General features: G+C 51.3%; 58 protein-coding genes and 2 tRNA genes (2 of these 60 cut by a window edge). 32 read left to right on the top strand and 28 right to left on the bottom strand.

Features of this window, described 5'->3' with window-relative positions:
• Window positions 1-473, top strand: the 3' portion of a protein-coding gene (locus B3355_RS01835) for a hypothetical protein (RefSeq protein ID WP_292779670.1). 205 nt of this gene lie to the left of the window's left edge; only the last 473 of its 678 coding nucleotides appear in the window; its start codon lies beyond the left edge, outside the window; the stop codon is at window positions 471-473.
• A 60-nt stretch (window positions 474-533) separates the two neighbouring features.
• Here the strand turns inward: B3355_RS01835 and B3355_RS01830 are convergent, their stop codons facing one another.
• Window positions 534-1,013, bottom strand: a complete 480-nt coding sequence (locus tag B3355_RS01830; protein WP_292779668.1) for a hypothetical protein — start codon at window positions 1,011-1,013, stop codon at window positions 534-536.
• A gap of 488 nt (window positions 1,014-1,501) precedes the next feature.
• Between B3355_RS01830 and B3355_RS01825 the strand changes: the two genes are divergently transcribed.
• The gene (locus tag B3355_RS01825) at window positions 1,502-2,176 is read left to right on the top strand and encodes an outer membrane beta-barrel protein (RefSeq protein WP_292779666.1); all 675 of its coding nucleotides are present in this window, start codon (window positions 1,502-1,504) and stop codon (window positions 2,174-2,176) included.
• 66 nt (window positions 2,177-2,242) lie between these two features.
• Here the strand turns inward: B3355_RS01825 and B3355_RS01820 are convergent, their stop codons facing one another.
• The 4 genes from B3355_RS01820 to cysM all read right to left on the bottom strand — a co-directional run bounded on the left by B3355_RS01820 (window position 2,243) and on the right by cysM (window position 5,915).
• Window positions 2,243-2,722 carry a YdbL family protein gene (locus B3355_RS01820; protein ID WP_292779664.1) on the bottom strand — a complete coding sequence of 160 codons (480 nt, stop codon included), beginning with the start codon at window positions 2,720-2,722 and terminating at the stop codon, window positions 2,243-2,245.
• Complete coding sequence (locus B3355_RS01815; RefSeq protein WP_200884061.1) at window positions 2,719-2,955, bottom strand: hypothetical protein; 237 nt, start codon at window positions 2,953-2,955, stop codon at window positions 2,719-2,721. The genes B3355_RS01820 and B3355_RS01815 overlap by 4 nt, the downstream gene beginning before the upstream one ends.
• Window positions 2,956-3,033: 78 nt before the next feature.
• A complete protein-coding gene (locus B3355_RS01810) occupies window positions 3,034-4,971 on the bottom strand; it encodes a hypothetical protein (protein ID WP_292779658.1) in 1,938 nt (645 codons plus the stop codon).
• A gap of 50 nt (window positions 4,972-5,021) precedes the next feature.
• Window positions 5,022-5,915: a cysteine synthase CysM gene (gene cysM, locus B3355_RS01805; RefSeq protein WP_019881775.1), complete on the bottom strand. Its 894-nt coding sequence runs from the start codon at window positions 5,913-5,915 to the stop codon at window positions 5,022-5,024.
• 197 nt (window positions 5,916-6,112) lie between these two features.
• On the opposite strand from cysM, the gene B3355_RS01800 reads away from it, so the two are divergent.
• From B3355_RS01800 to B3355_RS01790, 3 genes are read left to right on the top strand one after another with little or no spacing between them, the layout of a single operon-like run.
• Window positions 6,113-7,276, top strand: a complete 1,164-nt coding sequence (locus B3355_RS01800; protein ID WP_292779656.1) for a GGDEF domain-containing protein — start codon at window positions 6,113-6,115, stop codon at window positions 7,274-7,276.
• Window positions 7,277-7,330: 54 nt separating this feature from the next.
• Window positions 7,331-8,329: a hypothetical protein gene (locus B3355_RS01795; RefSeq protein WP_292779655.1), complete on the top strand. Its 999-nt coding sequence runs from the start codon at window positions 7,331-7,333 to the stop codon at window positions 8,327-8,329.
• A 26-nt stretch (window positions 8,330-8,355) separates the two neighbouring features.
• Entirely contained in the window at window positions 8,356-9,297 is a 942-nt protein-coding gene (locus tag B3355_RS01790) for a 5'-nucleotidase (protein WP_292779653.1), read from the top strand.
• Window positions 9,298-9,313: 16 nt separating this feature from the next.
• On the opposite strand, the gene B3355_RS01785 is transcribed toward B3355_RS01790, so the two are convergent.
• Window positions 9,314-9,808 (bottom strand): disulfide bond formation protein B, encoded by a 495-nt coding sequence (locus tag B3355_RS01785; protein ID WP_292779651.1) that lies wholly within the window; start codon window positions 9,806-9,808, stop codon window positions 9,314-9,316.
• A 115-nt stretch (window positions 9,809-9,923) separates the two neighbouring features.
• A complete protein-coding gene (locus B3355_RS01780; RefSeq protein WP_292779649.1) occupies window positions 9,924-10,895 on the bottom strand; it encodes a lytic transglycosylase domain-containing protein in 972 nt (323 codons plus the stop codon).
• A gap of 194 nt (window positions 10,896-11,089) precedes the next feature.
• Between B3355_RS01780 and xseA the strand changes: the two genes are divergently transcribed.
• From xseA to prmB, 8 genes are all read left to right on the top strand, one after another.
• Window positions 11,090-12,301, top strand: coding sequence for an exodeoxyribonuclease VII large subunit (gene xseA, locus B3355_RS01775; protein ID WP_292779647.1), 1,212 nt, complete (start codon window positions 11,090-11,092; stop codon window positions 12,299-12,301).
• A 159-nt stretch (window positions 12,302-12,460) separates the two neighbouring features.
• On the top strand, window positions 12,461-14,344 hold the full coding sequence (locus tag B3355_RS01770) for a potassium transporter Kup (RefSeq protein ID WP_024929736.1): 1,884 nt from the start codon (window positions 12,461-12,463) through the stop codon (window positions 14,342-14,344).
• A 141-nt stretch (window positions 14,345-14,485) separates the two neighbouring features.
• On the top strand, window positions 14,486-15,298 hold the full coding sequence (locus B3355_RS01765) for a M48 family metallopeptidase (RefSeq protein ID WP_019881767.1): 813 nt from the start codon (window positions 14,486-14,488) through the stop codon (window positions 15,296-15,298).
• A 114-nt stretch (window positions 15,299-15,412) separates the two neighbouring features.
• Window positions 15,413-16,240 carry a 2,3,4,5-tetrahydropyridine-2,6-dicarboxylate N-succinyltransferase gene (dapD, locus tag B3355_RS01760; RefSeq protein ID WP_292779643.1) on the top strand — a complete coding sequence of 276 codons (828 nt, stop codon included), beginning with the start codon at window positions 15,413-15,415 and terminating at the stop codon, window positions 16,238-16,240.
• Window positions 16,241-16,588: 348 nt separating this feature from the next.
• Window positions 16,589-18,544, top strand: a complete 1,956-nt coding sequence (locus B3355_RS01755) for a putative bifunctional diguanylate cyclase/phosphodiesterase (RefSeq protein WP_292779641.1) — start codon at window positions 16,589-16,591, stop codon at window positions 18,542-18,544.
• Window positions 18,545-18,623: 79 nt separating this feature from the next.
• The gene (locus B3355_RS01750) at window positions 18,624-18,977 is read left to right on the top strand and encodes an ArsC family reductase (RefSeq protein WP_019881762.1); all 354 of its coding nucleotides are present in this window, start codon (window positions 18,624-18,626) and stop codon (window positions 18,975-18,977) included.
• Between the two features lie 4 nt (window positions 18,978-18,981).
• Window positions 18,982-20,124, top strand: coding sequence for a succinyl-diaminopimelate desuccinylase (gene dapE / locus B3355_RS01745; protein WP_292779639.1), 1,143 nt, complete (start codon window positions 18,982-18,984; stop codon window positions 20,122-20,124).
• A gap of 1 nt (window position 20,125) precedes the next feature.
• Window positions 20,126-21,028 carry a 50S ribosomal protein L3 N(5)-glutamine methyltransferase gene (gene prmB / locus B3355_RS01740; RefSeq protein WP_019881760.1) on the top strand — a complete coding sequence of 301 codons (903 nt, stop codon included), beginning with the start codon at window positions 20,126-20,128 and terminating at the stop codon, window positions 21,026-21,028.
• Between the two features lie 71 nt (window positions 21,029-21,099).
• Here the strand turns inward: prmB and rluB are convergent, their stop codons facing one another.
• The 3 genes from rluB to B3355_RS01725 form a co-directional block, all read right to left on the bottom strand.
• Window positions 21,100-22,200 carry a 23S rRNA pseudouridine(2605) synthase RluB gene (gene rluB, locus B3355_RS01735; RefSeq protein ID WP_019881759.1) on the bottom strand — a complete coding sequence of 367 codons (1,101 nt, stop codon included), beginning with the start codon at window positions 22,198-22,200 and terminating at the stop codon, window positions 21,100-21,102.
• Between the two features lie 98 nt (window positions 22,201-22,298).
• Window positions 22,299-23,984 carry a single-stranded-DNA-specific exonuclease RecJ gene (gene recJ / locus B3355_RS01730; RefSeq protein ID WP_292779635.1) on the bottom strand — a complete coding sequence of 562 codons (1,686 nt, stop codon included), beginning with the start codon at window positions 23,982-23,984 and terminating at the stop codon, window positions 22,299-22,301.
• A gap of 47 nt (window positions 23,985-24,031) precedes the next feature.
• Window positions 24,032-25,006, bottom strand: coding sequence for a hypothetical protein (locus B3355_RS01725; RefSeq protein WP_292779633.1), 975 nt, complete (start codon window positions 25,004-25,006; stop codon window positions 24,032-24,034).
• Between the two features lie 203 nt (window positions 25,007-25,209).
• Between B3355_RS01725 and B3355_RS01720 the strand changes: the two genes are divergently transcribed.
• Window positions 25,210-27,312 (top strand): putative bifunctional diguanylate cyclase/phosphodiesterase, encoded by a 2,103-nt coding sequence (locus tag B3355_RS01720; protein WP_047514225.1) that lies wholly within the window; start codon window positions 25,210-25,212, stop codon window positions 27,310-27,312.
• Window positions 27,313-27,470: 158 nt separating this feature from the next.
• On the opposite strand, the gene B3355_RS01715 is transcribed toward B3355_RS01720, so the two are convergent.
• The 9 genes from B3355_RS01715 to thrS all read right to left on the bottom strand — a co-directional run bounded on the left by B3355_RS01715 (window position 27,471) and on the right by thrS (window position 35,165).
• A tRNA-Pro gene (locus B3355_RS01715) sits at window positions 27,471-27,547 on the bottom strand.
• Between the two features lie 106 nt (window positions 27,548-27,653).
• Entirely contained in the window at window positions 27,654-28,082 is a 429-nt protein-coding gene (locus tag B3355_RS01710; RefSeq protein ID WP_047514228.1) for a MerR family transcriptional regulator, read from the bottom strand.
• Between the two features lie 14 nt (window positions 28,083-28,096).
• Complete coding sequence (locus B3355_RS01705; RefSeq protein ID WP_018985782.1) at window positions 28,097-28,411, bottom strand: integration host factor subunit alpha; 315 nt, start codon at window positions 28,409-28,411, stop codon at window positions 28,097-28,099.
• A 90-nt stretch (window positions 28,412-28,501) separates the two neighbouring features.
• Window positions 28,502-30,850, bottom strand: coding sequence for a phenylalanine--tRNA ligase subunit beta (gene pheT, locus B3355_RS01700; protein WP_292779626.1), 2,349 nt, complete (start codon window positions 30,848-30,850; stop codon window positions 28,502-28,504).
• A gap of 50 nt (window positions 30,851-30,900) precedes the next feature.
• A complete protein-coding gene (gene pheS, locus B3355_RS01695) occupies window positions 30,901-31,902 on the bottom strand; it encodes a phenylalanine--tRNA ligase subunit alpha (RefSeq protein ID WP_292779624.1) in 1,002 nt (333 codons plus the stop codon).
• Window positions 31,903-31,977: 75 nt separating this feature from the next.
• Window positions 31,978-32,337, bottom strand: coding sequence for a 50S ribosomal protein L20 (rplT, locus tag B3355_RS01690; protein WP_019881751.1), 360 nt, complete (start codon window positions 32,335-32,337; stop codon window positions 31,978-31,980).
• Window positions 32,338-32,347: 10 nt separating this feature from the next.
• Window positions 32,348-32,545 carry a 50S ribosomal protein L35 gene (gene rpmI, locus B3355_RS01685; RefSeq protein ID WP_019881750.1) on the bottom strand — a complete coding sequence of 66 codons (198 nt, stop codon included), beginning with the start codon at window positions 32,543-32,545 and terminating at the stop codon, window positions 32,348-32,350.
• Between the two features lie 87 nt (window positions 32,546-32,632).
• Entirely contained in the window at window positions 32,633-33,199 is a 567-nt protein-coding gene (infC, locus tag B3355_RS01680) for a translation initiation factor IF-3 (protein WP_292779887.1), read from the bottom strand.
• A 43-nt stretch (window positions 33,200-33,242) separates the two neighbouring features.
• A complete protein-coding gene (gene thrS / locus B3355_RS01675) occupies window positions 33,243-35,165 on the bottom strand; it encodes a threonine--tRNA ligase (protein ID WP_292779615.1) in 1,923 nt (640 codons plus the stop codon).
• A 262-nt stretch (window positions 35,166-35,427) separates the two neighbouring features.
• On the opposite strand from thrS, the gene B3355_RS01670 reads away from it, so the two are divergent.
• Complete coding sequence (locus B3355_RS01670) at window positions 35,428-36,063, top strand: EF-hand domain-containing protein (protein WP_292779613.1); 636 nt, start codon at window positions 35,428-35,430, stop codon at window positions 36,061-36,063.
• Window positions 36,064-36,145: 82 nt separating this feature from the next.
• Here the strand turns inward: B3355_RS01670 and B3355_RS01665 are convergent.
• Window positions 36,146-36,222: transfer RNA gene (locus tag B3355_RS01665), tRNA-Val, on the bottom strand.
• Window positions 36,223-36,404: 182 nt separating this feature from the next.
• On the opposite strand from B3355_RS01665, the gene B3355_RS01660 reads away from it, so the two are divergent.
• A complete protein-coding gene (locus tag B3355_RS01660; RefSeq protein ID WP_292779612.1) occupies window positions 36,405-36,989 on the top strand; it encodes a 2OG-Fe(II) oxygenase in 585 nt (194 codons plus the stop codon).
• Window positions 36,990-37,000: 11 nt separating this feature from the next.
• Here the strand turns inward: B3355_RS01660 and B3355_RS01655 are convergent, their stop codons facing one another.
• The 4 genes from B3355_RS01655 to ypfJ are packed head-to-tail and all read right to left on the bottom strand — an operon-like array spanning window position 37,001 to window position 40,536.
• Window positions 37,001-38,230 carry a lytic murein transglycosylase gene (locus B3355_RS01655; protein ID WP_292779610.1) on the bottom strand — a complete coding sequence of 410 codons (1,230 nt, stop codon included), beginning with the start codon at window positions 38,228-38,230 and terminating at the stop codon, window positions 37,001-37,003.
• A gap of 5 nt (window positions 38,231-38,235) precedes the next feature.
• Entirely contained in the window at window positions 38,236-39,066 is an 831-nt protein-coding gene (locus tag B3355_RS01650; protein WP_292779609.1) for a hypothetical protein, read from the bottom strand.
• A gap of 5 nt (window positions 39,067-39,071) precedes the next feature.
• A complete protein-coding gene (locus B3355_RS01645; RefSeq protein ID WP_292779608.1) occupies window positions 39,072-39,674 on the bottom strand; it encodes an NUDIX domain-containing protein in 603 nt (200 codons plus the stop codon).
• A 16-nt stretch (window positions 39,675-39,690) separates the two neighbouring features.
• Complete coding sequence (gene ypfJ, locus B3355_RS01640) at window positions 39,691-40,536, bottom strand: KPN_02809 family neutral zinc metallopeptidase (protein WP_292779606.1); 846 nt, start codon at window positions 40,534-40,536, stop codon at window positions 39,691-39,693.
• An 80-nt stretch (window positions 40,537-40,616) separates the two neighbouring features.
• On the opposite strand from ypfJ, the gene B3355_RS01635 reads away from it, so the two are divergent.
• The 7 genes from B3355_RS01635 to B3355_RS01605 are packed head-to-tail and all read left to right on the top strand — an operon-like array spanning window position 40,617 to window position 46,213.
• Window positions 40,617-41,210 (top strand): riboflavin synthase, encoded by a 594-nt coding sequence (locus B3355_RS01635; protein ID WP_024929716.1) that lies wholly within the window; start codon window positions 40,617-40,619, stop codon window positions 41,208-41,210.
• Window positions 41,210-42,319, top strand: coding sequence for a bifunctional 3,4-dihydroxy-2-butanone-4-phosphate synthase/GTP cyclohydrolase II (gene ribBA / locus B3355_RS01630; protein WP_019881739.1), 1,110 nt, complete (start codon window positions 41,210-41,212; stop codon window positions 42,317-42,319). The genes B3355_RS01635 and ribBA overlap by 1 nt, the downstream gene beginning before the upstream one ends.
• Window positions 42,316-42,921 carry a YqgE/AlgH family protein gene (locus B3355_RS01625; protein ID WP_019881738.1) on the top strand — a complete coding sequence of 202 codons (606 nt, stop codon included), beginning with the start codon at window positions 42,316-42,318 and terminating at the stop codon, window positions 42,919-42,921. The genes ribBA and B3355_RS01625 overlap by 4 nt, the downstream gene beginning before the upstream one ends.
• The gene (gene ruvX, locus B3355_RS01620; protein WP_292779603.1) at window positions 42,914-43,417 is read left to right on the top strand and encodes a Holliday junction resolvase RuvX; all 504 of its coding nucleotides are present in this window, start codon (window positions 42,914-42,916) and stop codon (window positions 43,415-43,417) included. The genes B3355_RS01625 and ruvX overlap by 8 nt, the downstream gene beginning before the upstream one ends.
• A gap of 12 nt (window positions 43,418-43,429) precedes the next feature.
• Window positions 43,430-43,972 (top strand): bifunctional pyr operon transcriptional regulator/uracil phosphoribosyltransferase PyrR, encoded by a 543-nt coding sequence (gene pyrR / locus B3355_RS01615; RefSeq protein ID WP_292779601.1) that lies wholly within the window; start codon window positions 43,430-43,432, stop codon window positions 43,970-43,972.
• Entirely contained in the window at window positions 43,965-44,921 is a 957-nt protein-coding gene (locus B3355_RS01610; protein WP_019881735.1) for an aspartate carbamoyltransferase catalytic subunit, read from the top strand. Before pyrR ends, B3355_RS01610 begins: the two co-directional genes overlap by 8 nt.
• Window positions 44,918-46,213, top strand: coding sequence for a dihydroorotase (locus B3355_RS01605; RefSeq protein WP_019881734.1), 1,296 nt, complete (start codon window positions 44,918-44,920; stop codon window positions 46,211-46,213). Before B3355_RS01610 ends, B3355_RS01605 begins: the two co-directional genes overlap by 4 nt.
• A 93-nt stretch (window positions 46,214-46,306) precedes the next feature.
• Here the strand turns inward: B3355_RS01605 and B3355_RS01600 are convergent, their stop codons facing one another.
• Together B3355_RS01600 and B3355_RS01595 are read right to left on the bottom strand one after the other, a co-directional pair.
• Entirely contained in the window at window positions 46,307-47,467 is a 1,161-nt protein-coding gene (locus B3355_RS01600; protein WP_047514263.1) for a PilT/PilU family type 4a pilus ATPase, read from the bottom strand.
• A gap of 4 nt (window positions 47,468-47,471) precedes the next feature.
• Complete coding sequence (locus B3355_RS01595; protein WP_019881732.1) at window positions 47,472-48,515, bottom strand: type IV pilus twitching motility protein PilT; 1,044 nt, start codon at window positions 48,513-48,515, stop codon at window positions 47,472-47,474.
• A gap of 76 nt (window positions 48,516-48,591) precedes the next feature.
• On the opposite strand from B3355_RS01595, the gene B3355_RS01590 reads away from it, so the two are divergent.
• The 3 genes from B3355_RS01590 to B3355_RS01580 are packed head-to-tail and all read left to right on the top strand — an operon-like array spanning window position 48,592 to window position 50,695.
• On the top strand, window positions 48,592-49,308 hold the full coding sequence (locus tag B3355_RS01590; RefSeq protein ID WP_292779595.1) for a YggS family pyridoxal phosphate-dependent enzyme: 717 nt from the start codon (window positions 48,592-48,594) through the stop codon (window positions 49,306-49,308).
• 5 nt (window positions 49,309-49,313) lie between these two features.
• Entirely contained in the window at window positions 49,314-50,147 is an 834-nt protein-coding gene (gene proC / locus B3355_RS01585; protein ID WP_292779593.1) for a pyrroline-5-carboxylate reductase, read from the top strand.
• Complete coding sequence (locus B3355_RS01580; RefSeq protein ID WP_414683405.1) at window positions 50,147-50,695, top strand: YggT family protein; 549 nt, start codon at window positions 50,147-50,149, stop codon at window positions 50,693-50,695. Before proC ends, B3355_RS01580 begins: the two co-directional genes overlap by 1 nt.
• A 48-nt stretch (window positions 50,696-50,743) precedes the next feature.
• Here the strand turns inward: B3355_RS01580 and rng are convergent, their stop codons facing one another.
• Together rng and B3355_RS01570 are read right to left on the bottom strand one after the other, a co-directional pair.
• Window positions 50,744-52,210, bottom strand: coding sequence for a ribonuclease G (rng, locus tag B3355_RS01575; protein WP_029512331.1), 1,467 nt, complete (start codon window positions 52,208-52,210; stop codon window positions 50,744-50,746).
• A 48-nt stretch (window positions 52,211-52,258) separates the two neighbouring features.
• The gene (locus B3355_RS01570; RefSeq protein ID WP_292779589.1) at window positions 52,259-52,831 is read right to left on the bottom strand and encodes a Maf family protein; all 573 of its coding nucleotides are present in this window, start codon (window positions 52,829-52,831) and stop codon (window positions 52,259-52,261) included.
• 166 nt (window positions 52,832-52,997) lie between these two features.
• Here B3355_RS01570 and B3355_RS01565 point away from each other — a divergent pair, with 166 nt between their 5' ends.
• The 6 genes from B3355_RS01565 to B3355_RS01540 all read left to right on the top strand — a co-directional run.
• Entirely contained in the window at window positions 52,998-53,855 is an 858-nt protein-coding gene (locus tag B3355_RS01565) for an ATP-binding protein (protein ID WP_292779587.1), read from the top strand.
• 72 nt (window positions 53,856-53,927) lie between these two features.
• Window positions 53,928-54,878 carry a Nudix family hydrolase gene (locus tag B3355_RS01560; protein WP_292779585.1) on the top strand — a complete coding sequence of 317 codons (951 nt, stop codon included), beginning with the start codon at window positions 53,928-53,930 and terminating at the stop codon, window positions 54,876-54,878.
• A gap of 249 nt (window positions 54,879-55,127) precedes the next feature.
• The gene (locus B3355_RS01555) at window positions 55,128-55,577 is read left to right on the top strand and encodes a DUF1801 domain-containing protein (protein ID WP_292779583.1); all 450 of its coding nucleotides are present in this window, start codon (window positions 55,128-55,130) and stop codon (window positions 55,575-55,577) included.
• 17 nt (window positions 55,578-55,594) lie between these two features.
• Window positions 55,595-56,128, top strand: coding sequence for a GNAT family N-acetyltransferase (locus tag B3355_RS01550; RefSeq protein ID WP_292779581.1), 534 nt, complete (start codon window positions 55,595-55,597; stop codon window positions 56,126-56,128).
• Between the two features lie 38 nt (window positions 56,129-56,166).
• Entirely contained in the window at window positions 56,167-56,871 is a 705-nt protein-coding gene (locus tag B3355_RS01545; protein WP_292779579.1) for a sulfite exporter TauE/SafE family protein, read from the top strand.
• Between the two features lie 89 nt (window positions 56,872-56,960).
• Window positions 56,961-57,059, top strand: partial view of a DUF4442 domain-containing protein gene (locus tag B3355_RS01540; RefSeq protein ID WP_292779577.1) — the start only. 321 nt of this gene lie beyond the right edge of the window; only the first 99 of its 420 coding nucleotides appear in the window; its start codon is at window positions 56,961-56,963; its stop codon lies off the right edge, out of view.

Here is a 57,059-nt window from a genome sequence, read left to right as displayed (position 1 = left end):
GTACCAGCAGCACAAGTACGAGCACCAGCGCAGACAGTACAGACACGTCTACCAGCAGCGACAGCACCACCGATGCCGCCAGTGCGCTGAATAGCTTTTTACAAAACCTGATCAGTGCCTTGCAGTCACAAGGCACAACCGATACCAGTAGCACGGATAGTAGTGAAAATGAAACAGAAGCGACGAGTGCAGCACAGGGGATGCCTCCGCCACCGCCTTATGGCGGTCATGGCATGGAGTCGAAACTGCAAAGCCTGATTGCCTCTTTGAGTAATGACAGCACGACGGATAGCACAAGCACAGACACCAGCTCAGACAGCTCGTCCAGCGACCTGCAAAGCAGCTTTCAGTCACTAGTGAGCGCACTGGGCGGAAGCAGCGACAATGCCAGCCTGAGTGGTTTCCTGCAAGCGTTATCAAGCAGCATGCAACATCGCGGCCCGACGGGCAATGTGGTCAGCACAACCGCGTAATACGGCAGACCTCTCGAAAGCAGCTACCACCAACGTGTGGTAGTTGCTACCGGCAATGGCTTAGGCAAACTCCAACTGCAGGATATCGGTTTCGGAATCTTCTTCCAGCCACTCTGCAGGTGCTTTATGCAAGCGAACCGGGGCTTTCATCTCTTCACCATCAAACGTCAGAATGGCGTAGCTGACTTCATGCGGCGCTTCGATCGGCGTGAACTTGGCAAAACCAAAATCAGCATTACGCATCACTTGCCAGGCGCCTGATGGTTCAGCATATTCTGCTTTGGAAAAATAATGAGCAATTTGCCTATCAGTCGCGGCTTTGAGTGCGCAGTCATTTTCGCGCGACATTACAGACCAGCGATAATCCAGACCATCGGCAATCGGCTGCAATTGCATCAGATACCAATGCACGTTTTCACGTGCCAGCTGTATCAAGGATCGTACACGGCCAGTATGGTGATTCAGGATGTAGTAAATCCCCAAATCCTGCTGGTGAATACTTTCACCCAAGCGAGGGAGAACGAAAAGATTAGTTGCCACAACGGACTCCTTTCATCGGAACATGCACTTAGATTGTATGCAATGACCATGCCTGAAACTGAAAGCCGATACTTTTACTGCGTTGTTTATCGAATTGATCCAACCCGAACACCCTCAGCACAAGAACCTGCTATCTTGCTCACCTGCTAGCCATACAAGTAAAAGCCACTGATTATTCAGACTATTTACCTCGCAAAGGTTCGCTGAGCCAGCAATGAGTCGCTGCATTGAGCGGAATTGAACATGAGACAGTGCTGAAAGCTTTAAAAACAACATGTGCCCATTTTTGGTATCAATTTGGCCGGCCACCTAGGCCATCACGCACCAAATTGTCACTTGAACAACGTAAGATTTAACAGATACCCTTAAGTCATCAATAATAAAAACGCACAAATTAAATTACAAAGACTAACAATAAAAGATACAATTTAAACACCTGAAACTTGGGTATTACTCATTACTCACCACTAATTAAAAAGAAAATATATATGAAGCTCTCCAAAACCCCTTCTTCACTATTACCCTTGGCTTTACTTGTACCCTTGGCTTTACTTGCAATGTCAGTGCCTGCACACGCTGCTTCGCCAGAAACGGAACACCATATCAAGCCGTACAACGTTTATTTTGGATTGGATGCCGCTTATGTTCATACAAAAAGCGATTCAGGTGACATCAAAGATTCAATCACCGCGCTGACTGGCAGCACGCCTTCTGTGAGTGAGGATAACAACACAGGTGCAGGCAGGATTTTTGCTGGCTATAAATTCAATGACAATCTGTCATTAGAGCTCGCTTACGTGAAAACAGGTAAATTAAAAGCAAAGATTAACGATGATGCACTGGGTTATAGCGGCTCTGCAAAGGCCGATGTGAAAGGGATTGAATTGTCGGCGTTGCTGAGCCCATCACAGTTGCCAAACTTTTTCGTTAAAGCAGGTGCAACTTACTTAAAAGTGCAATCTAGCGCGAGCCTAACCGGTGCGTTTAGCGGTAGCGACTCTACCGAGGACAAAGGCGTTGGCTACGTATTAGGCGCGGGATACAAATATCCGGTCAATGACATGGTAGATATCAAAGCAGCGTATTCATACTACGGCAAGATCGCAAATGAAAGCGGCTATGATGCGCATATGGTGTCTCTAGGCATGCAGCTGAACTTTTAAGCCTCACTCCTTGGCGCTGATTAAAAGCAGAAATGGAAAACACCATTTCTGCTTTTAATTTATCAATCACTTTTTAACCCACTGTCCATCACGTTGCACAAACCAGCCAGCTTGCGCTTTATCAATCCAGCGCTGGGCAAATGTACGTTGTATTTCGCCTTCCCATTCAGGGTGACCATTTGCGGCAGCCATGCCCTGATATAACCTGGCGCGGTCAGTGTTTTCATCCTTGACCAGCGCAGCCAACGCACTACGTTGGGACAATGGCACCAAACCGGCCTCTTTTACCGCGACAAAGCCGTCTGCGGTTAAACCAACAGCCCCAGACTGATATTGCGGCAGCAACTGCAAATGGCGGCTTTGCATGCTGGCTTTGACCGCAGCAACCGCCGGGGTATTCACATCAAGATCCACCGCGGCATATACCGGCAACGCCTCAAAAAGCATCGCCAGACAGCTCAAAAACACACCAACCTTCAAAGTGTGATAACCCTGGCGCAGGAATAGTTGCAACAAACGTGAACAATTATGTAGCAATCTCATCATGGGGCTGACTCCGGATTCACGGTCGGCGTTACCGGTATTGCAGACGGGGTCACCGGGGTGGCAGTCGGCGCAGAATGCTGGCTCGATGCCGGGGATTGTCCGGCAGGCACCTGCCAGATTTCGTCTATGACTTTGTCCGCTGCTTTTTCTGCAGCGGCGGCCGGAAAGTATATATTAATGGTGACACAAGCGCTCAAGCCCGTGGCCGATAGTACCAATAGCCAGGTACGCATCCAGCCCTGTTTTATTAAAGTCAGGTTCAATCTGCTTCCTTTCTGAGAACCGTTTTGTGCTTCATCATATAGTCAAGTTTAATCGATAATGATTTTACTATTACTATCCGTCACGCGCTGCATGCGCCCCAACACGTCTTTCCAGCTGACATATTGCGTATAGCCATTGACGTTGACCGACGGCGCGCCTTTGCCTTTGACGATCACAAAACCATCTGGCAGTGGTTCGACGCCGCCCATTTTGCAAATATCGCCGCGCAACTGGCAGCTCAGGCCAATTTTTTCATAACCGAACTCTTTAAAAAAGCGCAAGAAAGTGCGTTGCAAGGCCGCCGCCGTGCCCTCACCGCCCAAGGCCGTAATATTCTCTACCGCACGCTGCGAGATTTTCTTCTCGAACGGGCCGTCGGCAGTGCGCACAAAAGCATCCATAGACACCGGCTTCCAGTTTTGCAGGCGTAAATCCTTAATATCGCCTTCCAGCTTGCCGCTGATAGAGCCAAAGTTAAACGTACGCGTGATTTCACCCAGGTCAATCTCACGCATGGTGAAATTGGCATGTAACTTGGGCACCGCGCCCAAAGGGTCATCAATATCCAGGTCAGACATGCCCACCATGCCATTAAACAGTTTGAACTGCATATCGCCCACCATACGCAATTCGTGGTTAGCGTACGTCACCAGGGGAATCGTGCCTGCAATCTGGCCGCGCATTACCGGCCAACCCAGCGCCTGGCTGAAGCTAGACATGCTGATCGGTTGCAAGTCCATCTTGACATGCCAGACCATGCTTTGGTTAATCCAGGCAGCGGAAATATCCTGAAAATCAAGCCCACCATCCAGGATCGGCAACTGCAAACGCGGCGCCGTAATTGAAAAACGGTCCACCTCAGCCTGCCAGCGGGTTTCACTCAAGGGGATTTTTAGAATATGGCCGGACTGGTAACCCATGGCAATCTGCCTGGGACGATCATAATCCCAAGGAATGTCGGCATTAAAGTGGCTAAAGCCAAATTTACCAGCCTGATCCTCGACACTGGCGTCAGTGATATTGAGGTGAAACTTGAGCGGCTGCAAGCCTTTGGCCTCAAACGACCAGTCTGCCTTGCCAGATACATTCAAGTGGCCAAACGCGGAATGCGGAATCAGTGGCTGGATAAACGCCTGGTAAACGCCATTAAAATCCACCTCTTTGGCATCGACCTTTAAAAACTCAAATTCTTTGCTGATCACGTTGATGCGGCTTTGGCTATGCAAGGTGCCCACGCCCTGCAATTCCAGAGTCGCCTGCTCGATATCAGCATAAGGTTGACGGTAAAAGCCACGAATCTCAAACCGCTTATTGCCCTCGGCGAAATAAAACGGTTGCCAGAACAACTCGCCCTGCTGCCATTGAAACACGCCCTGCCAGCGCCAGCCACCGGCTTGTTCGTGCGCAGACAGATTGACCTTGCCAGTGAGTTTGTCTCCCGCATGCAAACCCGATGCATCACTAAACCTGGCCTCGCGCACCGCTAGCTCGAGGTCTACGCCCCTGGCTGCAGGGCCGCTTTTATTCGCGTCTTTCCAGGTTGGCGTCACCAGCACATTGAACGGCACATGCGAACGCACATCATGGTATAAGCCGTCTTCGCAGCGCCAGGGTTGTGTGGCTGCCTGCGCGGGGACCTGGCAATTCAGATGAAACGTACCCCATACTTCATCCTGCAAGGCCTTAACCTCTGCATAAAAAGACAATACAGGCTGGCGAGTTTGTGGCCGAAAATCAAGAAATATCTTAGGCTGGCGTACCTGGTAAGGTTGCATTTGCAACTGGTCAGAGGTCACCAGCAAGGTCGGCCGCGTGCCCATATCCAGCCGAATATTGGGATTATCCAGGCGGACATCGCCGAGTTGCAAACGATCAGCATGCACTTGTACCTGCTGCTGGGCCTGCAGATTGAGGACGGCATGCGGTTTATCGAGCTGAAACAGATCGCTGGAAATACTGTCTGCACTCAGACTAATCTCAGTCATGGCACAAAGTGGCAGAGACCACGCCAGTAGCATCAGCCCCCAGATGCGCATCAGTCTGGAAACACCCCGGTAGACAAATAACGGTCACCGCGGTCACAAACGATACTCACAATCACGGCATTGTTGACTTCTTTCGACAATTGCAGCGCACTGTATAAAGCGCCACCACTGGAAATACCGGCAAAAATACCTTCTTTGTTGGCCAGTTTACGCGTGGTGTCTTCCGCATGTTTCTGGCTGACATAACGTAGTTCATCAATGCGCTTGGCATCAAAAATGGATGGCATGTATTCTTCTGGCCATTTGCGGATACCAGGAATTTGCGCGCCGTCTTCAGGTTGCACGCCAATGATCTGGATGTCCGGGTTTTGCTCCTTGAGATAGCGCGAAGTGCCCATGATGGTGCCCGTTGTGCCCATGCTGGACACAAAATGCGTCACTTTGCCCGCCGTATCGCGCCAGATTTCCGGCCCGGTGCCTTCGTAGTGAGCCAAAGGATTATCCGTGTTGCCAAACTGGTCGAGCACGATGCCTTCACCTTCGGCTTGCAGCTTCAATGCGACATCGCGCGCCAGTTCCATACTGCCGTCCTTAGGCGTCAGCACCAGCTCTGCGCCATAGGCTTTCATGCTTTGACGGCGTTCAATCGACTGATTCTCGGGCATCACCAATACCATTTTATAGCCACGCATGGCAGCGACCATCGCCAGCGCAATGCCGGTATTACCACTCGTCGCCTCGATCAGGGTATCGCCAGGCTTGATCTGGCCGCGTGCTTCTGCACGCAGAATCATGCTGTAAGCAGGCCTGTCCTTGACTGAACCGGCCGGGTTATTCCCTTCCAGCTTGAGCAAAATGGTGTTGCTCGGATTAGGGTTCATGCGTTGCAAAGCGACCAGCGGCGTATTGCCGACAAAGTCATCTAAAGTTTTGTATGGTTTCATAACAGACCGATGTTTGTTGTTTTCCAGACGGAACGGGGCCTGGCGCCCAAAATATTCTGAATTGAATCGATTAAAAGTAATACACGCAGATGCTTAATATATGTAAAATTCCAGTGTCGTTCCTGATTTAGCTGGTGAAGTACTAATTTTACATAAACTGCCTGCATCACAAAAACAATAATTACCAAGGAAACTGGATGTTAAAGAAGTGGATTAGCCAAGCGCTTGCCGTCATGTTGCGTCCGATCAAGTTTTTTCCAGAACTGAGCGAAGCCGATAACGTCCGCTATAAAGTCGTTTTCTTGAATAATGTGTTTGCGTTCTCCGGCATTGTATCGCTGTCCATGGGCATTATCCGCTGGAACCTGCAACCCTTCATCGGCCGTGTCGACCTGGTCTCCGCATTTCTTGCCTTTGGTTTATTGTGGGTGCTTTATCGCTACCAGAAAAATATTGAGTTAATTGCCAGCACGGCCTTATGGCTTTGCTTTATGCAGTTTTTAACCGTATTTTTCATGGGCATGGGCACCACCACCCGCAGTGCACTGCTGTTACTCATATTGGCCGCGGCGTTTTACCTCAAAGGCCGCGTGGCTGGTTACTATATGCTGGCATTATTGCTGATATTGGTGATCAGTAACCATGTCATGGGCATCTTCCCCTCGGAATACAGCAATCTCGACATCCTCAGCCTGTGCCTTTACCTGCTGGCCCAGTTCTTTATCATTCGCAACTACGAGTGCCTGCGTGAATCGCAAACCAGCCATTTAAAAGCACTCAATACCGATCTCGAAGCCTTGGTCAAACAACGCACCGAGCAATTAGCTGCAGCGAACACGGCGTTGGAAGTTGAAAAAGAAAACCTGAAAACGCTTTCCAGCACCGACCATTTAACCGGCCTCAGCAACCGTCATCACTTTGAAACTGTCTTTGCTGAACATACGCCAGCGGTCACGCGCAGGAAAATTTCTGATGCGCTGATTTTGATAGACATCGACCATTTCAAAAAGATCAATGATAGCCACGGTCATGTATTGGGTGATGTGGTCCTCAAATCTGTAGCCAGTTGCATTAAAAAACATAGCCGCATCTCAGACATCACCGTGCGCTGGGGCGGTGACGAACTGATTATTTATGCGCCACGCACAACGCTTAAACAAGCCACACAACTGGCGGAAAAAGTGCGCCATCAAATCAACGCCATGCACCTGGCGGGCATAGGTAACATTACCATCAGCGCTGGGGTTGCTGTGCTGCATCCCGGCGATAACCTATCACAACTATTACAGCGCGCAGACCAGGCATTGTATGAAGCCAAACAAGCTGGCCGTAACAGTGTCTATGCCGCCACGCTAGACTAAGCCCCCACATTTAGGTACCTTGCCACCACTTTGGTCGTTTTCGTATTACTAATCATGCTGAGATGTTCTGCTGTTTTATTTGCCGTTGCTTGCCTGCAATGCCTGTTATTCGCCTCAATGGCCCATGCCGAACAGTGGCAAACCGTGCAAGGCCGAGAAAAATTCCTCACCGTGGCAGTCGATCTCGACTCGCTACAAATTGGCCAGCATGAAGACATGGTTTTTTTCAAACTCCGCGCCGACGATCATGACGACACGATTGCGACCAGATATGTGCAAGCCTCTTGCAGTGAGTTCTCGCTGGAAGTAGAACGCGAAACCGTGTTTCATAAATCCAGCCAAAGCTCAGAAAGTATGGACTGGAAAAATAACAATGCCCTCAAAAGCAGCCCGGCATTTGCCCAGGCACGTTTGTCTTTCTGGGGCGTGACGCAGGCCTATGGACAAGCCATCTCACTGACCTGTCGCCGCGTGGGCAACCGCGCGCCTGAACGATTGCACATCCTGCAAGCCGAGAACTGCGCGCCAAGCAATCCTTTACGCAAAGTCGCCTGTGCCAATTACGCCAGTTGGCGCGCCAATTACAAACTCTATTTCTCGCGCTCGCATGACGTCATTCATAATTGTGGCATTTCAGAAGACCGCATGACCAAGCAAGCTGCCTGGCTGCTGAAGAGCGTGATGCGTTGCCAAAGCGAAAGCTGCGGTAATGAGATTCTCGAAGACTGGATCCACAAGCGCGGGCAAGACATTGCCAATGTGATTCATATGCAAAAAGCAGACAGTGCCTGGCACGCCACCTCACAACCTGCCCCACTCTGCCAGTCACTCAACCAGGCCGACCAGGCGATTGCCAGTATGCAAACCGAAGAGATTTACGCTAAAGCCAAATACCTGGGCTGTTTAAAACGCGAAACGGCCAAGCTACGCGCGGCCAACACGCCACCTGAAACGCTATCACAACAAGCCGAGCAATTATGTGATGCGCCGTTTAAAGAATGGCATGAGGCGATTTCTAAGCAATCAGCCATGTCAGACGTCACCAATAGATAACCCCTTTAACGCTCCGCTCAACCATCATGGCATACACCCTAGAAAACAGATTAGTGATAGGCGTCGCATCGAGTGCGATGTTTGATTTGTCAGACTCTGACGAAATCTTTAAACGAGACGGTGAAGCGCTTTATCGTAAGTTTCAAGAGAACAACCTTCACAACCCGCTGCCCAAAGGCATTGCATTTTCATTTATCAAACGGCTGCTCTCCCTCAATGATCTAAGCCACCACCCAGATGACCCGTTGGTTGAAGTGATATTGCTATCAAAAAATGACCCTGATACAGGCCTTCGGGTCATGAAGTCTATAGAGCATTACAATATCGGCATGACGAGAGCCATCTTCATGCAAGGCCAAGCGCCGTACAAATTCATTCCTGCGCTCAACATATCGCTCTTTCTCTCGGGAAACAAAGAGGATGTTGATTCTGCCATTCGCCTGAACATGCCTGCTGGCCATGTCATGAACTCAGCAATGATTGATGACGAAGAGGATGCTGCATTACGCATTGCCTTCGACTTTGATGGTGTATTGGTAGACGATGAGTCTGAAACCGTTTTTCAGGCCAGAAAAGACGTGAATGAATTCAAAGCGCACGAAGCAATGAATGTCATGCAGCCTCATAACCCCGGCCCATTACAGCAATTGCTTGTGCGTGTTTCCGCCATTCAATCCGCCGAGGAGGAAAAGAAAAAACTGGATCCTTCTTACAAAAACCGCTTGAGAGTTTCGATTGTGACAGCGCGGGATGCGCCAGCACATGAACGCGCCATGAACACACTAAAAAGTTGGGGTGTGATGGCGAATGACGCGTTCTTTCTGGGTGGCATTGAAAAAAGCAAAGTCCTGGCGGTATTAAGACCGCACATTTTCTTCGATGATCAGTCCGGGCATTTAAAAACAGCCTCTGAAGTGGTGCCTTCAGTACACATTCCTTTTGGCGTGACTAATCAAAAAGCAACCTAAACAGGCTGCTTAAATATTAAGCTCGCGCGCGGAACAGAAATACCGCATAGGCACCAAACAATACAAAGCTGATCAAGCCCAGTTGCGGCAAGGTCAGGCCGAGAAATGTCCAGTCGATTGCGGCACAATCGCCTGTGCCACGGAACACCAGCGTCAGGGCTTTTTTGAGCGGAAAATTTTCAAACATATAATCAAAGCCGACACCGCAGTCAGCAATAATGTCGTCCTTATGCGCTTGCAGCCACCAGTGACGAATGGCAACGCCGACACCGCCAAGCGCGGTGAGTACTTCTACCAGCGTCAGCCCGGCATGAGCCCAGGATTTGGAAGAAATAAAGGCATGTAGCAGAAACAATATCCCCAGGCTCATGAAGATAATGCGCTGGGAGATACATAGCGGACAAGGCTCCAACTGGTTTTGCACCTGTATAAACAAAGCCAGTGCCACAATGCCGAAACCAGCCAAAAAACCGAGCACATAGCCACCACGACCTTTAAACCACTGACACATTGCAAACTCCTGCGCGTTGAATAAAGCTGAAATTGTAATAGATAACGCGCTTATGATGCTGGCAGTGTGCACATCGTTCCCTCTTTATTAACAGTGGGACGTGTTTTATCAGAAATCAGGAGGTCGCCTGTGCACTTTCAAGCTGATGCATAGCCGATTTCTGTTTGACTTCGTGATGTTTCTTTTTGTAATAGCGGGCAATACGCTTCACATAGTCCCGCGTTTCGGGATACGGTGGAATACCCTGATGTCGCTGCACTGCGTTTTCACCGGCGTTGTAAGCGGCTGCGACCAGCTCGACATCGCCTTTAAAATAAGTGATCAGCCAGTGCAAATAAGATAATCCACCCTTGATGTTTTGCTCGGGATCATAGGCATCCTTCACATGAAACCTGGCTTGCGTATCTGGCAATAACTGCATCAGGCCCTGCGCCTTTTTACGCGAAGTGGCTTTCGGGTTAAAACCCGACTCTACTGCGATCACCGCCATGGCAAAGTCGATATCCACGCCATAGCTTGGCGCATGCTTTTTCACCAGCTGATAAATCGGGCCACGCTTGCGGAACAACACTTCCGCCGCAGAATTACCTTGTTTCAGCATACAGGCAGGCAATACAGCCAATTCAGCATTACCGGCCTCGTTATCCAGCCACTCCCTGGCATCACGGTGCCCTTGTATCGCCGCCAGACTGAAAAAGCGCGCAGCAACATCATGATTCGCTGTCACGCCTTTACCCGTGCTATAAAACCAGCCCATGGCAAATAGCGCATCGGGGTCACGCGACTCCGCTGCCAGCGCACAATAATGCGCATGTGCTTGCTCATAACTGCTCAGGCCAAGGGCATTTTTAGTCCCCGCCGCCAGGCTCACCTGCAACTTAATAAATTGTTTATAGGCTTCATTTTTGATGGCAGACTGCTCACGGCTATAGCCAGGGGCTGGCGCGCCACTCTCAGGGAGACTCGTCGTTTCTGGCGATGATCGCATTTCACTCGACGGCTGGGTTTCACCTGAAGATGGCTCAAGCAGCTCATCAGCCTCAGCGGCATGAGGTAACAGTGCCGCGCACACAAACGCTACACACATGGTCATCCATAAGCTTGCGCGGTGCATAGCAGTGTGAGGGATGTTCAATTGCATTCGGATAAAAATATCTCTAGGCCTTATTTATTTAATGACTCGTTTATTGGCATAAAGTGCCAAGTCTTGCGTTAAAACGGCGCAAAAACCGTGCGAAAGACATAGCCAAACAACAATCTGCTGTTGGATAATGCGGGGCTATGACCAACTTGTTATCGACGCCTTTTAAACAAATCTTGAATGTCAGCGACTTGACGCGGCTGACGAAAGAGCTGCTGGAAACCAGCTTTCCGCTATTCTGGATCAGCGGCGAAATCTCCAATTTCACGCGCGCAGCCAGTGGCCACTGGTATTTCTCGCTGAAGGATGATCGCGCCCAGGTGCGCTGCGTGATGTTTAAAGGCCGTAACAGCCTGGTTGGCAGTATGCCGCGCGAAGGTGACCTGATAGAGGCGCGCGCAACAGTCACCCTGTATGAAGCCCGTGGTGATTTTCAACTGACAATTGAGTTTATGCAGCCAGCAGGCATGGGCAGGCTGTATGAAGCGTTTGAGCAATTAAAACAACGCTTGCAAGCCGAAGGCCTGTTTGACCTGTCGCGCAAAAAAGCCATTCCTACTAATCCGCAACGCATAGGCGTGGTGACTTCACCCGACGCAGCAGCCTTGCGTGATGTGCTCACCGCCATCCGCAGGCGTTACCCAGGCATGGGGGTAATCATTTACCCGACACCGGTACAGGGCAAAGGCTCGGCAGAGCTGATTGCACAAGCGATTCAACTGGCCGACCAGCGCCAGGAGGTCGATACTTTATTGGTTTGCCGCGGTGGCGGCAGCATTGAAGATTTATGGTCATTTAACGAAGAGATCGTGGCGCGGGCGCTGGCGGCCTGCCGCTTGCCCACCATCAGCGGTGTGGGCCATGAAACTGACTTTACCATTGCCGACTTTGTGGCAGACCTGCGCGCAGCCACACCGACGGCCGCGGCCGAACTGGCTTGCCCGGATCAATCACAATTACGCCAGCAAGTAGCGCAATCACAACAACGCCTGATACGTGCCATGCAATCATTGTTGCGTCAACAATCACAAACACTGGACTATTTGTCGCGCCGCCTGATTTCCCCTGCACAGCAACTGCAGCAGCAGAAACAATCATTGCAACAATGGCAACATCGCTTAAAACTGGGCATGCAACAATATTTACAAGCACGTCAGCGCAGGCTGGAATATTTGGCCACCAGCTTGCAACAACTTAACCCGCATCAGGTGCTGGCACGTGGCTACGCCATTGTGCAAAAACAAGATGGCATCGCCGTGACAGACACCAGCCAGCTCACCATAGGCGAACGCCTGCAATTAACACTGCATCATGGTCAGGCACAAGTCATGGTTGAAAAAAGTGGTGACTGAAAAAACAAGGCTTCTGACCAGCAGGCTTTTCATGCAATCGTCCACAAAGGCACCCACTGACAAATTAAAGGCACTTACTGACAGATTATTTGTGTCAAAGTCATTGGTGAAGTTTTAGAATTAACCGATAATCATTGCTTGTCTTCAGCTGTTCACACAATGGACCATACAAAAAATCAGCAAACGGCGCTCCACACCATGGCACTCGCCGCGCTAGGCGTCGTTTTCGGGGATATTGGCACCAGCCCCCTTTACACCATGAAAGAAGTCTTTGCAGTTGGCCATCACCCACTGTTACTGACACAAGATAATGTATACGGCATCTTGTCATTGATCACCTGGGCACTCTTGCTGATCGTTTCTTTCAAGTATGTTGCGTTTATTATGCGGGCAGATAACCGCGGCGAAGGCGGCATCATGGCCTTGCTGTCACTGGCCAGCCGTTATGCCGGTGGCGAGCCTGAACAGCGAAAGCGCATCATGATGCTGGGCATTGTCGGTGCCTGCATGTTTTACGCGGATGGCATGATTACCCCAGCCATCTCGGTACTATCTGCTGTTGAAGGGCTGGAAGTCGCCGCACCACAGCTAGATAACTGGATTGTGCCAATTACACTATGCGTGCTGTTTGTACTGTTTTGGGCACAAAGCAAAGGCACCGCCGTCGTCGGTGCTTTTTTCGGCCCAGTGATGCTGACCTGGTTTGCCGTGCTGGGTATTCTCGGCGTCATCAATATCAACCACCATCCAGAAATCCTCAAAGCCCTGAGCCCCGCCTACGCTTTCCTGTTTTTTTATACCCAACCGAAAATTGCCTTTATTGCGCTAGGCGCAGTGGTACTGGCCGTGACAGGTGCCGAAGCACTGTACGCCGACATGGGTCACTTTGGCCGCAAGCCCATTCGGCTGGCCTGGTTCCTGTTTGTACTACCTGCCCTGATCTGTAACTACTTTGGGCAAGGCGCACTGATTCTGGCAGAACCAGAGTCGATCCAAAACCCGTTTTATCACCTGGCACCAGACTGGGCATTGTTCCCGCTGATCATCCTGGCCACATTGGCAACAGTGATTGCCTCACAGGCCGTGATTACCGGCGCGTTTTCAGTGTCACGCCAGGCGCTGCAACTCGGCTTTATTCCGCGCATGCACGTCGCGCATACCTCAGAAAAAACCGAGGGCCAGGTGTATATGCCGCGCGTTAACTGGGGCCTGATGGTGGCTGTGATGGGCCTGGTGATTATTTTTGGCAGTTCTGGCGATTTAGCCGCCGCTTACGGCATTGCAGTGACAGGTGACATGGTGATCACCACCTTGCTAGCAGCCGTGGTTTTTCACCACCTGTGGGGCTGGAGCAAACTGAAAACAGCCTGCCTGATCACCCTGTTCCTGGTCATTGACTTGTCCTTCTTTGCCGCCAATATCCTCAAGATTCCGGATGGTGGCTGGGTACCACTACTGATTGGCCTGATTATTTTCACCCTGATGCGCACCTGGAAAACTGGCCGCAGATTGTTGTATGGCATCCTCAAATCAGAGTCTATGGAACTGATTCCCTTTATTCAGGCCATTGGTGCGCACCCACCAGCACGCGTTAATGGCGCGGGGGTATTCATGACGCCTAACCCGGACGGCGTACCGCATGCCTTGCTGCATAACCTCAAGCATAACAAGGTGCTGCATGAAACCATGGTCATACTGACGGTGCGTTTTGAAGACTACCCTTATACCAGCCAGGAAGAGCGCGTTGCCGTCGAAGCGTTACCGTACGGCTTTTATCGTGTCACGCTGCGCTACGGCTATATGGACGAACCTGACTTACCTAGAGACCTGGTACTCACCGAGCCATTAGGATTGACGCTGGATACCATGGACACTTCGTTCTTTGTCGGTAAGGAAAGCCTGATTGCCTCAGACAAACCGGGCATGGCGTTCTGGCGCAAAAAGATTTTTATTGGTTTGTTCCGTACCGCGGAAACCATCACCAACCAATTTAAATTACCGCCTAACCGCGTGGTTGAACTGGGCTCACAAGTTAAAATCTAAATTCAAAAGATTGCAAACTAAAGTTAACAATCCGGGCGTAAAATACGCTTTTTAGCTTGCTAGGTGATGTTGCGACCGATTGGTGTCAACGGATCATGCAAGCCATACGATAAAGCATGATTGCAACGAGTGAGGGAACATATGTTTAACTTAAAAACCATTTCAGTCGCCGTGATGTGTGCATTGCTCACCGCGTGCGCCAGCACCACCAACAACAGCGTCTCTGGCGTACAACGCAGCCAGTTATTGCTATTACCTTCTGCCACCGTGGACAAAATGTCTGCGCAGTCCTACACCCAAACGCTGCAAGAGGCGCAAAAGAAAAGTACGCTGAATGCAGATAAACCATTATTGAATCGCGTGACGACGATTTCTCACCGCCTGATTGCCCAGGTCGGCGTATTCAGACCGGATGCTGCCAAGTGGAAATGGGAGGTCAATGTCGAAAAGAATGACCAGCTCAACGCCTATTGCATGCCAGGTGGCAAAATCATGGTGTTTTCCGGCCTGGCCGAGAAGCTGAATGCCACAGATGATGAACTAGCCGCAGTGATTGGCCACGAAATTGCCCATGCGTTGCGCGAACATGGCCGTGAACGCATGTCACAAGCGTATGTACAACAATTTGGCCTGCAGGCACTCGCCTCCTTTGTCGGTGGTACGGCTGGCAGCATGGCCGCGCAGGGCGCAGGCATGGGCAGCCAGTTGCTATTCTCACTGCCTAACGGCCGCGAACAGGAACGTGAAGCTGACCGCATGGGGCTGGAGCTGGCTGCACGCGCTGGTTACAACCCGGAGGCAGCGGTGAGCTTATGGAAAAAAATGATGGCAGCCAACAAAGAAGCACCGCCTGAATTTCTCAGCACCCACCCTTCCAGCGAAAACCGCATCAAAGACCTGCAAGCGTTAGCGCCTAAAGTCATGCCGCTCTATCTCGCTGCCAAAAATAAATAAATTCTTGCTGGCAGGGGCTGCCTGACATCTGCGGCCCCTGACCCGTCAAAATTAGGTTAAAATTTCGGGTTTACTGTTATTCAACCGAACTATTTAATCGAACAAGAGAACATCATGGATCCACGTCAAAGCATTATTGAAGCGGCTTTTGAAGACCGCGCCAACATCAACCCGGCCAATGCACCAGCCGATATCAAAGCCACCGTGGCTTCTGTGCTGGATGACCTGGATGCAGGCAAATTGCGTGTAGCGACCCGCATTGGCGATACCCAGCAATGGGAAACCCATCAGTGGATCAAAAAAGCCGTTTTATTGTCTTTCCGCCTGAAAGACAACTATCTGATGGATGACGGCGTGACACGCTACTTTGACAAAGTAGATCCAAAGTTTGCCAACTACACTGAAGAAGACTTCAAGGCAGGCGGTTTCCGCGTGGTGCCTAATGCCATCGTGCGTAAAGGCTCATTCATCGCCAAGAATGCAGTATTGATGCCTTCTTACGTCAACATCGGTGCTTATGTCGGTGAAGGCACCATGGTCGACACCTGGGCGACTGTCGGTTCCTGCGCGCAAATTGGTAAAAACGTACACTTGTCCGGCGGCGTTGGCATTGGTGGCGTACTGGAACCAGTACAAGCGGGCCCAACCATTATTGGTGATAACTGCTTTGTCGGTGCCCGTTCAGAAGTGGTTGAAGGTGTGGTGGTTGAAGATAACTGCGTGATCTCCATGGGCGTATATATTGGTCAATCAACCAAAATTTATGACCGCGAAACTGGTGAAATCCACTTTGGCCGCGTTCCAGCAGGTTCAGTGGTCGTGTCTGGCAACCTGCCATCCAGCGATGGCAAATATAGCTTGTACTGCGCAGTGATCGTGAAAAAAGTCGATGCCAAAACCTTGGGTAAAGTAGGCATCAACGAATTATTACGCGGCATTTAAAGGCTTAAACGCCAGGCGTATTGGGAATCACGCCTTAAAAGGATTCCGTCCCTCAAGTTATGTAGAGGACGGGGCGATATTAAGAGTGATTCTCACCTGACGATATTCGATATAGGGTTGTCGATCATCGTTTTATGTTATTCGGAGTGTTAAAGGACGGAGAGTCAGCAGGCAAGAAACAAAACGCAGTAGAGTCACACCACTAACAATCACAATGACCGTGCAACTTTTATGATCCCAACTCACATGCTTATTTTGCTGCTCTTCACATCCAGTGTCATTGGATGTTTTTTTGCATTTAAGCTCGTAGACAATCTGCGTATCGCCGCGGCAAAAGATCATGATGCCTTGCTCAAAAAATACGCTGCACTCACCGCTGCTGGCATTTTCCTGCTGCATGCCGGTTACCAACTCGCAGCAGATAACTTTCCCAAAATCACTCAACATCCGGTCGATTTCATTGGCAGCCTGCTGTGCGCTTACCTGCTGTCACTGTCTTTACTCAAAACCGTTAACAAAAAGAAATTGCCGCTGCGCGATTTGCTGTATGCCTCCTTGGCGGCAGGCGTCAGCGGCTATTTACTATCTTACTTCTTTCAGATCAGTGCTGGTGCCATCAATATCCGCATTGACACCTGGACCGCATTATTCGCGCTATTTCTCGCCTGCCTGACCTCGGCACTGGCGATTGTGACTATCCTCTGGCTGAAAGGTTACGAAGGCAAAGCGCTGCATCGCCTGAAATGGATGTTTTCGGTCGAAATTGCGCTGGGCTTCCTCGCCTCGCACACTGCCATTAACCTGAGCATCGTGCATAACAATATGCTACTCAGCCAGCCAACTGACCAGACAGGCAACTACCTCATGCTGTTACTGGTGCTGGTACCGGTGCTGCTATTTATCACCTCGTTTATCCTGGTGATTTTCTATGAGCGCAATGTCGATATCACACAAAGCAAACTGACATTCCGCAATACGCAGACTGTGAACAAAAAGTTTCTGGCCTACGACCCGCTCACACACCTGCCTAACCGCGATGCCTTGAACCAGCATCTGATCATCAGCGCCAAACGCTGTGACCGCAATGGCGAGTCGCTGGCATTAGCGTATATCGACCTCGACCATTTCAAACCGGTCAACGACCAGTTTGGCCACCACATCGGCGACCTGTTGCTGATTGAAGTTTCCAAACGCATCAGCAATGCCATCCGCAATTGTGACTATGTCGCACGCGCCGGCGGCGATGAGTTTATTGCTGTACTCAGCGAAATCGAGAACCACCAAAGCGTGGTCACCGTAACACAACGTATCGTGGATGCCTTGCGTGAGATTTTCATTATCGAAGACCACGTCATCGAAATCTCCTGCTCCATTGGCGTTTCCATGTATCCGCAGGATGGCAATCTGCAAAAACTCAAATTAAATGCTGACGCAGCAATGTATAAAGCCAAGGAAAACGGCAAAAACCAGTATCGTTTCTTTGATGCTGAAATTGAGCAAGCATCAGATGAAATGCAGCAAACGCGCGTGGAGCTCAAACAAGCCATTACGCACCAAGAGTTCAGGTTGCTATTTCAACCAAAAGTCGATGCTCTGACGCGTATCGTGCATGGTGCAGAAGCCCTCTTGCGCTGGCAACACCCAACACGCGGCCTGCTCTCGCCTAACAATTTCATCGAAGCGGCCGAGCGCTTTGGCATGATTGAAGAAATCAATGCCTGGGTGATTTCGCAAGCCTGTAGCACCATCAAACAGGCACGTGAACGTGGCATAGACTTGAGTATTTCGGTCAATATGTCCAACCAGCAATTCCGCAATAAACAACTCAGCTCACTCATACAGTCGATTCTTGAGCAACATGAAGTCGAAGCACGCAATCTGATCCTGGAAGTCTCAGAAACCAATGCCATCCATCACCAGGCGCAATTCCAGGAAACCTTGCGCCACTTTAAGCAGCAAGGCCTCAAAATCTCGCTGGATGACTTTGGCCTGCACCCCTTCAGCCTCACGCATCTGCAAGACCTCGAAATCAGCGAAGTCAAACTCGACCGCACCCTGACCAAAGGGGTAGCAGCCTCCAATACGGCACTGCTAATTGTAGAAGCCATTGTTAAACTGGCGCACGCGTTGGACTTGAATGTTGTGGCAGAAGGCGTGGAAGACGAAGACCAGCGCAAAGCCCTGGTCAGCATCGGTTGCGACCAAATGCAAGGCTTCCTGTTCTCCAAGCCAGTTGAGCAAAAATTCCTGTTTGACGTCTTCAGTGAACTACAGTTGAAGTCGACCACGCAAAGCCTGTTTTAAAGCAAGCGCTGTTGCAACAATAAATTGCAACGCCCGCACTTCTGGCTGGTAAAATAAGCTTTTTACCTGATTATCCGCCATGAAACTATACGGCATCCCTAATTGCAATACCGTCAAAAAAGCCCGCGACTGGCTGGAGCAACATGCCGTTGCTTATGAATTCCATGACTTTAAAAAACTCGGGCTGGACAATGCCACCGCGCAATCCTGGTTGCAACAGCAACCATGGGAAAAACTGGTGAATCGTAGCGGCATGACCTGGCGCAACCTGACTGAAGCCGAAAAAAATGCGGTTGTGGATGCTGCTTCTGCGCAGGTTTTAATGCAAGAAAAAACCTCGGTGATCAAGCGCCCTATCGTCGTTAACAACGACAAAATCGTCGCCCTCGGCTTTAATGAAGCCGATTATGCCCAACTGTTTGCCAAAGAATAAGCCTATGTCAAAAACACTGGATCTTGCCATTGACCTCCTGAAACGCCGTTCGCTGACGCCGGAAGATGCGGACTGCCAGGAAACCATGATTGCCCGTTTGGAACCGCTGGGATTCAAGATTGAGCGTATGCGCTTTGGCCAGGTAGATAACTTTTATGCGCGCCGCGGCACGACCGGCCCATTGATCGTATTCGCCGGACATACCGACGTCGTACCAACCGGCCCGCTGGATCAATGGCACACGCCACCGTTCGAACCAACCATTAAAGATGGCATGCTGTATGCCCGTGGCGCAGCTGATATGAAAACATCTCTGGCAGCCTTTATTACCAGCATTGAAGAGTTTGTGGCAGCACACCCAGACCACCCAGGCTCGATTGGCCTGCTGATTACGTCAGATGAAGAAGGCATTGCCATTGAAGGCACGGTGAAGGTGGTTGAAGCGCTGCAAGCGCGTGGTGAAACCTTTGACTACTGCATCGTCGGCGAGCCGACCAGCAACAAAGTGGTCGGTGACATGATCAAGAATGGCCGCCGTGGCTCATTGTCTGGCAAACTCACGGTCAAAGGTATCCAGGGCCATATTGCCTACCCGCACCTGGTCAAAAACCCGATTCATTTGGCCGCTCCAGCAATCAAAGACATGGTGGAAACCGTGTGGGATAGCGGTAACGAATACTTTCCGCCAACCTCGTGGCAAATCTCCAATATGAATGGCGGCACCGGTGCAACGAATGTCGTGCCAGGCGAGGTCGAAATCCTGTTTAACTTCCGCTATTGCCCCGAGGTCGATGGCCAGGGCAGCTCTGAACAAAGTCTGCGTTCGCGTGTACATGCCATTTTGGATAGCCACGGCTTTGATTACGCGCTGGAATGGGAACACAACCAGTCCTACATCACACCACGCGGCCAGCTGGTAGCCGCCATCAGCCAGGCTATTACGCAAAGCTATGGCGTCACCCCTGAACTATCCACCACAGGCGGCACCTCCGACGGCCGCTTTATTGCCGATATTTGCAAAGAAGTGATCGAATTCGGCCCGCTCAACGCGACCATCCATAAACTGAATGAATGTGTCGCGGTGGCAGATATTGAACCGCTGAAAGAAACCTATAAGCGCACCATGGAACTTTTACTACTAAAATAATATGACAAGCAATTTACACACTATCCGCGACTGGCTGCGTTATGCCGTCAGCCGTTTTGAAAACTCTGATATTTTTTATGGCCATGGCACCGACAACAGCTACGATGAAGCTGTCTGGCTGGTCATGAGTGCGCTGCATTTGCCGCATGATACGCTGGATAATTTTCTCGATGCACGTTTAACCACAGAAGAGAGCCAGCACTTGGCAAGCCTGATCGAAAAACGCGTCACCGAGCATACGCCAACGGCCTACCTGGTGAATGAAGCCTGGTTACGCGGCTATAAATTCTACGTCGACGAGCGCGTAATTGTGCCACGCTCATTTATTGCAGAACTGCTGGAAGATGGCCTGCAACCTTGGGTAGAGTTTCCGGAAATGGTGGAATCGGCAGCTGACATTTGCACGGGCTCCGGCTGTCTGGGTGTATTGCTGGCAGAGACCTTCCCTAACGCGCATATTGATGTGGTAGATATTTCGCCAGATGCGATAGATGTCAGCAATATCAATATCAAGCGCTACGGATTGGAGCACCAGGTGCAAGCGGTGCAATCTGATATGTTTACCGCGCTCAAAGGCCGTAAATACGATGTCATCATCAGTAACCCACCTTATGTCGATGCGCCCAGCATGGCAGAATTACCTGCGGAATACCGTCAGGAACCGCAGCTGGCTCTGGGCAGCGGCATTGCCGGGCTGGATCATACGCACACCTTATTAACGCAAGCGGCTGACTATTTAAATGATGGCGGCGTACTCGTGGTAGAGATTGGTCACAATCGCGACGCTTTGCACGACGCTTATCCGGACTTGCCATTCACCTGGCTGGATACCAGCGCAGGCGACCAGTTTGTATTTATGCTGACGAAAGAGGACCTGGTCGAAGCAGGTTTGCACATCGAATAAACGGAGTAGCCTCTGTTAACCACAAAAAAAAGCACTTCAAAAGAAGTGCTTTTTTTATAACTCGAAACAGCTTAACCACGTCCGCGATCACTGCGTTTCTTCGCGCCCGTATTCAGGCGCGCATTCTGGCGTGATGCCTGTAGCAGATCTGACTCCTGACGAATGCGGCGGTTGGCCGTTGGTGCGCGTGCCGGGCGCTGCTCAGGCGTGGCAGGTGCATTCGCGGTTTCCAGCAAGCTGCGGCGCTGTTTACGCACTTTGGGCACAAACACGCGTGTGGCACGGTCTTTTTCGTGTGGACTCAATTGCTTGAGCGGTTTACGTGGCACAGGTAACCCTGCCCACTCCAGCAAAGCGACTACCTGTTTTTGCTCCAGTTTAAGCATGGTGCCACGTTTGAGGCGTGGCGGCAGTGCCACCGGGCCAAAACGTACACGCATCAAGCGGCTGACCGGCAAGTGATAGGCCTCGAATAAACGACGCACCTCGCGGTTACGGCCTTCTTTAATCACTACCTGATACCACTTATTGGCGCCTTCGCCACCACTGGCATAAATGCTCTCAAAATTGGCTGGGCCATCTTCAAGCTCAATGCCTTGTGTCAGTTGAGCCATCTGATCCTGGTTAAGTTCGCCCAGAATACGCACCGCATACTCCCGCTCCACTTCGTAGCGTGGGTGCATGAAACGGTTTGCCAGCTCGCCAGAGTTGGTAAATATCAGCAAACCACTGGTGTTCATATCCAGGCGGCCAATGGCAATCCATTTACCTTGTTTGATGCGCGGCAACTTATCGAATACGGTGGCACGGCCTTCGGGGTCATCCTGGCTCACCAGTTCGCCTTCCGGCTTGTGGTAAAGCAATACCTGCGGCAGTTCAGCCTCAAACGGTAAATGCAGAATGCGGCTATCCAGACGGACGATGTCATGCTCATCCACCACCGCACCGACTTGCGCCACCTGGCCATTAATCGTGATACGGCCACTTTCAATCAGTGTTTCCATATCGCGGCGTGAGCCAAAGCCCGCCAGTGCCAGTAACTTGTGTAAACGCTGGCCGGAACGCGATGCGGATGGCACCTCATCGCCAACCGTCTCTACCGGGGCGGCTGGGGGCGCTTTAGGGGGACGTGTCGCAGAAGTGGCTTTAGGGGATTTAAATGGGCGAGCCATGCTTAACCTCTTGAATGAAGGCTGTATTTTACCGTATTTAGGGCATTCACTCTAAGGCTAAATGCAATTAGCAGCCAGAGGCCTCACAGAGGCCCACTTTAAGCGGTCACGGCGTGTACGACTTGCAACTGCAAATTGCGCGCACCATTAAACTCATTCACTTGTAAGGCATAGGCAATCTCTACCTGCTCAGGCAAAAACTCGGCATGCTGAAAATAAATCGCATCGAACTGCTGATGCTGTTTTTGCAGGCGTAATTTCAAGTGTTTCTCGCCCAGCACCTTTTGCTGCAGCACCTGAAAAGTGTCATAGAACACGGGTTGCGGAAAGCCCTGGCCCCACACTTGATCTGCGATCGCTTCTGCGGTTTGCATGGTCATCTCTTGCGCGGCCAATGCACCGTCTGTTTCCAGTACTTCCTGCAAGATTTCAGCATCGATCAGGCTTTGCACCACGTGCTCAAATGTTTGCTGAAACCGGGAAAAATCATCGGCACGTATGCTGAGGCCTGCAGCCATCGCATGACCACCAAACTTGATAATCAGGTCAGGCTGCTGCTTGGTGACCAGATCCAGGGCATCACGCAAATGCAGACCAGCGATGGAGCGGCCAGAACCCTTGATGAAGCCATCACCCGCATCAGCAAACGCAATCACCGGCCGATGGAACCGCTCTTTAATGCGCGAGGCAAGAATGCCGATAACCCCCTGGTGCCAATCCGGCTGGAACACGCTAATCGTATATTGATCATCACGAAAATCCTGCGTCAAATCTGCCATCGCATCCCATTGCATCTCGGCTTCAATCTGCTTGCGCTCGGCATTCAACACGTGCAATTGCTGCGCATATTGCATCGCCTCCTGCGGTGTTTCTGCCAGCAGACAACGAATGCCGATAGTCATGTCATCCAGCCTGCCTGCGGCATTGAGGCGTGGCCCGACATAAAAACCCAGATCCTGTGCATTCACTTGCGAAGCATCACGCCCGGCCAATTTTAAAATGGCCAGGATGCCTGGGCTAGCCTGGCCCTGCCGGATACGTTTGAGCCCTTGCCTGACCAGAATGCGGTTATTGGCATCCAGTTTCACCAGATCGGCCACCGTGCCTAAAGCCACCAGGTCGAGCAGGCTGCCCAGATGGACGCCATCATCGCTTAATTGACCACGTTGCTTGAGCTCGGCACGCAACGCAATCAGCACATAAAACATCACCCCTACGCCAGCCAGGTGTTTACTCGGGAAATCACAGCCGCGCTGGTTAGGGTTAACGATACAATCTGCAGCCGGCGTTTGCTCGGCAGGCAAATGGTGATCGGTAATCAGCACCTGCAAACCAAGTGCTTTCGCCGCAGCCACGCCATCAATGCTGGCAATGCCGTTATCCACCGTGAGAATCACATCTGGCTGCTGTTTAACCGCCAAGGCAACAATTTCAGGTGTGAGGCCATACCCATATTCAAAGCGGTTAGGCACCAGAAAGTCGACCTCGGCACCCATCATCCGCAACCCACGCATGGCGACACTGGTGGCTGTGGCGCCATCGGCATCATAATCGCCAATGATTAAAATACGTTTTTTCTGCGCAATGGCATCTGCCAATTGTTTCGCCATGTCAGCCGCGCCCGTCAAGGCGTCCGGCTTGAGCAAATGCGGCATTTCCTGCAACGACCAATCCTCAGCAGTGACCGACCTTGCGGCCAGGAGCCTGGCTAACAAGGGTGGCAAGCCTTGCGTTTGCAGGGCTGCAAAGGTGGTGTCGGAATAAGCGCGTTGCTGAATTTTCATCTTGTGTTCATCATGGGTCATTAACAACTATCCGCAACAACTATCCGCTAGTGGCTTCTCATCAGCGTTGCTTCAAGTTGTTGCAATAAAGTTTCGAGGTCAGGTGATTTTCGCCAAAACTGCCAGCGTAATTGTTTTTTATAATGCACTTCAACGCTGCGCTCGGCAAACGGCAACACCAGTTTCAATGCTGAAATACGACCAGCCTGTAAGGCGTTTGATAAAGCGGGCCAATCACACGTTTGCCATGTGTCTGCAATCCATAGCGCTTGCTGCATGTGTTCATCAGCCAGCATCGCTGCCATGGATAATGACCGCATGGCCGGCAATGTGCTGGCTTGCAGCCCGTCGAATACGTCACCCTGTCCCGCAACCGCATCCCACTCATGTTGCCAGGCGGGGATATCGCCGACGCTGGCAAACCATAAACTGTTTAATTCAGTTGGCCAGTCAGCAGCCTCAGCAGAATGCGCTGCCTGATGCAGCAGCATTTGTATTTCATTGCTCCATTGCCTGATCACCGCCGCATCCGGCCCTTGTGGTTGCCATTGAAAAGCCTGCTGATACAAACAATCCTGCGGCCATTTGCACTGTGCCTGCATGTCGCGCACAGGCTGCACCCACCAGAATCGGCGACTGCTATCCTGCTGCATCACAAAATCATCAGCAAAATGTGTTTGCAAACGCTCAGTCAATGCGGCGTAGACGGCTTCTGCCAAAGGCACCACCGCCTGCAAACTAAATGTATCCCGCCGCATCCCTAGATGCACCGGTAACAAGCAAAATGACGGGCGAGCTGGCCACATCTGCCGGGCTGACAGCACGGCCGACACAGGCATATCAGACGGACTATCTTCACGCACGGCGAGTACATCGAACAATGCGCGCAGTGGCGGCAACGGGCTGACTTTCCATTGTGCTTTTAGCAACATCGGGCATTGCGCAATCACGGATTGAATCATCTCAACCGGCTGGGCAGCGGCATCAGACAGGTAATCTGTGATATAAATTTGCTGTATCATGCGAAAACAAATACACTAGGTTGATGATAAAAAAACTTAACAATTTGACGCATTTAAGCTACAAGCCAAGAAAATTGTTACTGCTATAATCATTGCGACTTATACACGAAATCTGGGGGGATGTCATGAATCGAAATCTATGGCAATGCTGCCAGCCTGTGTATATGCCTGCTGATTCAATTTAAACAGACTCCCTGGAATCCATGCCTTTCTTCCAAAACTTAAGTATCCAGTCCAGATTACTGTTATTCGTCATCGGACCGGTATTCGCGTTATCCTGTATTTTATTGTTGTTTGATTTCAAGGAACAACTGCAACGGGAAGAAGACAAGCTTAGCCAGCACGCCCTGACCACCGCAAAATTTCTGTCTGCGGTGATACATAATCAAACTGAATTGCATAGCAAAGACTATATCGGCCGGTTGCTCAAAGCCAGCCAACTTAACCGGGAACCCTATTTATCCCTGATTATTTCCGATGCGGATAATCAGGCCATCGCCAATCTTGGCACCTCTTTCAACATTAGCGAAACCTTGCCGCAACAAGACACCATCGTCATGCAACAAAACACGCATGACATCACCATGGTGAAAGTATTTTCAACTGAATCCACGCACCGCTTGCTGGGATATGTGTTTGTCGCCATCGACAAAGGCTCGCTGATCGAAGATCACCGCCAGGCGTTTATCAAAAATGTCGGCTACATCACCTTGGCACTTATATTATGCTCCATCCTCGTCAGCTGGGTGAGCCGCTCAATCAGCCAGCCGATTCGAGACATGACCTCGGCCCTCAAACGCTTTGTCATCGGTAGCCAGCAAGTCAGCCAGGGCAAAAATACTCTGCCGGAAATCCAGTCGCTGCAAAGTACGATTAATCAAATATCAAGAGATATGCAGCATGTCGAAGCTGATATGCGTCACCGCATTCAAGACGCGCAAGCGCAGCTGCGCTACCAGGCGCGCCACGATGCCTTAACCGGCCTGGTCAATCGACAAGAGCTGGAAAGACGGTTGCAACAAGCGTTGCAGGATGTCAAACAACACCGCGCCAATCATGTATTCTGCTACATGGATCTTGACCAGTTCCGCGTCATCAATGACACTTGCGGCCACTTGGCCGGGGATGAAATGCTGCGCCAGATCAGCATGATCCTCAGCCAGCGCATACGTGCAGAAGACACGTTTGCACGCCTGGGCGGCGACGAGTTCGGCCTGTTACTCAGTTACTGCCAGGTCGAAAAAGCCATCGAAATTGCGGCGCAACTGCGGCAAATGGTTGAAACTTTCCGCTTTATGCATGAAGGCCGCTTGTTCCAAACCGGCATCAGTATCGGCATTGTCGAAATCACCACCGCTTTAAAAGATGTGGGTGAAATCACCCGCCATGCTGACGCAGCCTGCTACGTAGCTAAAGATAATGGCCGCAACCAGATCCACCTGTTCCATCCTGAAGACGACGTTTTACTCAAACGCCACGTTGAAATGGAATGGGTATTACGCATTAATGAAGCCATTGAGCACAATGATTTTGTGCTTTACTGCCAGGGCATTTTCCCGCTGCAACAAAAAGAATTGCCGCCTTTTTATGAGATTTTGATCCGTAAACGCGACGAACATGGCGGCATCATCCCTCCGGCTGAATTCCTGCCATCGGCAGAGCGCTACCACCTGATGACCAAGATTGACCGCTGGGTCATCCAGCATGCTTTCATGGCGCTACAACCGCTGTTTAAAATGCAATCCAGCGTCAACCCTTTCATTGTCAGCATCAACCTGTCCGGCATGTCCTTAGGGGACGCTCAACTGCTGCCTTACATCCAGAGTTGTTTCGAAACCTACGATATATCGCCTGGCCATGTCTGCTTTGAAGTCACTGAAACCTCAGCCATCATCAACATCGACAATACGATCAAGCTGATTAAAGAACTGCAAAAGATGGGCACACGTTTTATGCTGGATGATTTCGGAAGCGGCATGTCGTCATTCAGCTACTTGAAACACCTGCCAGTCGACTTTCTTAAAATGGATGGCGCTTACGTCAAAGACATCACCAGCAACCAGGTGGATCTTGCCATGGCCAAAGCCATCCAAAGTGTGGCGCAATCGATGGAAATCCAGACCATTGCCGAATACGTCGAAGATGAAGCCACGCTGGACTGCCTGAAAGACATGGGCGTCGCTTATGCTCAGGGTTTCTATTTAAACCGCCCGATGCCCCTCAGCGAAGCATTGGCACGCCATATTGGCACCATCAGCACTCAACAACAAATCGCTGCCGCAATCGCACCAGATATGACTATTTAAGCAGAATTGTAGCGACCAGTGACCGTGATGTTGCTGGTCACAGGCTGACGTCAGTTTTATTTAGTAATTCAAGATCAATGTAGATATGGGCCAAGAGTACAAGAGCGCCCTGAAACAGATTTTTCTGCGGATACGTATTAACTACAGAAATGTTTGATTGGTCGGAACGGTGTGATTCGAACACACGACCCCTTGCACCCCATGCAAGTGCGCTACCAGGCTGCGCTACGCCCCGACGTTGGACTCGAACAGGAACCTGCTCGAAAAAGAAGGCTGCATTATAAAACAAAACCGCATATTCGCTAAGCAGAATATGCGGTTTTATCAGCGCGCGAGCCAGTTCAGGCTGGGGCTTTTAACAGTTGAAGTACTTGTTGAATTTGATCCCTGAGGGCGGCAACATCGACCACCGGCAGTTTGGCATCCTCGGCAATCAATGACGACGTATTCGTGGTTGCTGCACTGGACACCTCAGCGGCAGACCGAGATTTGTCCATTTTTTCATCTACGCCATCCAGTCGATTGCGTGCGCCGCTAATGGTAAAGCCTTGCTCGTAGAGCAGCTCACGGATTTTACGGATCAGCAATACTTCATGATGCTGGTAGTAACGACGGTTACCGCGGCGTTTAACCGGTTTGAGCTGGGTAAACTCCTGCTCCCAGTAACGCAAGACATGCGGCTTGACCCCACACAACTCGCTGACTTCACCGATAGTGAAATAGCGTTTGGCAGGGATAGGCGGCAAGGTGACTTTTTGCGTTTCTACCATGTTTGGGAGTCAGATCAGGCTTGTGCTTGTAATGGTTGTTCTGCGTAGTGTTCTTCTACGCGTAATTTTAATTTCTGACTGGCGTGAAAAGTCACCACACGACGTGCAGAAATTGGAATTTCTTCACCAGTTTTCGGGTTACGGCCAGGACGCTCGGATTTGGTACGCAACTCGAAGTTACCAAAACCAGACAGCTTAACGCTATCGCCTTGCTCCAGCGCATTGCGAACTTCTTCAAAAAACGCTTCCACCATGTCTTTGGCTTCACGCTTGTTCAGCCCGACTTGTTCAAACAACAAATCGGCCAAGTCAGCTTTTGTGAGTGTCATTAACGATCCCCTGAACCTTCTTATTATGCGAGATGCTTGTGTTGTATCAACTGTTATCCTTGGTACTATCTAATGATGATCCCAATGATATTATCTTAGTGACGCAGCAAATTTGGATGACCAGTTGTTGAGGATTTTTGCCACGATGGTATCCACTTCCTCATCGACCATTGTCTTGCAAGTATCTTGCATAAGTACAAGAAATGCAAGGCTTTTTTTGTTTTCGGGCACACCTTTACCATGATAAACGTCGAACAATTTCACCTGTTTTAGCTGAGAAATGTTCTCATTCATCACTGCATCAATCATCGCTTGAGCTGATACAGATTGCTCAACGACCATCGCTAAATCTCGACGAACCGGCAGGAATTTGCTGACCTCACTATAGGCAGGCACCTGGGTTGCCAATGCAGCATCGGCATCCAACTCAAACAGGTAACAGGCACTGGTTAATCCATATTGCTGCTGCCATTGTGGATGCAATTTACCTAACCAACCGACCGCTTTGTCACCCAGGTAAATGCGGGCTAACTGGCCTGGATGCAAAGCAGGATGTTGCTCAACAGCAAAGTGCACCGGTTGCGCAAATAGCGCCTCCACATGTGCTTTGGCATCGTAAAAATCAAAAGCGCGAGCCTCTGCAGCCCATTGTTCAGGCTGCACACTGCCGTAGACCAAGCCAGACAAAGTCAATGTTTCAACAAAGCCTTGCGCGCTCTTCTCATAACGGGCGCCCAATTCAAACAGCATGGCACGTGTTTGCTGGCGTTTGAGATTGTAATCCAGCGCATCCAACAAACCACCCCACAAGCCGGAGCGCATCACGCTCAGGTTGCTGGCAATCGGGTTTTTAAGCGCAATTGGCTGGGCGTTACCGTATAAATCACGCTCCCAGTTGGCATCGACAAAGCTATAAGTCACCACTTCCTGATAGCCATGGTTGACCATCACGTCGCGCAGCCAGTGTTTGCTGCGTGTCGCTTCTGGTGCCACAAGCATGCCTTGCGGGGCAACCGGAGTCAGTGCAGGAATATGCTCATAACCATGCAGGCGGGCGACCTCTTCAATCAAGTCCTCTTCACGCGCAATATCAAAACGGAAGCTAGGTGCGCTCACATTAAACACACCGTTAGCTTCGGTATACACAAATCCCAATTGCGTCAGTAACTGACCCACTTGCACCAGGCTAACGTCTATACCCAGAATCGACAGCAGATAAGCATGACGCAACGCAACTTGCTTGCGCACAGGTAGTTGTGCAGTCACCGCGGTCACAGCACCAGCCTGACCACCACAAATCTCCAGCACCAATGCTGTCGCACGCTCCAGCGCATTCAAGGTATTACCGAAATCTACACCACGCTCAAAACGGTAAGAGGAGTCTGTGCTTAAACCCAAACGGCGTGCTTTGCCCGCCATGACATCAGGTGTAAAGAAAGCGCTTTCGAGGAAAATCGCTTGTGTGGCATCAGTCACCGAGCTTGGTTTGCCGCCCATGACGCCTGCCAGTGCGACCGGGCCATTGCCATCGGCAATCACCAGATCATCTGCCTTCAAAGTCACTTCTGTGTCATTTAGCAAGGCCAGTTTTTCACCGGCCTTGGCAAAACGGACTTCGACCTCGCCTTGCAATAGCGCATAGTCAAACGCATGCATAGGCTGGCCGAGTTCAAGTAATACATAATTGGTGATATCCACCAAGGCACTGATACTGCGGATGCCGCTGCGCTCCAAACGGCGCACCATCCAATCGGGCGTCTTGGCTTGGGCATTCACACCGTCAATCACGCGGCCATAATAAGCCTGGCAAGCGTCTGCTGCATTTAACGTAACGGTTTTGGCAAGATGGCTGCTGACAGCTGCCGCTTCAATCACAGGCACGGTTATTGGTGCGCCAGTCATGGCAACCACATCGCGGGCAATGCCCAAAATGCTTAAACAATCAGCGCGGTTAGGCGTCAATTTCAACGTATACGTGCTGTCATTCAATGCCAGATATTCACGAATATCCTGGCCAACAGGCGCATCGGCTGGCAGCTCCAAAATACCATTGGCTTCTGTCGCAATGCCCAGCTCTTTGGCAGAGCACATCATGCCGAAAGACTCTACGCCACGCACTTTGGCTTGTTTGATCTGAATCCCTGGCAGCTCGGCCCCCACCAACGCACAAGGCGCTTTCAGGCCCGCGCGTGCATTCGCTGCACCACAGACAATCTGCAGAATTTCTTCGCCGACTTTTACTTTACACACTTGCAAGCGGTCTGCATCCGGGTGTTTGGCAGCTTCCAGAATCTCCGCCACCACCACATGGCTAAACGCAGGGGCGACTGGGGTTAACTCTTCAACTTCCAGACCAGCCATGGTCAATGCGTGACCAAGTTGCGCGGTATCCAGTGATGGATTCACCATGGAACGTAACCATTGTTCGGAGAACTGCATATGTGTCTAACCCTGTATTAATTCGGTATTTAAAGTGCGTGGAGGCTGGATTATTTAATAAACTGCTGTAAAAAGCGCAAATCGTTATTAAAGAAATGGCGCAAATCATTGACGCCGTAGCGCAACATGGCCAAGCGCTCTACGCCCAAGCCAAAAGCAAAGCCACGGTATTCATCACTATCGATATTCACGTGTTTGAGCACCTCAGGGTGCACCATGCCGCAACCACCAATTTCCAGCCAGCCGCCATTCCAGCTCATATCCATTTCGGCTGAAGGCTCGGTAAACGGGAAGAAGGATGGGCGGAAACGCACGGTCAAATCATCGCGTTCAAAGAATTTTTGCAGGAAATCCTGCACCACGCCCTTGAGGTTGGCAAAGCTAATTTGTTCATCCACCCACAACCCTTCCACCTGGTGGAACATCGGTGAATGTGTCGCATCAGAGTCGACGCGGTAAACACGGCCAGGGGCAATAATTTTCAGCGGTGGCGTATTGTTTTCCATGTAATGCACTTGCACCGGCGACGTATGCGTACGCAAGACGTGCTCCATGCTGTCATTACCGCTATCAATGTAAAAAGTATCATGCATGGCACGTGCCGGATGGTTGTCCGGAATATTCAGCGCCGTGAAATTATAAAAATCGGTTTCAATTTCAGGGCCATCAGCCACACTGAAACCAATTGAGTGAAACAATTCTTCTACACGGCGCAACGTGAGTGTCACCGGATGCAAACCACCGGTCGATTGCGCGCGCGCAGGCAAAGTCACATCGATGGTTTCACTCGCCAGCTGTTTGGCTTGTGCAGCGGCCAAGATACTGTCACGGCGGTCATTCAAGGCTTGCTCAACGGCTTGTTTAACCACATTAATCGCTGCACCAGCTGCTGGACGCTCTTCAGCAGTCAATTTACCCAGCCCTTTCAAGGCTTCGGTCAGCGCGCCAGATTTTCCCAGGTATTTGGCCTTGGCGTTTTCCAGTGCAGGAACATCATGACAAGCCGCAAAGTCTTGTGCGGCTTCTGCGATTAAGTGATTGAGATCAGCCATCGTGCGTATTCTTTAAGTTTTGAGTCACATTAAAATAAAAAAAGAGGCCGCAGCCTCTTTTTTTGGTAGGTCTGATTAGGCGCTTAAACCTGTTTTAGCCAATTCTACGAATTTAGCAAAAGCAGCTTTATCGAACACGGCCAGATCAGCCAGTACTTTACGGTCAACTTCAACCGCAGATTTTTTCAGACCGTTCATGAAACGGCTGTATGTCAAACCAGCTTCACGGGCTGCCGCGTTGATACGGGCAATCCACAATGCGCGGAATTGACGTTTTTTCTGACGACGGTCACGGTATGCGTATTGACCGGCTTTCATTACCGCCTGTTTGGCAACACGGTAGACGTTCTTACGACGACCACGGTAACCTTTAGCAGCATTTAAAACTTTTTTATGTCTTGCGCGTGCGACGACACCACGTTTTACTCTAGGCATGTCGGTCTCCTTATTGTGTTGGCATCATTGCGCGGACGCGTTTCACGTCAGTCGCAGAAATAATGGAAGTACCGCGCAGCTTACGCTTTTGCTTGGTGGTTTTCTTGGTCAGAATATGGCGCAAGTGAGAATGTGTACGCTTCACTTTACCGTTACCCAAGAACTTGAAGCGCTTTTTGGCGCTGCTCTTTGTTTTCATCTTTGGCATTTTTTTCTCCTTAGAGGTTGAATAGAGAGTAACTGGGCAGCCAATTTAGCCGTATTACTCCAAAAAACTGTTGTACTACTTAAAACCTTATTCTTCGCTTGGTGCTGTTTTTTCAGCTTTTTTGGCCACAGGCACAGCTTTCTTCGCTGGCGCCAACACCATCACCATCTGGCGGCCTTCCATTTTAGGATACTGCTCCACCAATGCGTGCTCTGTCAGATCAGCTTCCAAGCGTTTCAATAACGCCAGGCCGAATTCCTGGTGCGTAATTTCGCGACCACGGAAACGCAAGGTAATTTTTGCTTTATCGCCATCACCCAAAAAGCGGATGATATTGCGTAATTTAATATTGTAATCGCCGTCATCAGTGCCAGGTCTAAACTTGACCTCTTTAATCTGCACCTGTTTTTGTTTCAGTTTTTGCTCGTGCATACGCTTGCTCTCAGCGTATTTGAATTTGCCGTAATCCATCAAACGGCACACTGGTGGTGCGGCATTTGGTGCAATTTCAACAATATCAATATCAGCTTCTTCCGCTTTGGCAAAAGCCTCTTTGAGACTCATCACACCTAACGGTTCGCCATCCACACCAACCAAACGCACTTGTGGCGCAGTGATGTCGCCATTGATGCGTGTATCTTTATCTTGAGCTATAACAATCCCCTAACAATAAACAAAGCCGCACGAATACCCGAAATTAGACCCGGTTTTGGATGTCTTCTTGCAGGAGCGCTACAAACGCCTCTACCGACATCACACCCAGATCTTCACCTTTTCTGGTACGTACGGCCACATGACCATTTTGCATTTCTTTGTCGCCTACCACAATGAGGTATGGCAACTTTTGCAAGCTGTGTTCGCGTATTTTATAGGTAATCTTCTCATTTCTCAAGTCAAAATCGCATCGAATGCCATTTTTCTTCAATTTTTCAACCACTTGGCGGACATAATCAGCCTGGTTATCTGAAATATTAAGCACCATGACTTGCACTGGCGACAACCAGACCGGCATCGCACCGGCAAAGTTTTCGATCAAAATACCTAAAAAGCGCTCCATAGAACCGACAATGGCGCGGTGCAACATGATAGGCCGCTGACGCGTGTTATCTTCAGCCACATACTCCGCGCCCAGGCGTTCAGGCAGGTTGGGGTCAAGCTGGATAGTGCCACACTGCCACATACGCCCCAGCGAATCTTTAAGTGTAAATTCAATTTTCGGGCCGTAAAATGCGCCCTCACCTGGCTGATATTCAAATGCCAGGCCATTGGCTTTAATCGCGTTGGCCAGGGCAGTTTCTGCCATATCCCAGGCTTCTTCCGTGCCCACGCGCTTTTCCGGGCGGGTAGACAATTTGACGATCACATCATCAAAACCAAAGTCTTTGTACACTTCGTACAACATCTTGATAAAGTCGGCTACCTCAGCCTCGACTTGTGACTCCATACAGAAAATATGCGCATCATCCTGGGTAAAGCCGCGCACGCGCATCAGACCATGCAGGGAACCGGAAGGCTCGTTGCGGTGACAGGAACCGAACTCTGCCAGACGCAACGGCAAATCACGATAGCTGTGCAAACTGCTGTTGAAAATCTGAATATGGCCAGGGCAGTTCATCGGTTTCACTGCGTAATCGCGGCTTTCAGACTGCGTGACGAACATATTGTCGCGGTAGTTCTGCCAGTGACCGGATTTCTCCCACAGTGTTTTATCCAGCACGGTAGGTGTACGCACTTCCTGGTAATCGTACTCTTTAAATTTGGCGCGCATGTACTGCTCGACCTCTTGCCAGATCACCCAGCCACGCGGATGCCAGAACACCATCCCTGGTGCATCATCCTGCATATGGTAGAAATCGAGCTGTTTGCCCAGTTTGCGGTGGTCGCGCTTTTCAGCCTCTTCCAGCATATGCAGATAAGCTTCCAGCTCATCCTTGTTGCGCCAGGCGGTGCCATAAACGCGTTGCAGCATTTCGTTATTGCTGTCACCGCGCCAGTAGGCACCGGCCAGCTTCATTAATTTAAACGCCTTGAGCTTGCCGGTATTCGGCACGTGCGGGCCACGGCACAAGTCAGTGAAGCTGCCTTCAGAATACAAAGACACGTCCTCATTGCTTGGAATGCTGGCAATGATCTCGGCCTTATAATGCTCGTTAATGCTTTTGAAGTAAGCCACAGCTTCATCACGTGGCAATACCTTGCGCTCGACTTTTTCGTCTTTTTTCGCCAGCTCAGCCATTTTCTTTTCAATGGCTGCCAGGTCGTCCGGCGTAAACGGACGCTTATAGCTGAAGTCATAGTAAAAGCCATTATCAATGACCGGACCAATGGTCACTTGCGCATCCGGGAACAGCTCTTTCACCGCATAAGCCAGCAAGTGGGCGGTCGAGTGACGAATCACTTCCAGGCCTTCATCGTTCTTATCGGTAATGATGGCGAGGTCTACATCCTGCTCAATCAGATGACTGGTATCGACCAGTTTAGCTTCCTGACCTGTGTACGTGACCTTACCTGCCAGTGCGGCTTTCGCCAGACCAGCGCCAATATTCATCGCGACATCGGCCACGGTCACCGGCTGTTCAAAACTTCTGGATGACCCATCAGGCAAGCGGATTACAGGCATGACTCCCTCTCTTTAAACATTAAACAACCAAACAAAACAAGCACATGGCACCTGTTCTTGGTCAAACCTCAATTATCTCACAGCGCACGAAAATTCCGCAATCAGAAACCGAGTGCAGTCACATTTAAGGCATTGATACAAAGCGATACACTCCGATACAAAACCTGCATTCAGGCGCGGCATACCCAGTCGTTAAAAAAGTTGACAGGCAGACGCGCCTGCCGAAACCAATGTAAAGGCGAACCACCAAGGGAGAACCACTATGACCAGCATCAGTTTAAGCAGTGTGAGCAGTCAAATCACCAACAACATCTTTAGCAAACTAGATACCTCTAACCAGGGCACGATTGATGCCACCTCTTTAAGCAAAGCACTGAGCGGATCGGCTGATGACCAAGCCAGCGATGAGGTCAGCGACCTCGTCAGCAGCATAGATACGGACGGCGACAGTAAAATCAGCAAAAGCGAGCTGACAAAAGGAATCGAAAACCTGTTCAGCCAGTTGCAGAGCGCCAGCAACCAGACTGGCGGCGCCCCAGGCGGCCCACCCCCACCGGGCGGCGCAGGCGGCCCACCGCCGCCTCGGGGCGGAGACGAGGAAGATAGTGGCCTCACACAGGACCAGATGCAGGAAATGGCTTCATCTACCGACGACAGCAAGCTGTCTGAACTGCTGAACAATGTCGCCAGTAATTTTGAGGCCGCTGATACGAATGGCGATGGCAAGGTAACCCAGCAAGAAGCCATGGAGTATCAACAAAGCCAGAACAGCGATAGCAGCAATCCATCCAGCACCAGCACACAACAAAGCAATGCCCTCGAGCAAGTGGCCAAGTTAATTAAAACCTACGGACTGGATCAGGACACATCCAGCAGCTATTTGACCACCTCCGCTTAAGTCCACACCAGCCTAACAGATGAGAAAAACAAAAAGCCACCAGAGATTCTGGTGGCTTTTTTAAATTTTTCCATGTTTTATTTGGTAGTCGCGAATGGACTCGAACCATCGACCCCCACCATGTCAAGGTGGTGCTCTAACCAGCTGAGCTACGCGACTATTGTATTGCGCAGCAGTTGCTGCGAATCAATAAGGTTGCGCATTCTATCCGAAAGCCATCGGTTAGGCAATGGTATCGCGCTTATAATATGCGCATGACAAGCACTGCAGCCTTACCGCCTTTACTCTCCGATCGCATAACAGACGTTATCATCGACACACTGTTCGAACAGCAGTATTGCGTGATTGATCAGTTTTTACCGGCGGATCTGGTTGAAGCACTGCGTACCATCGCCCTTGATCAACAACAGCAAGGGCAGATGCACCAGGCCGGCACCAGCCAGTCAGCGGTTAACAACCCCAAGTTGCGCGGCGACCAGATTGCCTGGCTGGAGCCCGGTGATCCGCATCCAGCGATCCAGAACTATCTGGCATTTCTGGCTGAAGTGCAACAAGCCGTCAACCGGCAATTGATGATGGGGCTGGACAGTTTTGAAACGCACTTTGCCATTTACCCGGCAGGCTCGTCCGGTTATGCCACGCATATAGACCAGTTTCGCCAACACCGCGCGCAGGCAGCGCCTGGTGCAAGAACGCTGACCTCGATTATTTATTTAAATAATGATGACTGGCCAGAAGAAGCTGGCGGCGCGTTGCGATTGTATCTGGACGAGCACACACAAACACCCGCACAAGATGCAAGACACATTGATATATTGCCAACAGCAGGCAGGCTGGTGTTGTTTCTATCCGCCAGGTTCTGGCATAAAGTGTTACCCGCCACCTTGCCACGCGTCAGCGTCACCGGCTGGTTTAAAACACGCTAGTTTTTACGTCGTTACTGTGCCGACTGCACTTGCGCCGTCAAACGGCTAAAAATATCTGCCCCGGCGTAGCCATCTTGTGGCAACCCTTTACTGGCCTGGTAACGTCGGATAGCCGCTTGCGTTTTCGCCCCCGGGAAGCCATCCGGCGACCCGCAATCAAAGCCTCTGGCATTCAGCGCCTCCTGCAAAGACCACATCTGCTGATAACTGAGTGCGGGCGGCTCTGGCGGCATCATCAGCGTGTACGTGTCCTGGCGCAATTGCTGACTCAGTAAACTGACACTGAGCGCATAATTAATGGAGCGGTTCCACTGCATGATCACATCAAAATTTGGGAACACCATATACGCCGGGCCATCATAGCCTTGTGGCAACAAAATAGCGGCCTGCGGCAAGCCCAGCGCGCTGTCAGGCACGCCAGCAACCCCCGCTTTTACCCAATCACTGACGGGCTTATTCAGCTGCCATTGCGCCTGGCTGTAATCAAATCCGGCAGGCAAGGCCACCTGAATGCTAATCGGCTTGCCTGGCTGCCAACCTGCTTGTGACAGATAGTTGGCCGCCGAACTGAATACATCCGGGTAAGAATTCCAGATATCTATTTTGCCGTCAGCATCGGCATCCACACCATACTTGAGCAAGGTAGATGGCATAAACTGCATATGCCCGGTTGCGCCTGCCCAGGAGCCCACCACCGGGCTGTCATAGCGCTGCTCGCGCTCGACCACGCGCATCAGGTTCAATAATTCCCGTTTAAAAAACTCGGCCCGGCGCCCTTCATAAGAAAGTGTGGCCAAGGCAGAAGCCAACGGGATATCGCCCATAAAACCACCAAAATTGGTTTCCAGCCCCCAAAAAGCCACCAGCACCTCGCGAGGCACTTGATACAACTCTTCGACCACATAAAGCACGCCCTGGTAGTCCTGCGCCATCTGCTTGCCTTTAGCCACCACACGCGGGTTAATGCGGCGGTTTACATAGGCTGAAAAACTGGTGACAAACTCTGGCTGCTTGCGGTCCAGCTCAATCAAACGTGGCAAGAAAGTCACCTGGTTGAGTGTCGCATCCACCGCGGCTGGTGCCACATGTAATGCCAGCGCCTCCTGGCGCATGGCTGTCACCCACAACTTAAAGCCATCGTCATCCTCAGCACTGCTCAAATCGCTGGTGATAGCGAGCCCCGCCACCAATAACCCGCTCCATACAGCTTGCCACTTCCCGGTTGTTTTTACGTTCTTCATAGACACTAATTCAGGCTGGATAAAATGGATGCATAGCCTGCCTGATAATCGGCAAATTGCGGCTTGAATCCTGTGTGTTGCAAGAAACGGTTACGGATGCGTTTACCAGACTGCGGCTGCAATGGCGGCGTTGATGGCGCTGGCACTTGCTGCTGCGCGGCCAGCCACTGTAATACCTCATGCTGCATGGCGGGGACACCATCAGTCAAAATACAATGCTCTGGTAACACCACACCATCCATGACTTGCTGATACAAATGCACCACCGCCGCGGCCACATCCAGCTCATGCATACGATTGGTCCAATGCACCTGCGCGGGCCAGCGTGCGCTGTTTTGCAGTAACCGTAACAAATAAAGCCGTTGTGGGCCATAAATCCCCGACACCCGCAGCGCCGTATGGCCACAAGGCAACTGTGCCAGTAGCTGCTCGGCTTCCTGCATGACGCGCCCACCTTCATCCGCAGGCAGGGCTGGCGTCTCGTCATCAATCCACTCACCATGATCTTCGCCATAAATGCCGGTGCTGGAAATAAAGAAGACGTGTTTCAATGAAGCCACTGGCACATGTGCCAGCACCTGACGCAGACCTTGCACATAGGTTTGCTGATAGCTTTGCCCTTCTACAGGCGCCAGACAATACAGCAGAATTTCCGGCTGCAAAGTAGATAACACGGACAAGCTTTTTTCGGCAATCACATCCAGGTATATCGCCTGCGCCCCGGCAGGGACCGGCAGCTGGGAACGCCTGACGATGGTCAGTGCATGCCCCTGGGCCAGGCTTGCCTCTGCGATCAAGGCTCCCAAACCACCACAACCAATTTGCAATATGCGCATACTGACTAACCCTTGATCTCTGGAAGCGGGTGTTTACGCAAATAGCGTTCGGCCAGCAACATGGCAGACATGGTTTTGCTATCGGTGATCTCGCCGGCTTCAATCGCCTGCATCACGCGTTCAAACGGCCAGACAAACACATCCATCGCTTCATCAATATCCCTGGCGTGCTCACCGAGTGACAATCCGGTGGCCAGATAGATATGAATCACTTCGTTGGAATAACCAATACAGGGATGTTGTATACCCAATTTGACCCACGTTTGTGCTGTGTAGCCGGTTTCCTCCAGCAACTCGCGCTGGCCGGTGGTCAATACCGGCTCGTCGGGGTCAATTTTGCCTGCAGGCAACTCAATAAATACCTGCTTGAGTGGATAGCGGAACTGGCGCTCCAGCACTACGTCGCCTGTTTGCGTCAATGCGACCACCACCACCGCGCCAGGATGTATCACATACTCACGACCACTAATCACGCCGTTAGGTAAACGTGCTTGGTCATAACGCACGGTCAGCATTTTGCCTTGCGCCATAATTTCGCTGGACACCGTAGTCTCAATCAAATGGGTTTCGATCTGCTGATCCTGATTGAATCCTTTTTCTTCTGCCATCACTCACTTCTACCGCTTAAACTGCATCTTTAAATGTGTTGCAATCATTCACTTTGCCAGATTGCAACCCTTGCTTAAACCAATGGACACGCTGCTCAGAGCTGCCATGCGTAAAACTGTCAGGAACCACATACCCCTGCGCCTGTTTTTGCAACGCATCATCGCCAATGGCCGTGGCGGCGCGCAAGGCCTCTTCAATATCACCGGTTTCCAGAATACGGAACTGCTGGTCAGCATGATGCGCCCAGACGCCTGCGTAACAGTCCGCCTGCAATTCCAGCCGCACTGAATAGGCATTGGAGGCAGCCTCAGAACGTGCCTGTTGCCTCGCTTGCTGTACCTTTTCCGAAGTGCCCAGCAAGTTTTGCACATGATGCCCGACCTCATGCGCAATCACATAGGCCTGGGCAAAATCTCCTGGTGCTTTAAAGCGTTCCTGCAGCTCCTGGTAAAAACTTAAATCGATATACACCTTCTGGTCTGCCGGACAATAAAACGGCCCCATCGCCGCCTGCCCCTGTCCGCAAGCTGTTTGTGTCGCACCGCTAAAAATTTCCAGATTAGGTGCCGTGTATTGCTGGCCGGCCGCTGAAAACGTGCTTTGCCACACTTGCTCGGTGCTCCAAAGCACGCGGGAAACGAACTTGACCTTGGGGTCATTGCTATCCGCAGGCACCGTTTGTGACTCGGCCGCCGGTTGCGCTTGCTGCGCGATATTCAACACCAGGCTGGGGTCCACGCCAAAATACATGGCCACCAGCGCAATCGCAATGGTGCCGATGCCGATACTGCGGCCACCGACCATTCCACGGCCACGACTGTCTTCGACATGCTGGCTTTCTTCTAAATCATCCAGGCGCACAAGAATCCCCCGACCATTACTATTGAAAAATGTTGATGGAATGTGATTACTTTAGCATGCAGCACTGATAAAATCACACCATGTTTACTGGGATTATTCAAACCGTCGGCCGGATTGCCGAAGTGGTTCCGCATGGTGAAGATTGCGCATTACGCATTGAAGCCGCGGAACTGGGAATGCAAGATGTGCAACTGGGAGATAGCATCGCCGTTAATGGCGTATGTCTCACCGTGACTGAATTCGACGCGCACGCTTTTCAGGTCATGGTGTCAAAAGTCACGCTGGACGTGACTACCGGACTGGGCCAACCAGGCCCGGTCAACCTGGAAAAAGCCTTGCGCCTGGCTGACCGCCTGGGCGGCCATCTGGTCACCGGCCATGTCGATGGCATAGGCACCATTACCGCCTTGCAAGAGGTAGGCGAATGCTGGCTGCTGAAGATACGCGCCCCGCATGCCATCAGCAAATACGTCGCGAAGAAAGGCTCTTTGTGTGTAAACGGCATCAGCCTGACCGTGAACGAAATCAGCCAGGACGAGGTCAGTATTAACCTGATCCCGCACACCATGCAACACACCATCATGCAATACGCCAAGGCCGGAGACCCGGTCAACCTCGAAATCGATTTAATTGCACGCTATGTTGAGCGTATGCAAGCCTGGGAGCAAGAATAATGTCGGCGCAGATTAGCCCTATTGAAGCCATCATTGCCGATATCCGTGCCGGAAAAATGGTCATCCTGGTCGATGACGAACACCGTGAAAATGAAGGTGATTTTGTCATTGCCGCTGAGTTTGTCACCGCAGAGCATATCAATTTCATGGCCAAATTTGGCCGCGGCCTGATTTGCCTAACCCTGACCGAGCAGCGCTGCCGCCAGCTGGATTTACCGCCCATGGTGCAAAAAAATGGCACCCGCCTCGGCACCAATTTCACGGTATCCATTGAAGCAGCCGAAGGCGTGACTACCGGTATTTCTGCGGCTGATCGCGCCACAACGATACGCGCAGCGATTGCCAAACAAGCCAACGCCAGCAGCCTGGTCAGTCCTGGCCACATTTTCCCGCTCTCAGCGATGAATGGCGGCGTGCTGGTCCGTGCCGGACACACGGAAGCAGGCTGCGATCTGGCACAACTGGCCGGCTGCGAACCTGCCAGCGTCATTTGCGAAATATTGAAAGATGACGGCGAAATGGCACGCTTGCCAGACCTGATGCAGGTCGCGGCTGAGCATGATATTAAAATCGGCACCATTGCCGACCTCATTCATTACCGCGCCTCACACGAGACCCTGATTGAGCGTAGCGCCGAGCGCAATATCGAGACCGTGTTTGGCCCGATGCGCCTGATCGCCTACCGCGACAATATCGCACAGGAAACACATCTGGCGCTGGTCAAAGGCGATCCGCAAACCAGCGAAGAAGCGCTGGTAAGGGTGCACGAACCCTTGTCCATGATAGACCTGCTGGATAGCAGCCACCAGGCGCATAGCTGGAACCTGTTACACGCCATGCGTATTATCAGCACCGCGCCTTGCGGCGTGATTGTGCTGATCAATCGCGATGAAGACGGGCTGGGACTGACCGACCGCATTTTGCGCGCGGACCAAAAGCTGGTGGTGAACCAGGAATTACGCAATTACGGCACCGGCTCACAAATCCTGCTCGACCTTGGAGTGAAGAAAATGCGCCTGATGGCCGCCCCGCGCAAAATGCCAAGCATGGATGGCTTTGGCCTGGAGATTACCGGTTATTTGAGCGCGGAAGAAGCTAGCCCTGTATGAGTGAACAGTTATCGTTAGACAGCAATGACATGCGTCTGAATCTCACCGGCCAGATTTTGATCGCCATGCCGGCCATGGAAGACCCTTACTTCAGCAAAAGCGTGATTCTGGTGTGTAACCACGACCAGGATGGCGCCATGGGCATGATACTCAACCACCCTTTGCAGCTAAATGTAGGCGACCTGTTTGAGCAACTGGATATGGAATGCCATGCCAACTACCAGCAGGAACGGCAAGTGCATTTTGGCGGCCCGGTGCAAGTGGAGCGCGGCTTTGTGCTGCATACGCCAGCCACTGAATTCAACACCACGATGGAGTTGTCAGAAGGACTGGCCATGACTTCCTCCAAAGATATCCTGGAAGCGGCGGCGCGTGATGAAGCACCACCAGACATGTTTATCGCGCTGGGTTATACCGGCTGGTCCGCAGGTCAACTTGAGGAAGAAATCCAGGCCAATGCCTGGCTGACGTTGCCGCTCGAGGACAACCAGCAGCTACATAAGCTGATTTTCAAACTGCCCAATGATGACAAACTCTCCTGGGCCATGCAGCAATTAGGGGTAGACTTTGCCACCCTGTCCGAGGTCGCTGGCCATGCCTGATGCGGTCAAGCACGGCAAACAGCCTCTCAATCAAAGCCATTTACCGATTACCCAACGCCGTTACCCGGATGTCAGTGGCACGGTGCTTGCCTTTGATTTTGGTGAAAAACGCATAGGCGTGGCCGTTGGCGACACCCTGCTCAAGCTGGCACACGCACTGCTCACCATAGAAGCAGAAGAAAATGCCGCCAAATTTGCGCACATTGATGCGCTGCTGCAAGAATGGCGTCCTGTCTTGCTGGTCGTTGGTTTACCGATGTCTATGGATGGTGAATCCCATGCCATGACTGCGCTGGCGCAAAAATTTGCCCAGCGCCTCGAAGGCCGCTTCAACCTGCCGGTCGTGATGGTAGACGAGCGCCTGTCTTCTGCTGAAGCAGCACAGTCGCTGTATGAAGCGGGTGTGAGAGGCCGTGCACAAAAGCCGCTGCTGGACCAGGTTGCCGCACAAACTATATTACAATCCTATTTTGATGCTTATCATGGACGTGCATAGCACAATCCCCTCATGACATTACCTGACCCCGAACAACTACTAGAGCATTTATACCAGCAACTCAAGCCTCGCATACAGGAAAATACTGCCCTGGTTGGCATTTACACCGGCGGCGTCTGGCTCATGGAAAGGCTGCTCAAGCGCCTGCAAACCGAGCTAGGGCATGACATCCTGTTTGGCAAGCTGGATGCAGCCATGTACAGGGACGATTATGCACAACGCGGTTTGAAAACATCCGCGCACCCGGCTTATATCCCGTTCGATATCAATGGCAAGCATATTATCCTGATCGACGATATTTTTTATACCGGTCGTACCACGCGTGCGGTCATGAATGAACTGTTTGACTATGGCCGTCCGGCCTCGGTACAACTGGCTGCCCTGATCAACCGTGGTGGCGCACAGTTACCAATCCGGCCAGACATGGTCGGTGCCGACCTGCCTTTACAGGCGCATCAATCGTTTGATCTGGCCATGAACACGCTGGGGCGCTTAAGCCTCAGCATTTCTGAATCGGCCTCGCCTGCCAAGCCTGGAGCTGACGACCATGCATAACCCGCAACTCAACGCGCAAGGACAACTACAGCATCTGCTGAGTATCGAAGGATTACCCAAACGCATTTTGACCGACATTCTGGATACGGCCGAAAACTTTGTCGGCGTGGCCGAGCGTGAAGTCAAAAAAGTGCCGCTGTTGCGTGGCAAAACCGTTTGCAATATTTTCTTTGAGAACAGTACGCGCACGCGCACCACGTTTGAAATTGCCGCTAAGCGCCTGTCGGCCGATGTGCTTAACCTCAACGTCAGCACCTCGTCGCAATCCAAAGGCGAGACGATTTTAGACACGGTAAACAACCTGATTGCCATGCACGCCGATATGTTTGTTGTGCGTCACCAGCAAAGCGGCGCCGCGCACTTTATTGCGCAGCATGTGCCACCGCATATCAGCGTCATTAATGCGGGTGATGGCCGTCATGCGCACCCGACACAAGGCTTGCTGGATGTATTTACCATCCGCAAATACAAACCGGAAATGCACAACCTGCGTGTGGCGATTGTTGGCGATGTACTGCACTCCCGCGTCGCCCGCAGCGAAATTCATGCCTTGACGACGCTAGGCGTACCCGAAATACGTGTCATCGCACCACGCACCTTGCTGCCAACAGACGTGGAAAAACTCGGCGTGCAGGTATTCCACAATATGGAACAAGGCCTGAAAGACGTTGATGTGGTCATGATGCTACGCCTGCAAAACGAGCGCATGTCTGGCGCCTTGCTACCCAGTTCGCAAGAGTTTTTCCAGACCTTTGGCCTGACGCCAGAGCGACTGGCGCTGGCCAGGCCGGATGCCATTGTGATGCACCCTGGCCCGATGAACCGTGGTGTAGAAATTGATTCGGCAGTCGCAGATGGCAAACAGTCAGTGATTCTGCCGCAAGTGACTTATGGTATCGCAGTCCGCATGGCGGTGATGGCAATTCTGGGAGGGGGCAACGCCGCATGAACATCGTAATTAAACAAGGCCGCCTGATGGATGCCAGCCAGCAACTGGACCAGGTCAAAGACCTGTATATCAGTGCTGGCAAAATTGTCGCTATCGGTGAGGCACCGGCAAACTTCAAGGCAGACCAAACGCTGGATGCCAGCGGTAAATGGGTGTTACCTGGCCTGGTCGATTTGTGCGCCCGCCTGCGCGAGCCCGGCAGTGAATATAAAGCCACACTACTGAGCGAATTACGCGCGGCCATGGCCGGTGGCGTCACCAGCCTGGCCTGCCCGCCAGACACCGACCCGGTGCTGGATGAACCCGGCCTGGTCGAAATGCTCAAACACAGGGCCAAATCACAGGCACTGGCGCATGTCTATCCGCTAGGCGCCGTCACGCGCCAGTTGCAAGGCCAGTTGCTCACAGAAATGTACGCCCTGACTGCGGCAGGTTGCGTAGGCTTTTCGCAGGCAGACACCACCATTGTCGATACGCAAGTACTGTGGCGCGCCTTTGAATATGCGGCTTCTTTTGGTTATACCCTGTTTATGCGTGCCGAAGATCCTTACCTGGCCAAAAATGGTGTCGCGCATGATGGCGAGGTCGCTTCGAGATTAGGCCTGAAAGGCATTCCTTCTGCGGCAGAAAGCATCGCTTTGCAAACCATGCTGCGCATTGCGCAAGCCACCGGCGTCAGGCTGCATATCGCCCGCGTTTCTACCGCAGAGTCCGTGGAACTGATTCGCCAGGCCAAACAATCCGGCATGCAGGTAACGGCAGATGTGAGTATTCAGCATCTGCACCTGACCGACATGGATATCGGCTTTTTTGACAGCATGGTGCATTTAAAACCACCCGTGCGTACCCAACGCGACCGCGACGCGCTGCGCGCAGGTTTGCTGGATGGCACGCTGGATGCCATTTGTTCCGACCATACGCCGGTGGACGATGACGCCAAGGCGCTGCCATTTGCCGAATCACATCCGGGCGCCTCTGCGCTCGAACTGTTGCTGCCACTGACCTTAAAATGGGCGGCACAAGCCAAGCTATCTCCCACACAAGCGCTGGCCAAAATCACGCAAGCACCCGCCAATATCCTTGGCGTTAATGCAGGTGATTTGCAGGTAGGGGCAACGGCAGACGTCGTGATTTATGACCCGGAAATGGAGTGGCGTGTGGATGGCCGTGCCCTGCTGAGCCAAGGCAAGAATACGCCGTTTGTGCATCATGCAGTCACCGGCAAAGTGACCACCACCTTCACGCAGGGCAACCTGGTGTTCCAGCAAGAAACCTTGCAAACTACCGTGTAAACCAGCGTGTAAGCCTCAACAAAAACGCCTGCGATGTATGGCCACATCGCAGGCGTTTTTATGTGCAGCGTTTTGAAACCGGGCGTGGGCTGACTACAAGATATCCAGGTCAGAAATCTTGCCGCGCTCCTGATTCTCAGGGTTCGCCATCTTGCTGTTAAGCTTAAACTTGAGGCGTAAATCATTGACTGAATCGGCATTGCGCAAGGCATCGTCATAACTGATCTGGCCCGACTCAAATAAATCAAACAAGGCCTGGTCAAAGGTTTGCATGCCCAGTTCGCGTGATTTGGCCATGATCTCTTTAATCGCGTGCACATCACCTTTGTAGATCAAGTCAGAAATCAACGGTGAATGTAACAACACTTCCACCGCAGCCACGCGCCCACTGCCATCAATTTTTGGAATCAATCGCTGCGAAGCGACACAGCGCAGGTTAAGCGACAAGTCCATCAATAACTGTTGCCGGCGCTCTTCAGGGAAAAAGTTAATAATCCGGTCCAGCGCCTGGTTGGTACTGTTGGCGTGCAAAGTGGCCAGGCACAAATGGCCGGTCTCAGAGAAAGCAATCGCGTAATCCATGGTTTCACGGTCACGGATCTCGCCGATCATAATCACATCCGGCGCCTGGCGCAGCGTGTTTTTAAGCGCCGCATGCCAGCTTTCGGTATCCACACCAACCTCACGCTGGGTGACAATACAATTGCGGTGGCCGTGAATAAACTCGACCGGGTCTTCAATGGTAATAATATGGCCGTAGCTACTTTCGTTTCTATGCCCCAGCATGGCAGCCATCGAGGTCGACTTGCCGGAACCGGTGCCGCCAACAAAAATGATCAGACCACGCTTGGCCATCACCACGTCTTTAAGAATCTGCGGTAACTTTAATTCATCAAATTTGGGGATATTGGTATTGATCACCCGGAACACCAGTCCGACCGCACTACGTTGAATAAACGCATTGACGCGGAAACGGCCGACGGACGGCATGCTGATGGCAAAGTTACATTCCAGCGTCTGCTGAAACTCCAGCGCCTGCTTATCGTTCATCACCGCCCGACCGATCTCGGCGGTTTGCTGGGTGTTCAGGGTTTGTGAGGACACCGGCGTCAGCTTGCCGTCTATCTTCATCGCTGGCGGGAAGCCCGCCGTGATAAACAAGTCTGAAGCCTTGCGCGTGACCATCAGTTTCAGCAGGTCAGTGACGAACTTCTCCGTATGGGCGTGATCGCCCGTCGTTTGCGTGCTGTCCATATTGTTAGCCGATGATAGCGTCACGGTTCGCGGCCTTGGTGCGCGCTTCAGCAGCACTGATGACATTGCGTTTTACCAGGTCTTGCAGGTTCTGGTCCAGGGTTTGCATGCCCAGGCTCTGGCCGGTCTGGATCGCAGAATACATCTGGGCAATCTTGTTTTCACGAATCAGGTTACGAATGGCCGGGGTGCCCATCATGATTTCATGCGCGGCGACACGGCCTTGCTCATCCTTGGTTTTACACAGGGTTTGTGAAATCACGGCACGCAGCGATTCAGACAGCATGGAGCGCACCATTTCCTTCTCCGCCGCCGGGAACACATCGACCACCCGGTCTATGGTTTTTGCCGCAGAACTGGTGTGCAAGGTACCAAATACCAGGTGACCGGTTTCGGCCGCAGTCAACGCCAGGCGGATGGTTTCCAGGTCGCGCATCTCCCCCACCAGGATCACATCCGGGTCTTCACGCAACGCAGAGCGCAACGCATTCTCAAACGATTGCGTATGCGGGCCGACTTCACGCTGGTTGATCAACGACTTTTTCGAGGTGTGCACAAATTCAATCGGGTCTTCCACCGTCAGCACATGCGACATCTGTGATTCGTTGATGTAATCAATCATCGCCGCCAGTGTGGTGGACTTACCGGAACCGGTTGGCCCGGTCACCAGCACAATGCCACGTGGTGTATCAGCAATGTCCTTGAATACTTTGGGGGCATTCAGCTCATCCAGCGTCAGCACCTTGCTCGGAATGGTACGGAATACTGCGCCAGCGCCACGTTGCTGGTTAAAGGCGTTAACCCGGAAACGCGCCAGGTCAGGAATCTCAAACGAGAAGTCACATTCCAGGGTTTCTTCGTAGATTTTGCGCTGGCTGTCGTTCATGATGTCATACAGCATGCGGTGTACTTCGGCATGATCCATGGCTGGCAAATTGATCTTGCGCACATCGCCATGCACACGAATCATCGGTGGCAGGCCGGAGGACAAATGTAAGTCCGACGCTTTATTTTTAACTGAAAATGCCAATAAATCTGAAATATCCACAATCGACTCCAGTGATTATTTATATAATGTTGCTTTAGTTTTGTATTCTTAGTTCTTCGACACTTGTTTAGCTGCCATGACTGCCCTCTCTGACAATCTTGCCTGTATCCGCCAACAGATCGCAGACGCACAGGCACGTTTTCAGGCCACGCAACCTGTCACGCTATGCGCAGTGAGCAAAGCGCAACCGGCAGCGGCGATTCGCGCCGCCTATGACGCTGGTCAAACCGTGTTTGGCGAAAACTACCTGCAAGAAGCCCTGCAAAAGCAGGCTGAGCTTGAAGACTGTGCTATAGCATGGCACTTTATCGGGCCAATTCAAAGCAATAAAACACAGCCAATTGCCCGTCATTTCGACTGGGTACACTCGGTAGATCGCCTTAAAATTGCACAACGCCTGTCTGATGCACGCCCGTCAACGCTGGCTCCACTCAATATTTGCCTGCAAGTGAACATTAGCGAAGAGGCAAGCAAAAGTGGTGCCAGTGGCCAGGAGTTATTGGAACTCGCCTTAAATATCAAACAGTTGCCACGCTTGCAGCTACGCGGCTTGATGGCAATTCCGGCACCTTGCAGTGACATTGAGCAGCAGCGTGACCAATTTCGGCAGGTGCGCGCCCTGTTTGAACAATTGAACAGCCATGGCCTGCAACTAGACACATTATCCATAGGCATGAGTGGCGACTTTGCGGCTGCCATTGCCGAAGGCGCGACGCTGGTACGTATAGGCACGGCCATTTTTGGTACGCGCACCCCTTCTTTACCCACAGATTCAGTGATAAAAGGAACCTGATCACCATGCAATCACTTTCAGCCACACGCATTGCCTTTATTGGCGGCGGCAATATGGCACAAGCCTTGATGATAGGCCTGCAACAGCGCGCATTTAACATGCAGAACATCACTGTGGTTGACCCGGATACGGCCAAACACCCACACCTGCAAACGACTTTGGGCATCCACACCAGTGCCAGCCTGACGGCAGAGTCACTGGCGGCCGACATCATTGTGCTAGCCGTCAAACCGCAACAATTACAAAGCGTGGCGCTGGCGCTGGCCCCCTTGCTGCAATCACAGTTAGTGGTGTCGGTCGCTGCGGGCATACGCACGGCGGATCTGAGTCGCTGGTTAAATGGCTATCAAACCATCGTGCGCACCATGCCGAACACCCCGGCCCAGATTCAGGCCGGGATTACCGGCGTTTATGCCTTGCCTGCAGTCTCGGCCGCGCAACGCGCATTGGCCGATGCGGTGTTACAAGCCGCAGGCGAAGTTGTGTGGCTGGACGATGAAGTGCAACTGGATGCCGTGACTGCCATTTCTGGCAGCGGCCCGGCCTATGTGTTCCTGATGATAGAAGCATTGACTGCGGCGGGCGTTGCATTAGGCCTCAGTGAAGCACAATCGCTCAAACTGAGCCTGGCGACGTTTAAAGGCGCCAGCCTGCTGGCCGCTGGCAGCAGCACGCCGATCTCGACCTTGCGTGAGCAGGTCACCTCCAAGGGCGGCACGACCGAGCAAGGGCTGCTCAGCATGCGCGAGCATGATATTCATGGCATGATGCAAGATGCCGCTGCGCAAGCCGCACGCCGCGCCAAAGAACTGGGTGATCAACTGGGAGCACAAGCATGATGTTGCAAAACATGACGACTTTTTTACTCAATGCCGCCTTCGGCATGCTGACGTTTTTACTGGTACTGCGTTTTTTAATGCAATGGACACGTACTTCGTTCCAAAATCCTTTGGGTCAAATGACCATGGCACTGACCGACTTTATGGTCAAACCCGCACGTAAGCTGATTCGCCCGATCAAGCAGTGGGATTTATCGACATTGCTGCTGGCCTTATTGATGCAGATTATTTTGTTTGCCCTGTTGGCCTTGCTGACTGGCGCACCTGCCTCACCGTTTTTCTGGGTATGGCAAGCAGTGTTTGGCGTGCTGGGGCAAATGGTAGATGTGTTTTTCTATGCGATCTTACTGATGGCGATTTTAAGCTGGGTCAACCCTTACAGCCCGATTTACGGTGTCTTGACCCAACTGTCAGCGCCCATTCTGGAGCCATTACGCCGCATTTTGCCACCGATTCAGGGCTTTGACTTTTCTGCACTGGTCGCGCTGATTTTATTGCAAATGATCAGCCATATTGTGCTGCCAGGCCTGGCAGTGAGTATTCTTTAAGACAAGCAAAAACATAAAAAAGGACGACAGCTTGTCGTCCTTTTTTATTTATATCCACACAATATCAAACTCTTCCCGTCCGTACTGCGTATCCGGATGCAGCGACAACGGTTTTTTAATAAAGTCAGACAAACTGGCCAAGCTCTGCGACTCTTCATCGCCAAGCATATTAATCACTTCAGGTGACGCCAGAATCTTGAATTCTTTGGCGCTTTTAAACTGCTTGGACTCACGCAATACTTCGCGCATGATTTCATAGCAAATGGTTTGCGCAGTTTTGAGTTCGCCACGACCCTGACAGACCTGGCAAGATTCACACAACAAATGCGCCAGGCTCTCGCGTGTGCGCTTGCGCGTCAACTCAACCAGGCCCAGTGCAGAGAAGCCGTTGACATTGATACGCGCCCTATCCAGCGTCACCGCCTTGCGCAACTCCTCCAGCACCGACTCACGCTGCGCATCTTCATCCATATCAATAAAGTCGATAATGATAATGCCGCCCAGGTTGCGCAAACGCAGTTGCCGCGCAATGGTTTGCGCCGCTTCAAGGTTGGTTTTAAAAATGGTATCAGACAGGTTTTTGCCACTGACAAAACTGCCGGTGTTGACGTCTACCGTGGTCAGCGCCTCGGTCTGGTCAAAAATCAGATAGCCGCCGGACTTAAGTTCCACCTTGCGCGACAAGGCTTTTTCGATTTCGCTTTCAATGTCATAAAACTCAAACAGCGAACGCTCGCCCTTGTAGTGCATAAGCGGTTTGACGGCGTGTGAGACATACAACTCGGCAAACTCTTTCAGGCGCTCAAACATCTCGCGCGAATCGACACGAATACTGGTGGTTTCGGTACACACCACATCACGCAAAATGCGGCGCGGCAAACTCAGGTCATAAAAAATCAGCGAACGCTCACCAACTTTTTTGCTTTCGGCCTGGATTTTTTGCCAGACTTTGCGCAGGTACTCAATATCCGCCAGCAACTCTTCATCAGTCGCATTCTCAGACATGGTGCGGATAATGTAACCGCCTTCACGATCTTCCGGCAACAAGCCCAGCAGGCGATTGCGTAAAAACTCGCGTTCTTCCTCGATATCAATGCGCTGAGAGACACCAATGTGCTTCTGGTATGGCAAATAGACCAGAAAGCGGCCCGCAATACTGATTTCAGTGGTCAAACGTGCGCCTTTAGTGCCGATCGCCTCTTTAATCACCTGCACAATAATCGACTGGCCTTCATGCAAGACCTCCTGAATCGGCCTGGCGGTTTTAACCGCGCCATCTTCTGAATGACACTCCATGATATCCGCTGCATGCAGAAAAGCCGCACGTTGCAAGCCGATCTCGACAAAAGCGGATTGCATGCCTGGCAATACGCGCACCACGGTACCGCGATAGATATTGCCGACAATCCCCAGTGATGAAGCCCGCTCAATATGCAGCTCCTGCACAATGCCCTGCTCCAGAATCGCCACGCGCGTCTCTTGCGGCGTGACGTTAATCAGTACTTCTTGCGCCAATGACATATTGCTTTACCCGATCCCGATTCATTATCTTTTATACAAAGTTTACCATGCGTGCAGCAACTGCGCCGTTTCATGCAGCGGTAAACCCATCACACCGCTATAACTGCCATCAATGCGCTTGATCCACGCCCCGGCGCGCCCCTGTATGCCATAGGCACCTGCCTTATCCATCGGCTCGCCCGAGGCGATATAGTCCTGTAACACCGCTTGTGGCACCTGCATCATCTCAACCTCTGTGGTATTGAGTAAACAACGTACCTGACCGGCCTGATAAACCGCCACTGCCGTATGCACCACATGAATACTGCCACTTAAACGCGAAAGCATGGCCATGGCCTCACCAGCATCTGCCGGTTTGCCTAAAATATCCAGCCCCAAAGCCACGGTCGTATCCGCCGCCAGAATCGATAAACCACGCTGGCCATGCACCGCAGCCACAGCAAGCGCCTTTTCTTGCGCCAGGCGTAACACATATTGTGCGGGATCTTCGCCCGGCAAACTGGATTCGTCGATATCGGCAGGCACAATTTCGCATTGCACGCCCAACTGCGCCAGCAATTCCACACGACGCGGACTGCGTGACGCCAGGATGATCTTTTGTTGATGCATGAACATTCCACCAGCTTAACAAACAAGCCGCACAAGGTAACACAAACACAGTCTATTTTGCGCTAAAGGCAGTCCCAATTGCGATCCAGTTGCGGCCCAACTTGTACTAACAGGCGCCTGCCTCATTGTGTACAATAACCGCTCGTTTGTCTTTTCTCACCAAGCTATCCGCATGAACTCACTTGAACACTTGCTGCAGCGTGCCGAACAACTCATCACGCGCCTGGAAACCCTGCTACCCGCACCGCCCGCCGACATCAACTGGCAGGCCATCGCCTGGCGTTGGGTCAAGCACGGCGCACAAGGCCAGCTACAAGCCGTGGACCACCCACATGCAGTATTGCTGCAAGACATACACTTTATTGACCGACAAAAAACCGAAGTTGTGCGCAACACCCGGCAGTTTTTGCAAGGCTTGCCAGCCAACCACGTGTTGCTCACAGGCGCACGCGGCACCGGCAAATCATCATTAGTCAAAGCTCTGCTCAATAGCTATGCCGCCGAAGGCCTGCGCCTGATCGAAGTTGAAAAGCAGGATCTCAATGACCTGCCACAAATTGCGCAATTGATACGCCAGCGGCCGGAAAAATTTATTATTTTCTGTGACGACCTTACGTTTGAAGCCAACGACACCGGCTACAAAGCGCTCAAAGTCATTTTGGATGGCTCAATTGAAAATGCATCGCCTAACCTGCTGGTTTATGCCACCTCAAACCGCAAAAACCTGATGCCGGAATACATGGCGGACAACCAGCCAATTGTCGATAAAGGTGAAATCCGCCAAAACGACACCATAGACGAAAAAACCTCACTGGCCGAGCGCTTTGGCCTGTGGCTCTCGTTCTATAGCTTTGACCAGGACGAATACCTGAGCATCGCCGAGCACTGGCTGCAAACCTTTGGCATCCCCATGGATGACGCTGCCCGCCACGCCGCCCTACAGTTTTACCACACGCGAGGTGCCCGCAGCGGCCGCGTCGCCTACCAGTTTGCCAAAGACTACGCAGGCAAGCTGCAACTGGGCGCATAAAACACTGCGCATAGACGCATTCATCTTTAAACCATTTGCGCTTATCCGCATTGAAGCGTAGCTAGAAATAATATGACCAAACTCGTACAAGTCGCCGTTGCCATCCTGATCAAACCCGATGGCGAATACCTGCTCGCCAGCCGCCCCAATGGCAAAGGCTGGGCTGGCTGGTGGGAGTTTCCCGGTGGCAAAATCGAAGCGGGCGAAACGCCAGAACATGCATTGATCCGTGAATCCCAGGAAGAACTCGGCATCACCCCCACACAAATACAGCCGTGGATCAAACGCCGCTACGATTACCCGGCCACCCATGATGCCGAAGCCAAAACCGTGTTACTGCACTTCTTTTTCGTGCATGCATGGCAAGGTGAGTTACAAGCACGCGAAGGCCAGCAATTCGCCTGGCAACATCCGCAAAAGCTCAACGTCACCCCTGTGCTACCCGCCAATGCGCCAATTATGCAAGCTCTCAGCCTGCCACCGGTTTACGCCATCAGCAATGTGCAAGAGATGGGCGAACCCGCTTTCTTGCAAGCGCTAAAACAACAATTAGACCAAGGCCTGCAACTGCTGCAAATCCGTGAGCCACAGCTTGATAGCGCAGCATTGACTCAATTAAGCGAACAAGTATTACAGCTATGTGCGTCCTACGACTGCCGCTGCCTACTCAACAGCAGCCCAGAACAAGCCCAACGACTCGGTTACCAAGGCGTGCATTTAAATAGCCAGCGCCTGCTGGCACTCACACAAAAACCGGATAACTTGCTAGTCGGCGCCTCTTGCCACGACGCTGAACAACTGCAACAAGCGCAAGCCCTGCAATTAGACTTCGCCCTGCTGTCGCCTGTGTTACCGACAAAAAGCCACCCTGAAGCAACTGGATTAGGCTGGGAAAAGTTTGGTGAAATGCTGAATGGATTAGAAATCCCGGTTTATGGGTTGGGCGGTATGCGCTTGGAACACCTATCACAAGCACAATCCTGTGGTGCGCGTGGTATCGCTATGCAGAGGGCGTTGTGGTAAATATCAGCACCAGATAATCGCTGCTAGGTCCAAACCTTTCCACTTCTCTGCTAAAGTAATTTAGGCAGATGAGTTGACGCATTGATATTTGTATTTTAGGATGCACCAAACTTAATAAAAGTTAAAAATATTTAAATAAAGATCGCATCCATTCAACTAAGAAACATCTATGACGGAAAGCAATACGTCATTTAGGATGCCCACTTCACGCGAGGGGTAAAGGCATGCACTTATTAAAACAGGTGATTAATGAGACCCTTTGACAACGTTGCTGTTAGCGAAGTCTTTGAAGCCTATCCGGCCAATATGCGCATCAAGCTTTTGGCACTTCGTGAGCTTATATTTGAAACAGCTGGCTCAATTCAAGGTGTTGGCAAGCTTGAGGAGACTCTAAAATGGGGAGAGCCTGCCTACGTCACATCACAGAGTAAAAGCGGCAGCACTGTTCGCATTGATTGGGAAAAATCAAATCCATCACGGTACGCTATGTACTTTAACTGCAAAACAACGCTCATTGACACTTTCAGAACAGTTTTTCCATCCGAGTTTAAATTCGAAGGCAACCGAGCTATAGTATTTGATGAGTCAGATGTTGTTTCAACTGAAGCTTTAGCTTTTTGTGTAGCGGCAGCTTTAACTTATCATAGTAAAAGGCCCCTAACCCACCATTCAAGTGGAACGCCTAACGGTGCTCCTTAATTCCAACGTTAGGTGTTATGGAAATTCGAACGCTTCAAGAGTCAGATAAAGCTCTTTACAGTGAGTTATGGCGTAATGCTCTTGTGGAGCAAGACGAATTCTTCCGTATTTCTATTGAAGATGAACCATCCCCTCAAATTCAAACTAAGTTCTCAATTGATAGTTTTACCTTAGGTGCATTCATAAACACCAATCTTTTAGGCACTGTTAGTGTCGAGCGAGATGTACGAGCAAAGCTTGAGCACAAGGCGCTTTTATTCCGCATGTTTGTACACCCTTCCGCTGCCGGCAAAGGCGTAGGTAAAGCACTAGTAAACGAGGCCATTTCACAAGCAAGGTCTATACAAGGGTTAAGGCAACTGTATCTTACGGTATTAGACGTAAATGAAAGGGCTATACATTTGTATACATCCGCTGGGTTTGAAACATTCGCTCATGAACCTGAGTCAGTTAAAATTAAAAAAAAGTTTATTGGCGAGCTACAGATGGTTTACTTCGTAACAACACCTGACCAATCATTCAAGCGGGACTGGCTAAAGCCAGCCCCTTAATTCAAACGTTGGGCCTTTTGAACCAGATGCTCGAATCCATGTTGCTCTTCATCGCCGCTTATACGGCAGCGGCCATCTCAAGTGCGGCAGGCTTTGGAGGCGCACTATTGCTTCTGCCTCTACTGGCGGCAACGGTAGGTGTAACACAAGCTGTTCCATTGCTTACCATCGCTCAACTGATTGGCAATCTCTCACGAGTCGGTTTCGGTTTCACCCAAATTCACTGGAAACCAGTTGGGCTGTTTCTGCTTGGGGCTATTCCCCTCAGCATTTTGGGTGCTCTATCTTTCGTCCAACTACCGAAAGAGTTAATAACACGTACAATTGGAGCGGCCATATTAGTATTCGTCGCACTGAGATATTCAAGTCTATTGAAAATAAAGAACAGTTCAGCATTATTGGTTGCAGGCGGTTGTATAGTTGGATTCCTGTCTGGTTTGGCGGGCAGCGCAGGGCCGCTCGGAGCGGCCATTTTCCTCTCTTTAGGGTTACCCCCTGTTGCTTACATCGCGAGCGAGGCAACCACCGCTCTTGCAATGCATGGGGTAAAGTTGGTGGTTTACCAGCAACTCATTCCACTAAACCAGAGTCTTTGGTTCATAGCCGCACTGATGGGGTGCGCCATGATTCTCGGTACTTGGTCAGCTAAGCGGGTCATTGAGCGCATACCTCACGAAATATTTCAGCAATCTGTAACCATCTTTTTAGTTGCAATTGCTGGTTACATGGTAATTCATGGTTAGTAAGTGCCACATAGGCCCAACCCATCCATTAAGCAGAACACGCTAAACGCGCCCAATATGTCAAACGCTAGCCTTGAGGCTTAAGATTTATGAATGTTTCTGAACTACCATTTAACAAGCTCATTGGGCTGGAGTTAGCCCCCAAAGATAGTGACTTTCAAACAAGCCTGCCTGAAAACACCCAATAC

Origin of the sequence: Methylophilus sp. UBA6697, assembly GCF_002454655.1 — a bacterium.
Lineage (GTDB): Bacteria > Pseudomonadota > Gammaproteobacteria > Burkholderiales > Methylophilaceae > Methylophilus.
This window is presented reverse-complemented; position numbering and strand designations above follow the sequence as displayed.

Excerpts from the sequence above, each read along its gene's own strand:
- B3355_RS01720 (WP_047514225.1), top strand. The coding sequence starts at position 25,210 with ATGCCTTTCTTCCAAAACTTAAGTATCCAGTCCAGATTACTGTTATTC.
- rluB (WP_019881759.1), bottom strand. The coding sequence starts at position 22,200 with ATGGCTCGCCCATTTAAATCCCCTAAAGCCACTTCTGCGACACGTCCC.
- B3355_RS01650 (WP_292779609.1), bottom strand. The coding sequence starts at position 39,066 with ATGCGCATATTGCAAATTGGTTGTGGTGGTTTGGGAGCCTTGATCGCA.
- proC (WP_292779593.1), top strand. The coding sequence starts at position 49,314 with ATGCAATCACTTTCAGCCACACGCATTGCCTTTATTGGCGGCGGCAAT.
- dapD (WP_292779643.1), top strand. The coding sequence starts at position 15,413 with ATGGATCCACGTCAAAGCATTATTGAAGCGGCTTTTGAAGACCGCGCC.
- B3355_RS01545 (WP_292779579.1), top strand. The coding sequence starts at position 56,167 with ATGTTGCTCTTCATCGCCGCTTATACGGCAGCGGCCATCTCAAGTGCG.
- pheT (WP_292779626.1), bottom strand. The coding sequence starts at position 30,850 with ATGCAGTTCTCCGAACAATGGTTACGTTCCATGGTGAATCCATCACTG.
- B3355_RS01555 (WP_292779583.1), top strand. The coding sequence starts at position 55,128 with ATGAGACCCTTTGACAACGTTGCTGTTAGCGAAGTCTTTGAAGCCTAT.
- B3355_RS01580 (WP_414683405.1), top strand. The coding sequence starts at position 50,147 with ATGTTGCAAAACATGACGACTTTTTTACTCAATGCCGCCTTCGGCATG.
- xseA (WP_292779647.1), top strand. The coding sequence starts at position 11,090 with ATGACCAACTTGTTATCGACGCCTTTTAAACAAATCTTGAATGTCAGC.
- cysM (WP_019881775.1), bottom strand. The coding sequence starts at position 5,915 with ATGAAACCATACAAAACTTTAGATGACTTTGTCGGCAATACGCCGCTG.
- B3355_RS01705 (WP_018985782.1), bottom strand. The coding sequence starts at position 28,411 with ATGACACTCACAAAAGCTGACTTGGCCGATTTGTTGTTTGAACAAGTC.
- B3355_RS01795 (WP_292779655.1), top strand. The coding sequence starts at position 7,331 with ATGCTGAGATGTTCTGCTGTTTTATTTGCCGTTGCTTGCCTGCAATGC.
- B3355_RS01635 (WP_024929716.1), top strand. The coding sequence starts at position 40,617 with ATGTTTACTGGGATTATTCAAACCGTCGGCCGGATTGCCGAAGTGGTT.
- B3355_RS01810 (WP_292779658.1), bottom strand. The coding sequence starts at position 4,971 with ATGACTGAGATTAGTCTGAGTGCAGACAGTATTTCCAGCGATCTGTTT.
- B3355_RS01800 (WP_292779656.1), top strand. The coding sequence starts at position 6,113 with ATGTTAAAGAAGTGGATTAGCCAAGCGCTTGCCGTCATGTTGCGTCCG.
- dapE (WP_292779639.1), top strand. The coding sequence starts at position 18,982 with ATGTCAAAAACACTGGATCTTGCCATTGACCTCCTGAAACGCCGTTCG.
- B3355_RS01750 (WP_019881762.1), top strand. The coding sequence starts at position 18,624 with ATGAAACTATACGGCATCCCTAATTGCAATACCGTCAAAAAAGCCCGC.
- B3355_RS01565 (WP_292779587.1), top strand. The coding sequence starts at position 52,998 with ATGAACTCACTTGAACACTTGCTGCAGCGTGCCGAACAACTCATCACG.
- rplT (WP_019881751.1), bottom strand. The coding sequence starts at position 32,337 with ATGCCTAGAGTAAAACGTGGTGTCGTCGCACGCGCAAGACATAAAAAA.
- B3355_RS01570 (WP_292779589.1), bottom strand. The coding sequence starts at position 52,831 with ATGTTCATGCATCAACAAAAGATCATCCTGGCGTCACGCAGTCCGCGT.
- B3355_RS01765 (WP_019881767.1), top strand. The coding sequence starts at position 14,486 with ATGTTTAACTTAAAAACCATTTCAGTCGCCGTGATGTGTGCATTGCTC.
- B3355_RS01770 (WP_024929736.1), top strand. The coding sequence starts at position 12,461 with ATGGACCATACAAAAAATCAGCAAACGGCGCTCCACACCATGGCACTC.
- B3355_RS01825 (WP_292779666.1), top strand. The coding sequence starts at position 1,502 with ATGAAGCTCTCCAAAACCCCTTCTTCACTATTACCCTTGGCTTTACTT.
- B3355_RS01550 (WP_292779581.1), top strand. The coding sequence starts at position 55,595 with ATGGAAATTCGAACGCTTCAAGAGTCAGATAAAGCTCTTTACAGTGAG.
- B3355_RS01610 (WP_019881735.1), top strand. The coding sequence starts at position 43,965 with ATGCATAACCCGCAACTCAACGCGCAAGGACAACTACAGCATCTGCTG.
- B3355_RS01600 (WP_047514263.1), bottom strand. The coding sequence starts at position 47,467 with ATGGACAGCACGCAAACGACGGGCGATCACGCCCATACGGAGAAGTTC.
- B3355_RS01560 (WP_292779585.1), top strand. The coding sequence starts at position 53,928 with ATGACCAAACTCGTACAAGTCGCCGTTGCCATCCTGATCAAACCCGAT.
- pyrR (WP_292779601.1), top strand. The coding sequence starts at position 43,430 with ATGACATTACCTGACCCCGAACAACTACTAGAGCATTTATACCAGCAA.
- B3355_RS01655 (WP_292779610.1), bottom strand. The coding sequence starts at position 38,230 with ATGAAGAACGTAAAAACAACCGGGAAGTGGCAAGCTGTATGGAGCGGG.
- B3355_RS01785 (WP_292779651.1), bottom strand. The coding sequence starts at position 9,808 with ATGTGTCAGTGGTTTAAAGGTCGTGGTGGCTATGTGCTCGGTTTTTTG.
- recJ (WP_292779635.1), bottom strand. The coding sequence starts at position 23,984 with ATGAAAATTCAGCAACGCGCTTATTCCGACACCACCTTTGCAGCCCTG.
- B3355_RS01645 (WP_292779608.1), bottom strand. The coding sequence starts at position 39,674 with ATGGCAGAAGAAAAAGGATTCAATCAGGATCAGCAGATCGAAACCCAT.
- rpmI (WP_019881750.1), bottom strand. The coding sequence starts at position 32,545 with ATGCCAAAGATGAAAACAAAGAGCAGCGCCAAAAAGCGCTTCAAGTTC.
- B3355_RS01710 (WP_047514228.1), bottom strand. The coding sequence starts at position 28,082 with ATGGTAGAAACGCAAAAAGTCACCTTGCCGCCTATCCCTGCCAAACGC.
- B3355_RS01605 (WP_019881734.1), top strand. The coding sequence starts at position 44,918 with ATGAACATCGTAATTAAACAAGGCCGCCTGATGGATGCCAGCCAGCAA.
- B3355_RS01790 (WP_292779653.1), top strand. The coding sequence starts at position 8,356 with ATGGCATACACCCTAGAAAACAGATTAGTGATAGGCGTCGCATCGAGT.
- ruvX (WP_292779603.1), top strand. The coding sequence starts at position 42,914 with ATGCCTGATGCGGTCAAGCACGGCAAACAGCCTCTCAATCAAAGCCAT.
- thrS (WP_292779615.1), bottom strand. The coding sequence starts at position 35,165 with ATGCCTGTAATCCGCTTGCCTGATGGGTCATCCAGAAGTTTTGAACAG.
- B3355_RS01820 (WP_292779664.1), bottom strand. The coding sequence starts at position 2,722 with ATGATGAGATTGCTACATAATTGTTCACGTTTGTTGCAACTATTCCTG.
- B3355_RS01670 (WP_292779613.1), top strand. The coding sequence starts at position 35,428 with ATGACCAGCATCAGTTTAAGCAGTGTGAGCAGTCAAATCACCAACAAC.
- B3355_RS01590 (WP_292779595.1), top strand. The coding sequence starts at position 48,592 with ATGACTGCCCTCTCTGACAATCTTGCCTGTATCCGCCAACAGATCGCA.
- prmB (WP_019881760.1), top strand. The coding sequence starts at position 20,126 with ATGACAAGCAATTTACACACTATCCGCGACTGGCTGCGTTATGCCGTC.
- pheS (WP_292779624.1), bottom strand. The coding sequence starts at position 31,902 with ATGGCTGATCTCAATCACTTAATCGCAGAAGCCGCACAAGACTTTGCG.
- B3355_RS01725 (WP_292779633.1), bottom strand. The coding sequence starts at position 25,006 with ATGATACAGCAAATTTATATCACAGATTACCTGTCTGATGCCGCTGCC.
- B3355_RS01780 (WP_292779649.1), bottom strand. The coding sequence starts at position 10,895 with ATGTGTGTAGCGTTTGTGTGCGCGGCACTGTTACCTCATGCCGCTGAG.
- B3355_RS01815 (WP_200884061.1), bottom strand. The coding sequence starts at position 2,955 with ATGCGTACCTGGCTATTGGTACTATCGGCCACGGGCTTGAGCGCTTGT.
- ribBA (WP_019881739.1), top strand. The coding sequence starts at position 41,210 with ATGTCGGCGCAGATTAGCCCTATTGAAGCCATCATTGCCGATATCCGT.
- B3355_RS01625 (WP_019881738.1), top strand. The coding sequence starts at position 42,316 with ATGAGTGAACAGTTATCGTTAGACAGCAATGACATGCGTCTGAATCTC.